The sequence below is a fragment of the Pseudomonas sp. B21-054 genome (genome assembly GCF_026016345.1).
Taxonomy (GTDB): domain Bacteria; phylum Pseudomonadota; class Gammaproteobacteria; order Pseudomonadales; family Pseudomonadaceae; genus Aquipseudomonas.
Genome location: NZ_CP087204.1, coordinates 4,865,001 through 4,919,812, shown reverse-complemented (window position 1 = coordinate 4,919,812; position 54,812 = coordinate 4,865,001). Strand labels below are relative to the sequence as shown.

The 54,812-nt window shown below is 59.8% G+C and carries 60 protein-coding genes, 1 tRNA gene and 1 pseudogene (2 of these 62 cut by a window edge); 36 read left to right on the top strand and 26 right to left on the bottom strand.

Going from position 1 to position 54,812, the window contains the following annotated elements; genetic code table 11:
- Nucleotides 1–449 carry the 5' portion of a crotonase/enoyl-CoA hydratase family protein gene (locus LOY70_RS21180; RefSeq protein WP_025214812.1) on the bottom strand. The gene continues 241 nt to the left of window position 1, outside the view, so the window shows 449 of its 690 coding nt (coding positions 1–449); the start codon lies at nt 447–449; the stop codon falls past the left edge of the window.
- Between the two features lie 308 nt (nt 450–757).
- Between LOY70_RS21180 and LOY70_RS21175 the strand changes: the two genes are divergently transcribed.
- The 4 genes and pseudogenes from LOY70_RS21175 to LOY70_RS21160 all read left to right on the top strand — a co-directional run bounded on the left by LOY70_RS21175 (nt 758) and on the right by LOY70_RS21160 (nt 2,393).
- Nucleotides 758–847 (top strand) — tRNA-Ser (locus tag LOY70_RS21175).
- A 131-nt stretch (nt 848–978) separates the two neighbouring features.
- Nucleotides 979–1,284, top strand: a pseudogene (locus LOY70_RS21170) (MFS transporter); the annotation flags it as partial.
- A gap of 257 nt (nt 1,285–1,541) precedes the next feature.
- On the top strand, nt 1,542–2,024 hold the full coding sequence (locus tag LOY70_RS21165; protein ID WP_265038142.1) for a nuclear transport factor 2 family protein: 483 nt from the start codon (nt 1,542–1,544) through the stop codon (nt 2,022–2,024).
- A 141-nt stretch (nt 2,025–2,165) separates the two neighbouring features.
- On the top strand, nt 2,166–2,393 hold the full coding sequence (locus tag LOY70_RS21160) for an integrase (protein ID WP_003204158.1): 228 nt from the start codon (nt 2,166–2,168) through the stop codon (nt 2,391–2,393).
- Between the two features lie 21 nt (nt 2,394–2,414).
- Here LOY70_RS21160 and LOY70_RS21155 read toward each other — a convergent pair whose 3' ends face one another.
- Complete coding sequence (locus tag LOY70_RS21155; protein ID WP_103307972.1) at nt 2,415–3,347, bottom strand: helix-turn-helix transcriptional regulator; 933 nt, start codon at nt 3,345–3,347, stop codon at nt 2,415–2,417.
- Between the two features lie 564 nt (nt 3,348–3,911).
- Between LOY70_RS21155 and LOY70_RS21150 the strand changes: the two genes are divergently transcribed.
- The 13 genes from LOY70_RS21150 (at nt 3,912) to LOY70_RS21090 (ending at nt 14,616) form a co-directional block, all read left to right on the top strand.
- The gene (locus LOY70_RS21150; RefSeq protein WP_265029218.1) at nt 3,912–5,243 is read left to right on the top strand and encodes an MFS transporter; all 1,332 of its coding nucleotides are present in this window, start codon (nt 3,912–3,914) and stop codon (nt 5,241–5,243) included.
- Nucleotides 5,244–5,345: 102 nt separating this feature from the next.
- A complete protein-coding gene (locus LOY70_RS21145) occupies nt 5,346–6,038 on the top strand; it encodes a fumarylacetoacetate hydrolase family protein (protein WP_265029217.1) in 693 nt (230 codons plus the stop codon).
- A 42-nt stretch (nt 6,039–6,080) separates the two neighbouring features.
- Nucleotides 6,081–6,839 carry an SDR family oxidoreductase gene (locus tag LOY70_RS21140; protein WP_123415982.1) on the top strand — a complete coding sequence of 253 codons (759 nt, stop codon included), beginning with the start codon at nt 6,081–6,083 and terminating at the stop codon, nt 6,837–6,839.
- 32 nt (nt 6,840–6,871) lie between these two features.
- Nucleotides 6,872–7,828, top strand: a complete 957-nt coding sequence (locus LOY70_RS21135) for a 2-hydroxyacid dehydrogenase (RefSeq protein WP_265029216.1) — start codon at nt 6,872–6,874, stop codon at nt 7,826–7,828.
- A gap of 154 nt (nt 7,829–7,982) precedes the next feature.
- The gene (locus LOY70_RS21130) at nt 7,983–8,315 is read left to right on the top strand and encodes a type II toxin-antitoxin system HigB family toxin (protein WP_265029215.1); all 333 of its coding nucleotides are present in this window, start codon (nt 7,983–7,985) and stop codon (nt 8,313–8,315) included.
- Complete coding sequence (locus LOY70_RS21125; RefSeq protein WP_265029214.1) at nt 8,312–8,950, top strand: helix-turn-helix domain-containing protein; 639 nt, start codon at nt 8,312–8,314, stop codon at nt 8,948–8,950. The genes LOY70_RS21130 and LOY70_RS21125 overlap by 4 nt, the downstream gene beginning before the upstream one ends.
- 67 nt (nt 8,951–9,017) lie before the next feature.
- A complete protein-coding gene (locus tag LOY70_RS21120) occupies nt 9,018–9,788 on the top strand; it encodes a class I SAM-dependent methyltransferase (protein ID WP_265029213.1) in 771 nt (256 codons plus the stop codon).
- Between the two features lie 75 nt (nt 9,789–9,863).
- On the top strand, nt 9,864–10,433 hold the full coding sequence (locus tag LOY70_RS21115) for a GNAT family N-acetyltransferase (protein ID WP_413776611.1): 570 nt from the start codon (nt 9,864–9,866) through the stop codon (nt 10,431–10,433).
- A gap of 65 nt (nt 10,434–10,498) precedes the next feature.
- On the top strand, nt 10,499–11,320 hold the full coding sequence (gene dapF, locus LOY70_RS21110) for a diaminopimelate epimerase (RefSeq protein WP_265029212.1): 822 nt from the start codon (nt 10,499–10,501) through the stop codon (nt 11,318–11,320).
- A 128-nt stretch (nt 11,321–11,448) separates the two neighbouring features.
- On the top strand, nt 11,449–12,546 hold the full coding sequence (locus LOY70_RS21105; RefSeq protein ID WP_265029211.1) for a sterol desaturase family protein: 1,098 nt from the start codon (nt 11,449–11,451) through the stop codon (nt 12,544–12,546).
- On the top strand, nt 12,543–13,358 hold the full coding sequence (locus LOY70_RS21100; RefSeq protein WP_265029210.1) for a suppressor of fused domain protein: 816 nt from the start codon (nt 12,543–12,545) through the stop codon (nt 13,356–13,358). Before LOY70_RS21105 ends, LOY70_RS21100 begins: the two co-directional genes overlap by 4 nt.
- Before the next feature lie 114 nt (nt 13,359–13,472).
- Nucleotides 13,473–13,910 carry a DUF1851 domain-containing protein gene (locus tag LOY70_RS21095; protein ID WP_265029209.1) on the top strand — a complete coding sequence of 146 codons (438 nt, stop codon included), beginning with the start codon at nt 13,473–13,475 and terminating at the stop codon, nt 13,908–13,910.
- Between the two features lie 262 nt (nt 13,911–14,172).
- Nucleotides 14,173–14,616 (top strand): DUF4124 domain-containing protein, encoded by a 444-nt coding sequence (locus tag LOY70_RS21090; protein ID WP_265029208.1) that lies wholly within the window; start codon nt 14,173–14,175, stop codon nt 14,614–14,616.
- Nucleotides 14,617–14,908: 292 nt separating this feature from the next.
- Here LOY70_RS21090 and LOY70_RS21085 read toward each other — a convergent pair whose 3' ends face one another.
- The 3 genes from LOY70_RS21085 to LOY70_RS21075 form a co-directional block, all read right to left on the bottom strand.
- On the bottom strand, nt 14,909–15,175 hold the full coding sequence (locus LOY70_RS21085) for a hypothetical protein (RefSeq protein ID WP_265029207.1): 267 nt from the start codon (nt 15,173–15,175) through the stop codon (nt 14,909–14,911).
- A gap of 161 nt (nt 15,176–15,336) precedes the next feature.
- Nucleotides 15,337–15,615 carry a short-chain dehydrogenase gene (locus tag LOY70_RS21080; protein ID WP_265029206.1) on the bottom strand — a complete coding sequence of 93 codons (279 nt, stop codon included), beginning with the start codon at nt 15,613–15,615 and terminating at the stop codon, nt 15,337–15,339.
- Nucleotides 15,616–16,072: 457 nt separating this feature from the next.
- Nucleotides 16,073–16,966, bottom strand: coding sequence for a hypothetical protein (locus LOY70_RS21075; RefSeq protein WP_265029205.1), 894 nt, complete (start codon nt 16,964–16,966; stop codon nt 16,073–16,075).
- A 297-nt stretch (nt 16,967–17,263) separates the two neighbouring features.
- On the opposite strand from LOY70_RS21075, the gene LOY70_RS21070 reads away from it, so the two are divergent.
- From LOY70_RS21070 to LOY70_RS21050, 5 genes are all read left to right on the top strand, one after another.
- The gene (locus tag LOY70_RS21070; RefSeq protein WP_265029204.1) at nt 17,264–19,453 is read left to right on the top strand and encodes a response regulator; all 2,190 of its coding nucleotides are present in this window, start codon (nt 17,264–17,266) and stop codon (nt 19,451–19,453) included.
- Nucleotides 19,454–19,537: 84 nt separating this feature from the next.
- Entirely contained in the window at nt 19,538–19,795 is a 258-nt protein-coding gene (locus LOY70_RS21065; RefSeq protein ID WP_265029203.1) for a hypothetical protein, read from the top strand.
- 319 nt (nt 19,796–20,114) lie between these two features.
- Nucleotides 20,115–20,525: a glycine zipper domain-containing protein gene (locus LOY70_RS21060; protein ID WP_123345788.1), complete on the top strand. Its 411-nt coding sequence runs from the start codon at nt 20,115–20,117 to the stop codon at nt 20,523–20,525.
- A 119-nt stretch (nt 20,526–20,644) separates the two neighbouring features.
- Nucleotides 20,645–20,818 (top strand): hypothetical protein, encoded by a 174-nt coding sequence (locus tag LOY70_RS21055; RefSeq protein WP_265029202.1) that lies wholly within the window; start codon nt 20,645–20,647, stop codon nt 20,816–20,818.
- 67 nt (nt 20,819–20,885) lie between these two features.
- A complete protein-coding gene (locus LOY70_RS21050) occupies nt 20,886–21,089 on the top strand; it encodes a hypothetical protein (protein WP_123345786.1) in 204 nt (67 codons plus the stop codon).
- Between the two features lie 57 nt (nt 21,090–21,146).
- Here the strand turns inward: LOY70_RS21050 and LOY70_RS21045 are convergent, their stop codons facing one another.
- Nucleotides 21,147–21,443, bottom strand: coding sequence for a hypothetical protein (locus LOY70_RS21045; RefSeq protein WP_265029201.1), 297 nt, complete (start codon nt 21,441–21,443; stop codon nt 21,147–21,149).
- Between the two features lie 285 nt (nt 21,444–21,728).
- Here LOY70_RS21045 and LOY70_RS21040 point away from each other — a divergent pair, with 285 nt between their 5' ends.
- On the top strand, nt 21,729–22,424 hold the full coding sequence (locus LOY70_RS21040) for an HAD-IA family hydrolase (protein WP_265029200.1): 696 nt from the start codon (nt 21,729–21,731) through the stop codon (nt 22,422–22,424).
- Nucleotides 22,425–22,510: 86 nt separating this feature from the next.
- Here the strand turns inward: LOY70_RS21040 and LOY70_RS21035 are convergent, their stop codons facing one another.
- A complete protein-coding gene (locus tag LOY70_RS21035) occupies nt 22,511–23,257 on the bottom strand; it encodes a 3-oxoacyl-ACP reductase family protein (RefSeq protein ID WP_025214783.1) in 747 nt (248 codons plus the stop codon).
- Between the two features lie 125 nt (nt 23,258–23,382).
- On the opposite strand from LOY70_RS21035, the gene LOY70_RS21030 reads away from it, so the two are divergent.
- Complete coding sequence (locus LOY70_RS21030) at nt 23,383–24,306, top strand: LysR family transcriptional regulator (protein WP_265029199.1); 924 nt, start codon at nt 23,383–23,385, stop codon at nt 24,304–24,306.
- A gap of 146 nt (nt 24,307–24,452) precedes the next feature.
- Here LOY70_RS21030 and LOY70_RS21025 read toward each other — a convergent pair whose 3' ends face one another.
- The 3 genes from LOY70_RS21025 to LOY70_RS21015 all read right to left on the bottom strand — a co-directional run bounded on the left by LOY70_RS21025 (nt 24,453) and on the right by LOY70_RS21015 (nt 27,966).
- Nucleotides 24,453–25,181: an aspartate/glutamate racemase family protein gene (locus LOY70_RS21025; RefSeq protein ID WP_265029198.1), complete on the bottom strand. Its 729-nt coding sequence runs from the start codon at nt 25,179–25,181 to the stop codon at nt 24,453–24,455.
- Nucleotides 25,182–25,242: 61 nt separating this feature from the next.
- Nucleotides 25,243–26,769, bottom strand: coding sequence for an NCS1 family nucleobase:cation symporter-1 (locus LOY70_RS21020; protein ID WP_265029197.1), 1,527 nt, complete (start codon nt 26,767–26,769; stop codon nt 25,243–25,245).
- Nucleotides 26,770–27,222: 453 nt separating this feature from the next.
- Entirely contained in the window at nt 27,223–27,966 is a 744-nt protein-coding gene (locus LOY70_RS21015; RefSeq protein WP_265029196.1) for a phosphoadenylyl-sulfate reductase, read from the bottom strand.
- Nucleotides 27,967–28,140: 174 nt separating this feature from the next.
- Here LOY70_RS21015 and thrH point away from each other — a divergent pair, with 174 nt between their 5' ends.
- Nucleotides 28,141–28,758 (top strand): bifunctional phosphoserine phosphatase/homoserine phosphotransferase ThrH, encoded by a 618-nt coding sequence (gene thrH / locus LOY70_RS21010; protein WP_265029195.1) that lies wholly within the window; start codon nt 28,141–28,143, stop codon nt 28,756–28,758.
- Nucleotides 28,759–28,885: 127 nt separating this feature from the next.
- Here the strand turns inward: thrH and pabB are convergent, their stop codons facing one another.
- The 4 genes from pabB to LOY70_RS20990 form a co-directional block, all read right to left on the bottom strand.
- Nucleotides 28,886–30,229, bottom strand: a complete 1,344-nt coding sequence (pabB, locus tag LOY70_RS21005) for an aminodeoxychorismate synthase component I (protein WP_265029194.1) — start codon at nt 30,227–30,229, stop codon at nt 28,886–28,888.
- Nucleotides 30,230–30,551: 322 nt separating this feature from the next.
- Nucleotides 30,552–31,538 (bottom strand): alpha-L-glutamate ligase-like protein, encoded by a 987-nt coding sequence (locus LOY70_RS21000; RefSeq protein ID WP_265029193.1) that lies wholly within the window; start codon nt 31,536–31,538, stop codon nt 30,552–30,554.
- Nucleotides 31,538–33,070, bottom strand: a complete 1,533-nt coding sequence (locus LOY70_RS20995) for an inactive transglutaminase family protein (RefSeq protein ID WP_123345766.1) — start codon at nt 33,068–33,070, stop codon at nt 31,538–31,540. The genes LOY70_RS21000 and LOY70_RS20995 overlap by 1 nt, the downstream gene beginning before the upstream one ends.
- Before the next feature lie 5 nt (nt 33,071–33,075).
- Nucleotides 33,076–33,612 (bottom strand): ATP-dependent zinc protease, encoded by a 537-nt coding sequence (locus LOY70_RS20990; RefSeq protein ID WP_025214775.1) that lies wholly within the window; start codon nt 33,610–33,612, stop codon nt 33,076–33,078.
- A 280-nt stretch (nt 33,613–33,892) separates the two neighbouring features.
- Between LOY70_RS20990 and LOY70_RS20985 the strand changes: the two genes are divergently transcribed.
- The 5 genes from LOY70_RS20985 (at nt 33,893) to prpF (ending at nt 40,702) form a co-directional block, all read left to right on the top strand.
- Nucleotides 33,893–34,603, top strand: a complete 711-nt coding sequence (locus LOY70_RS20985; RefSeq protein WP_265029192.1) for a GntR family transcriptional regulator — start codon at nt 33,893–33,895, stop codon at nt 34,601–34,603.
- Complete coding sequence (gene prpB / locus LOY70_RS20980; RefSeq protein WP_256233269.1) at nt 34,600–35,484, top strand: methylisocitrate lyase; 885 nt, start codon at nt 34,600–34,602, stop codon at nt 35,482–35,484. Before LOY70_RS20985 ends, prpB begins: the two co-directional genes overlap by 4 nt.
- Before the next feature lie 56 nt (nt 35,485–35,540).
- Nucleotides 35,541–36,668, top strand: coding sequence for a 2-methylcitrate synthase (gene prpC / locus LOY70_RS20975; protein ID WP_265029191.1), 1,128 nt, complete (start codon nt 35,541–35,543; stop codon nt 36,666–36,668).
- Nucleotides 36,669–36,867: 199 nt separating this feature from the next.
- Nucleotides 36,868–39,459 (top strand): Fe/S-dependent 2-methylisocitrate dehydratase AcnD, encoded by a 2,592-nt coding sequence (gene acnD / locus LOY70_RS20970; protein ID WP_265029190.1) that lies wholly within the window; start codon nt 36,868–36,870, stop codon nt 39,457–39,459.
- Between the two features lie 52 nt (nt 39,460–39,511).
- Nucleotides 39,512–40,702, top strand: a complete 1,191-nt coding sequence (gene prpF / locus LOY70_RS20965; RefSeq protein WP_265029189.1) for a 2-methylaconitate cis-trans isomerase PrpF — start codon at nt 39,512–39,514, stop codon at nt 40,700–40,702.
- A 408-nt stretch (nt 40,703–41,110) separates the two neighbouring features.
- Here the strand turns inward: prpF and LOY70_RS20960 are convergent, their stop codons facing one another.
- The 10 genes from LOY70_RS20960 to soxR all read right to left on the bottom strand — a co-directional run bounded on the left by LOY70_RS20960 (nt 41,111) and on the right by soxR (nt 48,523).
- Entirely contained in the window at nt 41,111–42,013 is a 903-nt protein-coding gene (locus LOY70_RS20960; protein WP_265029188.1) for a metal ABC transporter solute-binding protein, Zn/Mn family, read from the bottom strand.
- Complete coding sequence (locus tag LOY70_RS20955; protein ID WP_265029187.1) at nt 42,014–42,913, bottom strand: metal ABC transporter permease; 900 nt, start codon at nt 42,911–42,913, stop codon at nt 42,014–42,016.
- Complete coding sequence (locus LOY70_RS20950; RefSeq protein WP_265029186.1) at nt 42,913–43,665, bottom strand: metal ABC transporter ATP-binding protein; 753 nt, start codon at nt 43,663–43,665, stop codon at nt 42,913–42,915. Before LOY70_RS20950 ends, LOY70_RS20955 begins: the two co-directional genes overlap by 1 nt.
- The gene (locus LOY70_RS20945) at nt 43,662–44,591 is read right to left on the bottom strand and encodes a metal ABC transporter substrate-binding protein (protein ID WP_025214766.1); all 930 of its coding nucleotides are present in this window, start codon (nt 44,589–44,591) and stop codon (nt 43,662–43,664) included. The genes LOY70_RS20950 and LOY70_RS20945 overlap by 4 nt, the downstream gene beginning before the upstream one ends.
- Before the next feature lie 33 nt (nt 44,592–44,624).
- The gene (locus tag LOY70_RS20940; RefSeq protein ID WP_265029185.1) at nt 44,625–45,200 is read right to left on the bottom strand and encodes a DUF6162 family protein; all 576 of its coding nucleotides are present in this window, start codon (nt 45,198–45,200) and stop codon (nt 44,625–44,627) included.
- Entirely contained in the window at nt 45,197–45,523 is a 327-nt protein-coding gene (locus tag LOY70_RS20935; RefSeq protein WP_265029184.1) for a hypothetical protein, read from the bottom strand. Before LOY70_RS20935 ends, LOY70_RS20940 begins: the two co-directional genes overlap by 4 nt.
- Entirely contained in the window at nt 45,520–46,062 is a 543-nt protein-coding gene (locus LOY70_RS20930) for a thiamine pyrophosphate-binding protein (RefSeq protein ID WP_265029183.1), read from the bottom strand. Before LOY70_RS20930 ends, LOY70_RS20935 begins: the two co-directional genes overlap by 4 nt.
- Nucleotides 46,059–47,273: a PepSY-associated TM helix domain-containing protein gene (locus tag LOY70_RS20925; protein ID WP_265029182.1), complete on the bottom strand. Its 1,215-nt coding sequence runs from the start codon at nt 47,271–47,273 to the stop codon at nt 46,059–46,061. Before LOY70_RS20925 ends, LOY70_RS20930 begins: the two co-directional genes overlap by 4 nt.
- Before the next feature lie 231 nt (nt 47,274–47,504).
- Nucleotides 47,505–47,966: a VOC family protein gene (locus tag LOY70_RS20920; protein ID WP_025214761.1), complete on the bottom strand. Its 462-nt coding sequence runs from the start codon at nt 47,964–47,966 to the stop codon at nt 47,505–47,507.
- Between the two features lie 86 nt (nt 47,967–48,052).
- Nucleotides 48,053–48,523, bottom strand: a complete 471-nt coding sequence (gene soxR, locus LOY70_RS20915; protein WP_265029181.1) for a redox-sensitive transcriptional activator SoxR — start codon at nt 48,521–48,523, stop codon at nt 48,053–48,055.
- Between the two features lie 96 nt (nt 48,524–48,619).
- Between soxR and LOY70_RS20910 the strand changes: the two genes are divergently transcribed.
- From LOY70_RS20910 to LOY70_RS20890, 5 genes are all read left to right on the top strand, one after another.
- Nucleotides 48,620–48,985 carry an antibiotic biosynthesis monooxygenase gene (locus tag LOY70_RS20910; protein WP_265029180.1) on the top strand — a complete coding sequence of 122 codons (366 nt, stop codon included), beginning with the start codon at nt 48,620–48,622 and terminating at the stop codon, nt 48,983–48,985.
- Between the two features lie 116 nt (nt 48,986–49,101).
- Nucleotides 49,102–49,368, top strand: a complete 267-nt coding sequence (locus LOY70_RS20905) for a hypothetical protein (RefSeq protein WP_265029179.1) — start codon at nt 49,102–49,104, stop codon at nt 49,366–49,368.
- 102 nt (nt 49,369–49,470) lie between these two features.
- Nucleotides 49,471–50,085, top strand: coding sequence for a LysE family translocator (locus LOY70_RS20900; protein WP_025214757.1), 615 nt, complete (start codon nt 49,471–49,473; stop codon nt 50,083–50,085).
- Between the two features lie 158 nt (nt 50,086–50,243).
- Entirely contained in the window at nt 50,244–51,410 is a 1,167-nt protein-coding gene (locus tag LOY70_RS20895; RefSeq protein ID WP_265029178.1) for a cysteine desulfurase family protein, read from the top strand.
- 50 nt (nt 51,411–51,460) lie between these two features.
- A complete protein-coding gene (locus tag LOY70_RS20890) occupies nt 51,461–53,269 on the top strand; it encodes an aminopeptidase P family protein (protein ID WP_265029177.1) in 1,809 nt (602 codons plus the stop codon).
- A gap of 9 nt (nt 53,270–53,278) precedes the next feature.
- On the opposite strand, the gene LOY70_RS20885 is transcribed toward LOY70_RS20890, so the two are convergent.
- The gene (locus LOY70_RS20885; protein WP_265029176.1) at nt 53,279–53,869 is read right to left on the bottom strand and encodes a 2-hydroxychromene-2-carboxylate isomerase; all 591 of its coding nucleotides are present in this window, start codon (nt 53,867–53,869) and stop codon (nt 53,279–53,281) included.
- A 34-nt stretch (nt 53,870–53,903) separates the two neighbouring features.
- The gene (locus LOY70_RS20880) at nt 53,904–54,632 is read right to left on the bottom strand and encodes an SDR family oxidoreductase (RefSeq protein WP_265029175.1); all 729 of its coding nucleotides are present in this window, start codon (nt 54,630–54,632) and stop codon (nt 53,904–53,906) included.
- An 89-nt stretch (nt 54,633–54,721) separates the two neighbouring features.
- On the opposite strand from LOY70_RS20880, the gene LOY70_RS20875 reads away from it, so the two are divergent.
- Nucleotides 54,722–54,812 carry the beginning of a TetR/AcrR family transcriptional regulator gene (locus LOY70_RS20875; protein ID WP_265029174.1) on the top strand. It continues 479 nt past the right edge of the window, so 91 of the gene's 570 nt are visible here — the first part of the coding sequence; its start codon is at nt 54,722–54,724; the stop codon falls past the right edge of the window.

Sequence of the window (54,812 nt, the reverse complement as noted above, 5' to 3'; positions counted from 1 at the left end):
TTGCGCAAGCGATCACGGGCCAACTCGATACCCGCGTGGTGCATGGTCATGCCGATCTGCACCTCATTCAGACCGATGCTGAACGGCCCGTCCACGCCGATGCGGTAATCCGCCGACAGCAGCAGGAACGCACCTTTGGCGACCGCATGCCCCGGACAGGCGACAACGACGGGGAAGGGGTGCGACAACAGGCGTCGAGCCAGCGTCGAGCCGGCCGTGACCAGGTTCACCGCTTCCTTGGGGCCGGCGGTCATTACTTTCAGGTCGTAACCACCCGACAAAATCCCCGGTTGCCCGGTAATGATCACCACCGCCCGATCCGCTGTCGCCTGATCCAGCGCAGCGTTGAATGCGGCAATCACATCCGGCGAGATGGCATTCACCTTGCCATTGTTCAAGGTCAGGGTCGCGATACCGTCTTCGAGGTGGTAGGCAATCAGATCGCTCATGACGCAATTCCTTGTAAGAGAAGTGACGCAGACGTTACCCACCGGCGCGGGCCAGGTAAAGCGCCGTGACTGACTCACCGGTCAGTCCGGCACCGCGTAAACAGCCTGGCCCGCCCAATCCAGCCGCGCCTCCGTCTAAAGGGCTGCGCATAGGCAACCCCGGAGATTGGCCGGTTTGCCATGCCTCGGCTCGTTTGAAATGCCCGACCACCTTAACCGCATGAAAATTCTGAAAAAAACCTTTGCCATCGGAAAAGCTTTCGACTACATTAGCGCGCCTCGACAGACTGAACAGTTTGCCGAGATACGGTGAAGTGTCCGAGTGGCTTAAGGAGCACGCCTGGAAAGTGTGTATACAGGAAACTGTATCGAGAGTTCGAATCTCTCCTTCACCGCCACATTCGATACATACAAAGCCCCTGGTTTTCCAAGAAAACCAGGGGCTTTGTGGTTTCTGCTGTCTGAAAAATGCCGATAGGGGCAATGGCACCCAGGTGATACGCCGTCAGCGCTAAAGGTGCGAGTTTCCAGTCTGAGTTATGGGTTGACCGCCGCCTTGCTTGGGGTCGGTTATGGTCTCAACTATCCGGTCATTAATGGCTTGGCTGCCAATGAAGCGCTACCTGGACTGACCGCACAAGCACTGCTGCTTTTCAGCCTGTCTTACTTCATTGGTGTATTCGGGTTTCCCTTTATCGCCGGAAAGCTCATCAGCAGCACGGGCGTGAAGGGGATGCTGCTGAGTGTCGGATTGATCGCTCTGTTTGCCTGGGCCTTGAGTGTCAGTCGCTGGCTGGCCGGGCGATTCTGGAAATCAGCCTCTCTTTCGGAATGAAAAGATCTCCCCAGGTGTGCGATAGCTTCCCGGTGGAGGGAGTTTGAGCACAGGTGCAAGAAGGTCGCGAAGACTGAAGGTAGAAAGGCACGGCAAATTGCTTGATGAACGGCTGCTCGTGGAGCCTCGTCACTGAATAGCATCAGGCAACTTCACAGCAGTATCAGGCAAAGGTTTCTGGGCACATGCCGTTAAGGTCCTCCTGGAAGAGCGTCTTATCAACTGCATTGCTGTGAGAGAACATCATGACCAGATGGATGAATTTCGCTTGGCGCGTCCAGGCTCTTGCACTGTCTTTAATATTTTTTACGAACAACGTCTGGGCTTCGGAAAACCCCCAACACGCGAATGCGACTCTGGTCCGCCAGGCGTTCACTAACTGGCAGCAGGGCAAAGGCACGGTGTTCGATCTGCTGGCGCCCAATGCGAAATGGACCGTGGCCGGGACGAGTCCTGTTTCAGGTGTCTATAACAGCAAGGCTGAGCTGGCCCAAGTCGTGCGGCCCATTACCGCGCGACTGGCAACACCGATCGTCCCCACGGTGCAGAGCATCGTTGCGCAGAATGATGTGGTGGTTGTTCTGTGGGACGGAACAGCCACGGCGCTTGATCACAAACCCTACAACAACACCTATCTGTGGCACATGACCTTCAAGAATGGTCAGGTCATTGAAGTCACAGCCTTTCTGGACACCTATGTGTTGAACGATCTTATCCGGCGCGTAACCCCCCCGCAGTAGTGGCTGGGCTATATTGTTGGCTGTGAAGCCGTTCGCTTTTCCGTAGCGTGCTCTCCAAAAGGTTTACTCGATTCAGAACAAAAACCGGAAATGCGTGGTCTTTGTCAGTACCCCAAATTCGTCTGTCCCTGAGGTCGCACAATGAGTCTGATCGATTGCCCTGAATGCGCTTCCCGAATCTCCGACAAGGCCTACGCCTGCCCACATTGCGGCAATCCTTTCCGGGAACCGAGTTTCCGTCTGACCGAGAAGAACGTGGGGCAGATTGCCGGGGTGACCGGCGTCTGGCTCACCGCGCCGTGGATCGCGCGAATGGTCTTCGGCGTGGTGGCCGTGATTGCGGTGGCGGCGGTGTTGATCCTGCGGTGAGCCGTATTCGCGATTGTCGGCTTATGTGTTCAACGGCAACTGCGGACTGTCCGGATTCAACTGCTGGCGCCTGAACTGCCCTGGCGGTTGGCCATGTATCTGGCGAAAACGCCTGGAAAAATAAGCCTCGTCGGCAAACCCGCACAACCTCGCCACTTCACCCACCGGGCGCGTGCCATTGAGCAAGTAATTGCGCGCCGCATGCATTCGACGTTCGAGCACCAGTTCGGTAAAGGTCTTGCCGATTTCCTTGCGCAGCCAGTGGGTCAGGTAGGTCGGCGACAGGTAGGTCGCCGCCGCTACTTTGATCAGGTTGAGGTCCGGGTCGGCGATGTTCTTGCGCAGGTATTCGGACATTCGGCCCAGCGCATCGCGTCGGCTGACTTCGGCGGCGTTTTCTTCGGCCAAGCGCTTGAGCGGCTCGGCGTACAAGGCGCAGACGCTGCCGATCAGTTGCAGCAGCAAACCCTTGAGCATCTCGCGGGTGCCGAATTGTCGATTCTCGTCCAGTGCGCGCATCTGCGTGATCAACGCGCATACCTTGGCGAAATCGTCGTCGCCAAGAATGAAGTCCAGGTGCTCCTGGAAACGAAACGGCGAGAGTTCCGGCGCCAGCAGAATCGAGACTTCTTCCAGGTCCATCGGGTCGCACTGCAAATGTGGCAACAGGAACGTCTGGGAAAAATTGATCACCATGAAGTTGCTATCCGCCGGGTGCGGAATCACATGCACGCGGTGGGGCAGGATGAAGGCCAGGGTGTTGCGTGGAAATGGACGCTCGACGTTGCCAATGTGTTGCACGGTGTCGCCACCGAGGTTGATCTGGATCTGGAAGTACTCATGGCGATGCGGGCTGGTTTCGGCGCGTCGGCCCTTTTTGTCGCGGATGTAGAAGTCCGTCAATTCGCTGCGTTGCTGCATGACATAGGTGGGGACTCGGCTCGGTGATGACATCTCCTGGGAATCCTCTGCGGGGCTTGGCGGTGACGACGATTGTGACGGTGCATCTGGACGATTTTCAAGGTGTTATACGATGACAGGGTGCCAAGACTGAATTTTCTGTAGCCCGAGGATGGCAGTTGGTTGTCCAAAACGACAAATTCGTATTTATAATATTTATCGTTTAAAAACAGTTAGTTATGTTGTTTTTAAAAACGATTTTAAAAAAATCAGCGATCTTGTTTTTTTGGACAGGTTTCTTGGGTACGGTTGCAACCGGGAAAAATGATCTAACACCTCAGTTGATTTTGAATGGTTGTACGACCACTGTTGGGCCACGCAACCCGACCCTCCATCCAAAAACAATCAAAAGGTGCGCACATCATGAGCCTGTTCCTGTTTCACGCTGACCCTCCCGACCGCTCCTGCGACAGATCCTGTTGCAAGGCCTATCTGAACACCTGACACCGGCTGTTCGCGCCTCTCATTCCTGTAGCGATTGTTCTGCCCCGGCATCGAGGGCATTGATTTCGGCTGCTCGTAAACATTTCGACGCTTCTAACAATAATGAGGTCCACCATGTCGAACTCCCACACCTCCCAAATTGCAAGCGCCCGGGACGCCGTGGTGCCTGAGCGCCTGCCGTCGCGGCGGCGTTGGTTCATGCTGTCGTTGCTGCTGATCGCGACGATCATCAACTACATCGATCGAGTGAATATTTCGATTGCCGCACCCTTTCTCGCCAAGGACCTGGGCCTGGACAAGATCGAGATGGGGCTGATTTTTTCTGCGTTTGCCTGGACCTACGCCATTGCGCTGGTACCCGCCGGGTTCATCGCCGACCGCTTCGGTTCCCGGTTCACCTACGGAGTGTCACTGATCAGTTGGTCGACCGTTACGGTGTGCCAGGGCTTTGCCACGGGCTTCGCTTCGCTGTTCGGTCTGCGCCTGGCGGTCGGTGCGATGGAAGCGCCGGCGTTTCCGGCCAACAGCCGGGCGGTCACGGTGTGGTTCCCGGCGCGTGAACGGGGCCTTGCCAGCAGTATTTACGTCTGCGGCCAGTACCTGGGCACGGCGCTGTTTACCGGTGCGCTGCTATGGCTGGCGACTACCTACGACTGGCGCCATGTGTTCTACAGCACCGGTGCGCTCGGCATCGTTTTCGGTGTGGCTTGGCTGTTCCTGTATCGCGACCCGATGAACTGCAAGAAAGTCAGCAAGGAAGAACTCAAGTACATCGAAGCCGGGGGCGGGCTGGTCAAGAGCAGCCAAGAGCGAACCCGGTTCAACTGGCGGCAGATCGCCGAGCTGTTCAGCTATCGGCAAGTCTGGGCGATTTGCATCGGCAAGTTCGCCAGCACATCAGCGCTGTACTTCTTTCTCACCTGGTTCCCCACGTACCTGATCGAAGAGCGTCAACTGACCATGATCAAGGCGGGCGTCTTCGCCGTACTGCCGTTCGTGGGCGCCACGGTGGGCATCCTGCTGGCCGGGATCGTCTCCGATCTGCTGATACGCCGAGGCTACTCGCTGTCCTTCGCCCGCAAGTTGCCGTTGGTGGTCGGGTCGATGCTGGGCATGTCCATCGTCCTGGTGAATTTCACCGATTCGAACGTGATCTGCATCGCTGTGCTGACGATTGCCTTCTTCGCCCAAGGCATTGCTTCGTCCTCGTGGGCGGCGGTGTCGGAAGTGGCGCCCAAGGAACTGATCGGACTGACCGGCGGCATCACCAGTCTGGCGGCCAACATCGGCGGCATCGTTACTCCGATTGTGATTGGGGCGATCGTCCACAAGACGGGCTCCTTCGCCTTGGCCTTCTGGTTCATCGGCGGTGTGGCGCTGATCGGCACCTTGTCTTATTCGTTGCTGCTTGGCCGTTTGTATCGCATTGAACTCAAGGCGCGCTGAGCCCGGAAAAAAGCTGTTTTTCTCCAACACGAGGCGGCATTCCTCCAACTTAGCCAGGGATTGCCGCCGTACGCTGACGCTTCTATCAGGACTTTTACCAGGATGAACATGCCCGAGTACGTCTTTACCCCGGACCTGCCAGTGACCTTGCCGGTTCTCGGCACCCAGCAGCGCTTTCCCGTCGGCCGGGTTTTTTGTGTCGGCCGCAACTACCCTTGGCCGGATACCCAAGGCGAATCCCGAGTGCCACCGGTGTTCTTCATGAAACCCGCCAGTAGCGTGGTGGAGGCGGTCGGCGAAGTGGCGTTTCCATCGGTGACGGAGGAGTTCGTTCACGAAATCGAATTGGTCGTGGCCATCGGCGAGGGCGGCGCCAACATCCCGGAAAGCCAGGCACTGGCCTATGTGTGGGGCTATGCCGCCGGCCTTGACCTGACCCGGCGTGATGTTCAGCGCCTGGCCAAGCGCAACGGTCTGCCCTGGGAAGGCGCCAAGGTGTTCGACGGCGCCGCGCCGATGACGGCCATCGTGCCGGTGTCGCGGGCGGGGCACCCCGAAGGCGAGTTGTGGCTGAACGTGAACGGTCAAGAGCGCCAGCGCGACAGCCTCGACAGCCAGATCTGGTCGGTCAGTGAAGTGATCGCCCGCATTTCCCAATCGGTAGCGCTGCGGGCTGGCGACCTGATCATGACCGGCAGCCCGGCAGGCGTCGATGTGCTGCAGCCGGGGGATGTCATCACGGCCGGCATCGATGGCATCGGCGAACTGGAAATGCGCGTCGGTCCGCGACCTTGAGTCCGGCGCTCGTCTTATTGATTTGAGAAAGGGAGAAACGACATGTCCACTCCATTGAAAGTGGCTTTGGTGACTGGCGCGGGCAGCGGGATTGGCCGGGCGGTGGCCCTGGGCCTGATGGCTGATGGGTACACGCTGGTGTTGGCCGGCCGCCGGCCAGAGCCGTTGCAGGCATTGGTCGAGTTGGCGGCCTGCGAGGGGCGCGAGGCCTTGGCGGTGCCTACCGATGTGCGCGACCCGGACAGTGTCGATGCGCTGTTTGCAGCCATCGCCGAGGCCTACGGACGCTTGGACGTCGTATTCAACAATGCCGGCGTCAACGCGCCCGCCGTGCCGCTGGATGAACTGACGTTCGAACAATGGCGAAACGTGATCGACACCAACCTTAACGGTGTTTTCCTCTGCGCTCGCGGCGCCTTCGGCCTGATGCGCCGGCAACAGCCCCAGGGTGGACGGATCATCAATAACGGTTCGATCTCGGCGCACACCCCACGGCCGTTCAGCAGCGCCTACACCGCCAGCAAACATGCGGTGTTGGGATTGACCAAATCGTTGGCGCTGGACGGCCGCGAATACAACATCGCCTGCAGCCAGATCGACATCGGCAACGCCCTCACCGAAATGTCCGTGCGCATGACCAAGGGCGTGCGTCAGGCCAACGGCAGCATCGCGGTGGAGCCGATGGTGGACGTCAAGCACGTGGCCGATGCGGTGCGCTACATCGCCGGCCTGCCGTTGTCGGCCAACGTCCTGAACATGACCGTCATGGCCACGGCCATGCCTTTTGCCGGCCGCGGTTAAACCGGTTTTTTTATTCGTTACACGAGGTCTACATGAAGCCAGAAGTCTTGCAGCTCAGCCCGATCCTGATCCCTGAAATCAACACGCGGCTCAACGAGCTGTTCACGATCCGGCGCTATTTTGAACAGGCCGACAAGCCGGCCTATTTGCAGGCGCATGGCGCCAACATTCGCGCTGTGATCACCGGTGGCCATACCGGTATCAGCCAGGCGCTCATGGCACAACTGCCCAAACTGGAAGTGGTGGCGGTCAACGGTGTGGGCACCGATGCGGTGGACCTGGCCTACGCCCGGGATCGTGGAATCCGCGTCACGGCCACCATAGGGGCGCTGACCGAAGATGTCGCCGACCTGGCCATCGGCTTATTGATTGCCGTGTGCCGTGGGTTGTGCACCGGTGATCGTTACGTACGTTCGGGCCAATGGCCCCAGAGCCCGACGCCGCTGGCCCTGCTGCCATTGGCCCGGCAGGTGTCCGGCATGCGCATCGGCATCGTCGGCATGGGCCGGGTCGGCCGCGCAGTCGCCACCCGAGCCGCAGCGTTCGGTTGCTCGATCAGCTACACCGACCTGCAGCCCATGAACGATGTGAACCACACCTTCGTCGCCGATCTCAAGCAACTGGCCCGCGACAGCGACGCCCTGATCCTCGCGGCCGCTGCCGACAAGGGCGAAGCCATCATCAATGCCGAGGTACTGCAAGCCCTGGGCAAGGGCGGGTATTTGATCAACGTGGCCCGCGGCAAACTGGTCAACGAGAGCGACCTGGTAACAGCACTCACCGTCGGTAATATCGCCGGTGCGGCGCTGGATGTGTTCGTCGATGAACCGCACGTTCCCGAGGCGTTGTTTGGCAATGAGCAGGTGGTGCTGCAACCGCACCGCGCGAGTGCGACGTTGCAGACCCGTACGCGGATGGGGGAAATGGTGGTAGCGAGCCTGGTGGATAGTTTTGCTGGGAAAGTGCCGCAGGGGTGCGTGACGGGTTGAATGCCCAGGCTGCTTCGGGGATGTGACGATTCCTCGAAGTGGCCGTGCGTTACGTCAGGTCTATCCGGCGGGAGCCGTGTTGCGACATGGTTACAAAACCGAAGTTGTGAAAAAACACAACCAGAGTACCATCGGCTCAAAGACAAGGAAGCCCATGGATATACTCACGCCATCACGTTTTGACGACGCTGCGATTTTGTACCCGAACGACAAGGCTGGGCTTGATCGTTGCCTGCGTATTTTGAGGATGGCCCGCCCCAAGGCGTTCGCGGACCTGCAAAAGCTTTTTGGTACGCACGGTGTCGACTTGTTCAAGCCCAGGGGCGCGATGAATTGGGTTGTGATCGACGTAGGCGGCAACAATCTCAGGGTGATAGGCGGAGTCAACTACACCCGGCAGAAGTTCTACGTCAAACACATCTACACGCATGCCGATTACGACGTTGCCAACAGCTGGTATGCAAGAAACAAAGGGGTAAAACGATGAGCGCAGCTCGGAACGACTTTCAAACCGTGATTGCAACGCTTGGTGAGTTGCACGCGGTGTTGGAGCGCCTGCGGGGGGAATTTGTGCACGGCATCAAGACTCCCGCCGACTATGAGCGTGCGACCGGCCTGCTCGATGAACTCACCGACGGGCGTGAACTGAGCAAGACCGAGGAGAAAATTCTCGCTGAGCTCGAGGATGAAATTCTGGCCTACCAGCGCGACTCCGACCAATTCCGCGACTCGAATGCCGCTTTTGAGGCAACCTGCACCCCTGTGCAACTGATCAAGGATTTGATGGAGACGCTCGGGCTCACTGGTTCAGACCTCCCTGAAATTGGTGATAAAACGGCAGTGTCCAAGGTCCTCAGTGGAGATCGGCCCATCAGTCACAAGATGGCGTACGCGCTGGCAGAGCGGTTTGCGATGGAACCGAGTGCTTTCCTATCGGCAGCCCCGGCAAAGGCGACGCCTATCCAAACTGTTCGCCCCGCCGCCAAGAAAACCTCAGCTCATTACCGCTTTCGTAGCGACTCCTTGACCGCCCATCCAGTTGCAGAGGCCGGTACCGGTGAATACAAAGTGGTGACTCCGAAAGGGCGCAGAAAGACAGTTGAAGATCCGGAAAAGGGCTAGGCAATTATTCTCCTCTTCAATTCAGGGGCAGCCCGGCCAATGAACATCACAATGAGGGTCGTTGCTCATGGCAAACATTCAAAAGGCCGCCCAGATCGGATACTCATCCCAAGCCCACACTTATGCCAAGGGGCGTCCGGACTACCCAAGCGAACTACGTACCTGGCTTGAACAAGAACTGGGCCTTGTTCCAGGATCGACGATTATCGATTTAGGCGCCGGTACGGGAAAATTCACTCGATTGTTGAAGTCCATGGAACTCGATGTTGTTGCAGTCGAACCGGTTGAGGCCATGCGCGCCGAATTTGCCAAAAGTCTACCGGACGTCAGGATTGTGGAGGGGACGGCTGAAAGCATCCCGTCCGGGTCTGGAACAGCACAAGCACTGGTGTGCGCCCAGGCCTTCCACTGGTTTGCAAACGAAAGCGCGCTGGCCGAGATCCACCGAGTGCTCAGGCCGAATGGCCGACTGGGGCTGATCTGGAACGTACGTGATGAGTCGGTGGACTGGGTGGCTGCCATCACTGACATCATCACGCCGTACGAAGGCGATACGCCGCGTTTTCATACCGGATCGTGGCGGTCACCCTTCACGGGAAACGACTTCTCGACGCCCGAACTGACCTGTTTTCAATACACGCATTCAGGAACCGCCAAGGAAGTCATCATGGACCGCTTCCTGTCGGTGAGCTTCATCGCAGCCTTGCCGGCAGCTGAAAAGGCCAAGGTGAGCGACCAGTTGCAGCACTTGATCGACACGCATCCATCCTTGAGGGGGCGTGAGACTATTGATTTCCCTTATCAAACCCAAGCCTATCTGTGTCGCCGTTTGGATTGAGGGCAGGGCGGGTCAATGCCACTCTTTTAGAACGGGTGTTTTTCAAGGACGCCATGACGTTGAAAAGGAATTTTCATGATAGAAACCATCCCCACGTTCCAGACCCGCCGCCTCATCCTCACGCCGCTTGAACTGACGGATGTTGCGGCTATTCAACAGCTGTTTCCGTGTTGGGAAGTGGTGCGTTATCTCGACAAACGCGTGCCCTGGCCTTACCCGGATGACGGCGCGCTGACGTACGTGCGCGACCACGCACTCCCTGCCATTGCCGCGGGGCGCGAATGGCATTGGATGCTCCGCACGCTCGAAGATCCGGCACACAGCATCGGCAGCATCAGCCTGTACGACCAACCGGGGAACAACCGGGGCTTCTGGCTGGCGCCTCAGTGGCAGGGAAAAGGCTACATGCGCGAAGCCTGTGAGGTTATCAACACCTATTGGTTCGAAACACTGGAGCGCCCTGTCATGCAAGTGCCCAAGGCGGTGGGCAACCAGGCTTCACGCAAGGTTTCGGAACACGAAGGCATGCGCCTGATTGCAACGCAGCAGGGTGAGTTTGTGTGTGGGCCATTGCTTAAGGAGATCTGGGAAACAACGCGTGAGGAGTGGCTCAGGAAAAGGCTGCGTTCGGAGCGCATTGAGTAGCATTCGAATGAAGGCATGGGGGCCTTCAAGTGACATTTCATCAGCCTCGTTTCCAGGATCCGTTGATGCCGCTGAGCTTTTATAAAATGCACGCTAATGGCGATGATTTTGTTGTCGTTGACTCGCGAAACTCGGTCAATCCGGTGACAAGCGCCATGGCCCGGCGAATGGGTGATCGGAATCGAGGCATCGGCTTCAATCAACTGGCGGTACTGCTCGATTGCGACGATGCCGACGCTCGTGTGATGTTTTGGAACGCAGATGGCTCCGCGCTGGATGTTTGTGGCAGCGCGACGCGAGGTGCTGCAGACATGCTCATGCGCGAAGAAAATGTTACTTCGATAGTGCTGCGCACCAACCGTGGCCTGCTCACCTGCGAGCGAACCTCGACCGGAGAAATTTCTGTCGACATGGGGCTGCCGCTTTTCGACTGGCAAGCTATTCCCTTGGCTCGGGAATTGGACACCGCTGCTTTGCCGCTTGCAGGTAGCCCGGCAACATGCAGCATGGGAAATCCGCATTGCACTTATTTTGTGGATGACTTGGCAGGCGTTGATATTGCGACGATCGGACCGGCTATCGAAACTGATCCGCTATTTCCCATTGGAACGAATGTGCATTTCGTCCAGGTCATTAACCGCAAGCACATCCGGTTGCGCATTTGGGAGCGTGGGGCAGGTATTGCGCTCGGTTCGGGTTCCTGCTCGTGTGGCGCCGCTGTTAACGGGATTCGGCGTGGCTTGTTGGATAGTTGCGTTGAGGTTGAGTGTGACGGCGGCAGTGTGACGGTTCGATGGGACGGCGTGGGTACGGTCTTCCTCATTGGGCCGGTGGAGGCCAGTTTTTCGGGGATGACTGCAGATAGCTTATTAACAGCAACCGCGTGACAAACAGAGGCTGAGGCCATCAAACGGGCTTGGGAACGACAGAAAGCGGCCCCAGTGTCGTTGACGTGACAGCAGGCCTGAACGCGATTGATTTACAATGGCTGTCCTTCAACCGAGGCTGGCATTTCGTGGATGCTTTTTCCCTTGTCTATCAACACCTGATCCAGTGGGTCATCGCCCCCATCACCGATCAGTTTTTCAGCATCTTCAACTTGAACGGCCGCCTTGGGATCCTGTTTCTCTGCGCTTCCTACGGCGTCGCCTATGGCTTGTTCCGCCACAGAAACCATCGTGGCCTGACCGACGCCTGTTCGTTCTGGCAGTTCATTGGCGGCAGCCAGGTGCATCTGCATCGTTCGGCACTGCTGGATTATCGCTACTACTTCGTCCGGGCCATTCTCAAGATTGCCTTGGTATTGCCCATTGTCCATCTGGTCGATCCGTACATCCTGCGTTCCGGGGATTATCTGGCTTTTTTCAGCAACCTCTGGGACGCGCGTCCGCGTCTGGGGGAGAATTTTTCGCTCGCCCTGCTCTATGGGCTGGGGGTGTTCCTGGTGAAGGACTTCGTCCACTACTGGGCGCACCGTGCGTTTCATTCGCGCTGGCTCTGGGCGTTTCACAAGGTTCATCACTCGGCGCCAGTGCTGGTGCCGGCCACCGCGAGTCGGGTGCATTTTGTGGAAAAGATCGTCGAGAAGCTCGGCGTCACCGCCTGCCTGGGTCTCTTCGCGGGTGGCTTCTGGTATGTCTGTGGTGGTGAGATCAGCCGTTACACGTTGTTCGGCGTGACGTACCTGGTGTTCATTTTCAATAGCCTGGCGGCCAACTTGCGTCACACCCATGTCTGGCTGTCTTTTGGTCCGGTGCTGGAACATGTGCTGAACAGTCCGGCCCAGCACCAGATCCACCACAGCGATGCACCGCGTCATTTCAACCGCAATTTCGGCGTCAACCTGTCGCTGTGGGATTGGATGTTTGGCACGCTCTATGTCACCAGCACGCAGCCCGAGCACTTGCGTTTCGGCACCGGAGAACAGGACCACCAGCGTTACCTGACGGTGTATAGCCTGATTGTCACGCCTTTCGTCGAAACTGCTCGAAAGTGTCTACCCGCGTTTTCATATCAACGCCATCACGCCACAATGCGCCCAACGCCTGCCATCGGATCAGCGAGTGCTGAAACGGGTGAGGCCGAGCGAAAATCCAGCAAGGAACGCCCATGAATTTCTTCAAGAAGCTTCTCGGTTCACTGAAAGGCCCTGAACCCCAAGACGCACAGCCCACACCGCAATCCAACGAGATTGGCGACCTGACCGAGGCTGAAGCAGCCAATCTGGCCATCCGAGAGGCCGGCGAAGCATGCCTGGATCGTCATTGGCGTTCTGTCGGCACCGTCGAGCGGGATGTCCTTGCCTACTTGATCAGCCCGACTTTTTCGGGCGGCCCGTACTGGCCTTCGACCCGTCAGGCCTACCGCGTGGTTCGCCGTGGCAACACAATCATTCTCGCCACTGAAGGCCTGTCCGATCCATTCGACGATACTGAAGGCATGGGCAACGGTTTCGAGATGGAGTTATTCATCGAAACCGCGGATATACCCGAGCACGCCTTTGGCTCCCAAGGTGAGGTCGATCCCTTCAAGCGCAGTTGGGCATTCGAGGTGATAGAAAACGTCGCCAAAACAGTGGCCGACGCGGGCGGCATCACGCACCAACTCGAACAACACGGGACGCTATCCCTTGAACTTCCCGGGGTCAGCCAGTCGCATCACATGAGCGATCAACTGCCCAAGCACTTCGTGACAGATGACGACTCCGCCGGCGTCCTGCTCGGGGCCCCGGAGCCGGATTTTCCTACCCAACTGGATGACATGCCCTTGTCCTCGGTCAGATTGGTGCCGGTGGTATTGATCACCGCGGCGGAGCTGGAGTATGTCCGTTCCGGTGGACGAGCGGCGCGGGAGGATCTGGTGAACCGTTTGAAGGCGGCAGGTGTTGGGCATCTGAGCAGCCTGAGTCGGGCGAGTGTTGTGTGATGCCAAGCGACAATTGATCAAAAGCGGGCGGCCTAGAATGTTGTTACTCGCTATGAATGAAATGCAACTAGCTGAGTGAGTCGCATTGGATTTTTTAAGGAGAGTGAGGCGCCCATGGAATTGATTGAAGAGATTGAAAAAGCGTGGGGCTGGGCCGGGCTCAACCCTGCAGTAGTTATTGGGGATAATGATTTTGGCAACCTCATCATCGAAGATGCCGCGGGTAGTTACTGGCGCCTGTGTCCCGAAGACCTGTACTGCAATCGTGTCGCCATTGATCGCGCGGAGTTTGACGCACTTTCTCAAAGCCAGGATTTTTTGCGTGATTGGTACATGGAGGTATTAGTTAACCAGGCCAGGGAAAGACTCGGCCCGCTTCGTCCTGGGTACAAGTACTGTCTGAAAATCCCTGCCGTTTTGGGTGGGAAGTACGAGGGGAGCAATCTGGCGATCATCTCACTTCACGAGCTTGTGGCAATTTCAGGCCACCTTGCTGAGGAAATCGACGGTTTACCAGATGGCGCACAAATCCGCCTTAGTGTTACGGAATAGCGTCTTTCAAAAGCACTTCATACCCTGAGACATACCGTTGCACAGGAATCTGACAGTCTGCTTCGGCTCGATGGTGGCCCTCCCTGACGGGCGGCCACCTGCCAGAGGGAACCTCCGAAGCCCGTTCCGATAAAAGTGCGCACCCGGCAGCAGTCTTGGTCATTGCGGCTATCATCAATGTACTGTGCTTTTTACTATTGGGTTCAGAAACTGGAGCGTCACAGCAGTTTACTGTGTCCTCCAGCCTCTTTGGGAGTACATCATGAAATGGACTTCGCACTTGGCACTCGCGGCCCTTTGTAGCTCCATTGTCCAAGCTGCGGATGTGTACAAATGCACGACCTCGGATGGTCACGTGATGTTCTCGAATTTCGGGTGCGGAACCGCAAGCGGGAGCGCAGAACTACAGGAGCTGAAAATCAACAAGATGGGGGAGCCTATAAAACCATCCTCTGAGCAACGAGAAATTCAAAGCGCGGATTTGGTTTCGTCTCCTAACTCGCCGACTATAGTTCGGGATTCCGCTGATGAAGATACAAGGGATGGTCGTATCAAGCGACGCTTAAGGGCTCAGGAGGAGTACCTCGACAGCCTAAAACCGAAAGTTCCGGGCGTGACGGTGATCAAGAATAAGGGTAGCGAAACCAATCACGAAAAAGCTATGCGTCTGAGAGAGGAGGCTCGAGAGCTTTACTACCAACAGTAATTTCTTGAGTGACGAATTTGAATTGATAGTTTCGCGCGATCGAGCTTTTCGTGCTGTTCAAGCGACTCTAGCGACTCTAGCGACTCTAGCGCGTAAGGGATACCTCTATTCCGGTCCGTGGGGCGAAGCAGCTCTGTCCCAGGCAGTATTCGGCCCCAAGCGCCCTGATACGAAGCTTTCAAAGCTGAAGTTATTAGTCTCGCTATCAATTAACCATAAACCGATTTTTCTTGGGCAGTTGTAGATCAGCACTCATGCATATGACCTGCACCAGCCTGGCCTGACCATATACTCACTTGTTCTCAAAGCCTTTCTTGGAACGTCTTTTCTCCTGAAGGTACTCGCTCTGGAGTGTCAGGATTTCAGACTTGCTCAGAACGCCTTTTCTCTTGAGATTGACGAACAACCGTTCGATGTCATCCAGCTCGATAACATCGCCAGCCAGACGGGTGATGGTTACGGCCCTACGACTCATATCGTCAGCTTCAGCAGTGACATTGTGGGCTTTAGCAGGCCTACGGACCCGAGTCGCGACGCTATCAGCAGCTGTTTGGGTCATTGAAAATTCCTCCACCTACAGTCCAGTAACGCGGACTAAGAAAACGATGAACCCGTGGCGAGGGAGCTTGCTCCTGCTGGGCTGCGTAGCAGCTCTTTTTTGTGAACGCTTCGCACTCAAGCGGGAGCAAGCTCCTCACCACGGATTGTCGGCTGGCAGATTTATAAAGTGGAACCTGCTGGTGCCGCATCCAATCGTCGCGCAATCACATCCATCACATCGCAACCATCACGCAGCGGAATGCAACACAGCTGCGCTAGATCCTGAAGGGTTACGGGATCGATGGTCTGTTCATCGCGCATCGCCAAATTTTCCAGAAACTGGGTAGCGGCACGGATTCGGTAGGCTGCTGCATCGAGCAGGATGTGTAGTGGGGCGGTGGTATCGACGTAGAGGGGTTGGTCGTCGGCGTTGCTGGTAAGACCCATATATTGGTTCATATCAATTCCTTGTGTCATGAGTGAACCGTCACGCTTCGTCGCCAAACGAAGGGTGACAGCTGTACGCAGGTTGGCGAACCGGAGACACAAGGAGCCGGCAGACCCGAAGGTCTCCCGCGCACAGCTGCCATAAAAGCAGTTTCTGTGAGCACAAGGGTGCTTCTGCCACAGCAGAAAGCACCGTTGCACTTGTGTCAATCGAGTCGCCAAACCCGGTCGCCATCTGGGCGACGCCAGGACTATAGCCGCCACCGCAAAAAATACGCAAGGGATTGATAGGGAAGGGGATTCCCAATCATATGTAGGACGTTGCCATAGCTGTAGGCATTCGAGCTATGGGACCTACAACTCATCGGGCCCACCGCCTACATCTTTCGTGGGCAGATGTCGTGGGGAAGAAGGGGTGGAGCTAATTGAGTAAGAACGGATCGAGACGGCTGAGGGAAGTTTCAAATTGCTAATAGAAAATCCCGGCAAGATTGCCGTTCTCTACGAATTCACGCGGCTCGCGTAAAATTTGCTCCAGAACTGCGGGTCTCGAGCCGCTTTCCTGGCGTAGAAGGGTACCGACGAGTAAGCCTCTTTTAAACGTTGCGAGCCCAGCGCCCGCCTTTCGGCTTCCTGGATGCTCAAAGCTCCACTCTGCCAAATCTGCATCCAGAAGCTGTCTGCCCGCAACGTCGCGGAAGGTTTTACTTTCGAAGTCGTAGCAAGCATTTCGTACCTCCGGCACGTAGAAGGCTAAGGATTCATATGCTGTTTCAAGCATACGTTGGATGTTGCCGATAGTATCATCGTCTATCCATTTGATCGACGGGATGCCTAGCCGTTCATCACCATCAATCTGGCGCTGATGTGGCCTAATATGATTAGTCGTCCTTCGTTTTAGGGCGGACGAAAGCATTGCGTCAGTCCGTCGGCGTATAGCAATGTCTGAAAGTCCTTCAGGATCGCCAATAAATTCCCGTTTCGTATTCGCAGCAAAAGCACCTACTGCAGCGTAGATACCGTTACCTCCTCGGCCGGGATCAACCAAACTGACGTCAATCCAAACCTTGCCAGGTGTCACCATTACCGAAAAGTAGTGACCATTTATTCCTCCCGTACGGAACGTATAAACCTCTGTGTCGACATAATGTTTTTCGGCGACGACACTTATGAGTTTAGTGCCAAGGCTCACGTCTGGCATTAACAGGCGCAGATCCGTGGCATAGCTGTTTTGGTAGAGAAACAGGTCTTCGGTTCCTGCCAAGCTTTGTAAGCATCTGGCTGCAAAATCTCCGTCGTGTGATTTGTCTGTCGCGGCATTCCCATCTTCAAGGCCGCTTTGAGCTCCGGCACCATTCTCCATCAACGTTAGATTGCTCCCTTCTATCGGGTCACCAGATCCAGGCATCTGGGGCGACCGGGATACTATGAACGCCACCAGACGGACTACACAACGGCTTGATGGGAAAGAAGATTCCTAATCATTTGTAGGACATTGCTGTAGCCCTACTATCCACTCCTACCTTTCACCCCGCATTTACAGCCTTACACATCCCACAATCCAATCGCGCATTCCCACTCAGCGCGGGATAATACGGCCCGGCTTGAGGTCACAAGCGCTTCCCCTGATTGTATTGGCGGCTGAGAAGGATCGATCGCAATGACAGACTGGCTGCAAAGCTACGGCGAAATGGCCGAACGGATACGCCGCCATGATTGGGACGACACCCCGCTCGGGCCGCCGAAGCAGTGGCCTGACGTGTTGAAAACTACCGTGGCGCTGAGCCTTGCCTCGCATTTTCCCCAAGCCATTGTCTGGGGACCGGATCTGATCACGGTGTACAACGATGCTTTCCTGCCCATCCTCGGCGATAAGCCCGAGGCGCTGGGTCGACCTTTCAATGAGGTCTGGCAGGAGGTCTGGAGCGACATCGGTCCGATCGTGCGGGCAGCTTTCGATGGGCAGGCGACTTTTATCGAAAACTTTCCCTTGGTCATCGAACGTGGCGGTGGCCCCGAGCAAGCTTATTTCACCTTCTGCTACAGCCCCATTCGCGACCCATTCGGCAAGGTCCTGGGCATGCTGGACACGGTCACCGAGACCACCTCGACGGTGTTCATGACCCAGCGTCTGGCTGTCCTGGATGCCATCGGTAATGCCGTGGCGAACGCCACCGACCCGCAGGCCATCATGGCGACCACCACACGGATTCTGGCGGCGCACCTGAACCTGTCCAATTGTGCGTATGCGGACATGGACGAGGATGAGGACGGTTTCACGATTCGCGGCGATTGGGCCCGGGCGGGTTCGCCTCATATTATCGGGCACTATCGATTGGCGGATTTCGGTCGGCTGGCGGTCACCAACCTGCGTGCCGGCAAGCCGCTGGTGATCAACGATAACCTGGCGGAGCTGGCGCCAGACGAGGCGGCAACGTTCCAGGCGATTGGTATCGCGGCGACCATTTGCGTCCCGCTGATCAAGAATGGCCGTTTGACTGCGTTGATGGCCATCCACGATAAAACACCTCGGGTCTGGTCATCCAACGACCTGGCGCTGCTGATGGAGGTCACCGAGCGCTCCTGGGCCCACATCGAACGCACCCGCGCGGACGCTGCCGTGCGTGAAGGCCTGGCGGCCCTGGCTGAGCTGAATGCAACGCTGGAGGAGCGGGTCGAGGAACGCACCACCCGTCTCAAGCAGACCGAAGCGGCACTGCGCCAGTCGCAAAAACTCGAAGCCATCGGCCAGCTCACCGGCGGCGTGGCCCATGACTTCAATAACCTGCTGACGATCATTCGCTCCTCCGTCGATTTCCTGCGCATGCCCAACCTGTCCCCAGAGCGTCGCAACCGCTACATGACAGCGGTGTCCGAAACAGTCGAGCGCGCCGCCAAGTTGACCAGCCAGTTGCTGGCGTTTGCCCGGCGCCAGCCGTTGAAGCCCGAGGTCATCGATGTCGGCAAGCAGGTGCAGAGCCTGGGGGACATGCTGGAAACCGTCACGGGGGCGCGCATTCAGGTCAAGGTCGAGTTGTGCGACCGGCCTTGTTACGTCCGTGCGGATCTGAGCCAGTTTGAAACGGCCCTGATCAACATGGCGCTCAATGCCCGAGATGCCATGAATGGCCAGGGCACGTTGTCGCTTAGGCTTCATTGCGGTGACGGCATGCCGCCGATCCGCGGTCATGCTGGCGCCGGGCAACCTTTTGCCGCCATCGCCCTGGCAGACACTGGGACCGGTATTACCCTGGAGGTGCTGGAACACATCTTCGAGCCGTTCTTCACCACAAAGGAAGTGGGCAAGGGCACCGGGCTGGGGTTGTCCCAGGTGTTCGGATTCGCCAAACAGTCTGGCGGCAACGTCGACGTTTCGACTGTGGTTGGAGAGGGGACGGTGTTTACGTTGTACCTTCCGGAAGTGGAACCCGAAAAAAGCCACGAGCCTGCCAAGGAAGAAACCGCGCCCCTGGTACTGGAAAAGGGGCGGCGCCGGGTGTTGATCGTGGAAGACAATCTGGAGGTAGGACGTTTTGCGAACCAGATCCTCCAGGACCTGGGCTACGAAACGGCCTGGGCGACCAACGCCGAAGAGGCGCTGGAAATGGTCGGCCCCGATGCGAGGGCATTCGATGCGATATTTTCTGACATCGTCATGCCGGGCATCAGCGGCATAGCCCTGGCCAAGGAGTTGCGCCGGCGCCGTCCGGATTTGCCGGTGGTCCTGACGTCTGGTTATAGCGAAGAGTTGGCCCACAGTGGTCATGAAGGCTTTGAATTTTTGTCCAAACCTTATTCGGCCGATCAGGTCTCGCGGGTTTTAAACCGGACGATGCTGGGGACTGAGTGAGTGTTTTCTTTTTGAAACAGTGAGTTCCATTCGTCGGCCAAGGGCTTTCTGCAAGCGCCGGTCTTTTAATGACCGACTAGTCTCATGATCGGGAAGGTCGATATTTTCAGGCAATTGGTTGTTGCCGGTATGGACCTCGATGAAAGGGGAAAGGCAATGGGAGCAACGTACAGCGAGGAGAACGGAGCCACGTATCCGATCAATGAAGGGTTGCAGTGTGGCCAATCGGCCTATCATGCAGACTTTGGCGACGAGCCGATCAAGTCCATCAGGACGAAGGTGCCCAAAGTGCAACATGGGGAAAAGGCCAAGTTTTTGCCCAAGGTCCCGATCCGGAAATAACAGCAAGCGCAGCCCCGTCATTGAACGGGGCTTTTTTTTCGGCGGATTTCGCCAGAGAACAGGCCGCCTCGTAAATTTTTTTCATCTTTTTTCAACTGAGGGTTTCTTTCACGTTTCTTTCACAAGCAGGCACGTAGTCTCAGCTCATCCGTTAGAAAGCAGTACCTGGCCCGTTTCCCCAGCGGGCTTTTTTTTGCCTGTCATAAAACTCTCTCTCCGTTTGCTGTCCAACCGGTATGGCTGATCGCTATCTAGCGTAAACTGACGCTGGCGCGCACCGGCCATCTCTCCCCGATGCGGCATTCTTGAGGTTTCTATCATGCGTTTGACTTTGTCCACCTTGGTGCTTGGGCTTTTGGTAGCCCAGGGCGCGATGGCTGCCGGTGACGGTACCGCTGCAGTCGGCGGGGGTTTGGGCGGTGTATTGGGTAACGTGGTCGGCCAGCAGATGGGCGGCAGTACGGGCGCGGCGATTGGCGCCGGTGTTGGTGGCGCCGCCGGTAGTGCCGTGGGCGCGCGCAAGGGCAGTCGTACGGAAGCGGCCATTGGCGGTGGCTTGGGATCGGCCGGTGGTTCGATTGTCGGCAATCGCCTGGGCGGCTCTACCGGTTCCACCATCGGTGCGGGCGTCGGTGGTGCGGCAGGTGGCGCATTGGGCAGCAACTTGTCCAATGACAACGACGGCCACTCCGGCGGCAAGAAGCACAAGCATAAGAGAAAGCATCGCTAAGCGAATGCTTGGATGAAAAGACCCGGCCATGTGCCGGGTTTTTCTTGAGCATCTATCTGGAACGATTGGCCGCGCCCCGCCTCGAATTCATACATCCATCAGCAATCGCGAGGTGTGCCATGACGCCGGAAACCGAAGGTAAGGAAGAAAAAGGTCCGACGGGTGTTCCCTTTATCAATGATCCGGGCGTCAACGACCCGGGCAATGAGGACCCCGGTTCCCTGATGGATGACGCCCAAGTGCCCCTGATCGAGGATGAAGAAGCTGAACTTGAAGATGAATCCTACGATTGAAGCCGCTCAAGATGAGTGCCCCGCGTCCTCGAACTGCATGACAGGATCCCGCCTGTCAGGAGGTTATATGACTGCCGATTTGCCTGTCCCCGATGACGATGAAACCCCGGAATACCCGCTGCCATCGCCGACCGACTCCCTGAGCCGCGACCAGCGTCCGCCTGACGACGAGGCCGGCGTAGAGCAAGTGCCAAGCGACGATGAAGAGGTCGAGGCGACCCCCGATGACCCGGACATCGCCGGTGACGATGCTTCTGGCAAGCCGAGCTGATAGCCGCGTCCGCCCGTCGATTTCGTGGCACCATCGGCCAACCATGGTTGCCACACATCAGGTAAGTATCTTGAAAAGGAGACTCACCATGATGAAGTTCAACGTGACGGCGTTGACACTCGCTAGCGTTCTTTCCCTCAGTTCGCTGGCTGTGTACGCACAGTCCTCGAGCGGTAATTCGCCTGTGGATAAAGGCGGGATGCCGCCTTCCACCGAGATGGAGGCTGGTTCCAGTTCACCCTCCAGTAATGCCTTGCCGCCCGGTTCCGTGGAGGGCGGCAACGGCAGTGACGCCAGCGGCAGCAGCACCAGCCCGGGTACGGGAAGTGGTTCCACGAGCGGCGGCAGCTCCATGGGCGGCGATTCTTCCAGCAGCGGAACCGGAGCCGGAACCAGCGACAGCGGCGGTAGCTCGGGCAGTGGTTCCAGTGGCTCGAGCCAATAACGCCAGCCTGATGCGGATCTTTTTCTGTGGCGAGGGAGCAAGTGCCCTCGCCACAATGTTGGACGACATACAGATTTCCCGTTGCCTGTCCCAAGCCCCCCTCGTTATCCTGCTGAATCCTTTAAGGCGAACACGCTGACCTGGCCGCACCTGAGCCATCCCTGGAATGTTGTGTTGATAACGGATCAGATGCGATGAATGCACCGCTGAAAGAATTTGGCCCGATCAAGGCTGTGATTTTCGACATGGATGGGCTGCTGCTGGACACCGAGGGGATTTACACCGAGGTCACCTCCATCATCGCCGAGCGCTACGGGCGTACGTTCGATTGGAGCGTCAAGCAGAACATCATCGGGCGCGGCGCCACGGATCTGGCCAATTACGTCGTCCAGGCGCTGGAGCTGCCGATCACCCCCGAGGAGTTCCTGGTGATTCGTGAGCCGCTGATGCGCGAACGTTTTCCCCATGCCCTGGCGATGCCGGGCGCCGAGGAGCTGGTGCGCCATCTGAAGGCCAGTGGCGTTCCAATAGCGGTGGGCACCAGTTCGTCGAGCCAGTCGTTTGCGCTTAAAACCACCCTGCACCGCGACTGGTTCGCGCTGTTCGATTTCATCGTGACGGCGGACGACCCTGAAGTCACTGCGGCGAAACCGGCGCCGGATATCTTCCTCACTGCCGCACGCCGCTTGGGTGTTGCGCCCCGCGACTGCCTGGTGTTCGAGGATTCACCGTTCGGCGTGACGGCCGCGAAAGCCGCCGGCATGACCGCCATCGCCATTCCGGATTCGGCCATGGCGGACGAGAAATACGCCCATGCCGACGGGATCATTCGTTCATTGAAGATGTTCCAGCCGGGCCTGTGCGGTTTGCCGGAACTGGAGTGGGCCTAAAAAAAGGGCTGCTGCGCAGCCCTGCGAGAGCAAGCTCCTTCGCCACATGGGTTTGAAGCCATGCCCGGCGTTTTTTCATGCTTGTGTCAGGCGCCGAAACCACCGTCGATGGTCAGGCTGGCACCGGTGATGTAGCCGGCTTCCGGCCCTGCCAGATAGGCGACGAAACTGGCGATTTCATCGACGTTGCCGTAGCGCCCGATCGCCATCAGCGACATCAGGCTGGAGGCGAAGTCGCTGTCGGCCGGGTTCATGTCGGTGTCCACCGGGCCGGGCTGCACATTGTTGACGGTAATGCCCCGTGGGCCGAGGTCACGGGCCAGGCCTTTGGTCAGGCCCACCAGCGCGGATTTGCTCATGGCGTAAGGCGCGCCACCGGCGAAGGGCATGCGGTCGGCGTTGGTGCTGCCGATGTTGATGACCCGACCGCCTTCGGTCATGTGTCGTGCGGCGGCCTGGGTGGCGATGAATACACTGCGCACGTTGATTGCCAGGGTCTGGTCGAAATCTTCGAGTTTGAATTCGTCCAGCGGTGCCATGGCCAGGACGCCGGCATTGTTGACCAGGATGTCCAACCGGCCAAAGGTCTCGACGGTGGCAGCGACGGCGTTGCGGATGGCGTCGGCGTCGGCGCTGTCGGCCTTGATCGCCAGGGCCTTGCCGCCCGCTGCGATAATGCTGTTTTGCAGTTCTTCAGACTTTGCCCCAGAGCTGACGTAGGTGAAGGCCACTGCGGCGCCTTCTGCGGCCAGGCGTTTGACGATGGCGGCGCCGATGCCGCGAGAACCGCCTTGGATCAAGGCGACTTTACCGCTCAGTGTTTGCGTGCTCATGGTGATCTCCAAATGTGCCGGGGCGAGATGCCGCGGTTGATGGACGGAGTATCGGGAAATGGTTCTCGGCTGTGTAGACGCTTATTGATACAGTCTGTGTAAACCAAAAGTTTAGAGTGGCGCCTATGGAAACCTTCAGCAGTATCGAATGCTTTGTGCGCAGCGCCGAAGTCGGCAGCTTTGCCGAGGCCGCGCGACGCTTGAGCGTGACCCCGGCGGCGGTGGGTAAAAGCGTGGCCAAGCTCGAAGTGCGGATGGGCGTCCGGCTGTTCCAGCGTAGCACCCGTAGCCTGACCCTGACGGAGGCCGGTCAGTTATTCCTGGAGGAGGTTGGCGCCAGCTTGAGTACCATCCAGAACGCTGTCGCCAACCTGGCCAGCGCCGGTGGGCAGCCGGCGGGGACGCTTAAGGTGAGCATGGGCACAGCATTCGGTCGCCTGTATGTGGTGCCCTTGCTCGGGGAGTTTTTGCAACGATACCCGGCGATCAATCCGGACTGGCATTTCGATAACCGGCAGGTTGACCTGATCGGCCAAGGCTTCGATGCGGCCATCGGCGGCGGTTTCGAACTGCCTCTGGGCGTGGTGGCGCGCAAGCTGACGGTGGCCCATCGGATACTGGTCGCATCAACGGACTATCTGCAAAGCCATGCCACAGTGAACGAGCCGGAAGATCTGGCGCAGCATCAGGGCATCCTGATCCGTTCGCCCCAGACCGGGCGGATCCGCTCATGGCAACTGACCAGCCGCACCCGGCAACACAGCCCGCTGACGCTTAAAATGCGCATGACCATGAGTGACTCGGAAGCGGCCTGCGCCACCGCAGCCCAAGGGTTGGGCATCGCCCTGGTGAGCATGCCGTTCGCCGTTCCCTATCTGGAATCCGGCGCACTGCAACGGGTGCTGCCAGACTGGTACGTCGACGATGGCAACATTTCCATCTATTACGCCGAACACAAACTGCTGCCGGGCAAGACCCGGGCGTTTGTGGATTTCATCATCGAGCAGTTTGCCGAACAGGGCTGGGGAGAACGGTTCAGTGCAGTTTGAGGCTGGCCGAACGATCTCATTGTCCCTATCGCGAGCAAGCTCGCTCCCACATGGATTTTGGTGTTCACGAAATGTGTGCTCACTGCAAAATCGATGTGGGAGCGAGCTTGCTCGCGATGGGACCGCCGCCGTTTAGAAAATAAAACTCACCGCCCAAACCGCCCCGGCCAGCCAATGATGGTCTTGGGCCGAGGCGTCCCGTAGGTGCGCACTTTCGAGGTCGACAACCCCAGCCGCACCAGGGATTCGGCAATGGTCACCGCCGCGGTCACGCCATCGACCACCGGTACCCCGGTGCGCTGGCGGATCTGCTCATCGAGCCCGGCCATGCCGCCGCAGCCCAGGCAGATCACCTCGGCCTTGTCCTGGCTGACCGCCAGTTCGGCCTGGCGCACGATGGCCTCGACCGCCCGTTGCGGGTCCTGCTCAAGCTCCAGCACCGCCAGGCCGCTGGCCCGGACCGAGGCGCAGCGGTCGAACAAGCCGGACAGCTTGAGACGGTCTTCGATCAGCGGCACGGTGCGGTCCAGGGTGGTGACCACCGAATAGGCGTGACCCAGAAACATGGCGGTGCTGGCGCCGGCGTCGGTGATGTCCACCACCGGCACGTTCAGCAGTTCTTGCAAGCCTTCGCGGCCATGTTCGCCATAGCCGGCCTGGATCACCGCGTCGAACGGCTGGTCGTAGGACATCACCCGGTCCATCACCGCGATGGCCGCCAGGTAGCTTTCAAAATTGCCTTCGATGGAGTCGGCGCCGAAATGCGGCGTGAGCCCGATGATTTCGGTGCCCGGCGCGGCCACGGCCTGGGCCTGGCGGGCGATGGCCTGGGTGATGGATTCGGTGGTGTTGACGTTGACCACGAGAATTCGCATGAGCTGTCCTCCTTAACGCATGAAAGTCAGCGGCCCGAACCTGTTGGGCCGCTTTGAATGATCAATGGCTGACGTTATCCACAGCGATGGATTCACCGCTGACGTCTCCGTAATACGGTTGGCGCTTGGCAATGATCAGGTACAGCAGCCCTGCAATCGAAGCGCCAATCAACCAGGAAAACGGTGAAACGCTGTCGAAACCGGGCACCAGCGCCAGGATAATCGCGATCAGCGCCGCCGGAATGAACGCGACTACGGCACGCAGGTTGACCCCATTGCTGTAGAAATACGCACCGTTTGGGTCCTCGCTGTACAGTTGCGGCACGTTGATGCGACCTTTTCGCAGCAGCCAGTAGTCGACCATGATCACCCCGTACAGCGGCCCGAGCAGGGCGCCGAGGCCGGACAGGAAATACACGATCACCAGCGGGCTGTTGTACAGGTTCCACGGCAGGATCAGCACGGCAATGGCAGCGCTGATCAGCCCGGCGCGGCGGAAGGTCAGGTACTTGGGCGCCAGGTTGCTGAGTACGAACGCCGGGGCGACGAAGTTGGCCATGATGTTCACCGCCACGGTGACGATCAGGAAGGCCAGGCAGCCCAGCACCAGAAGGAACGTGTTGGGAATCGAGGCGACGACCTGGGTCGGGCTTTCGATGATTTGCCCGTTGATCTGGAACTGTGCACCACACAGCAGGATGGTGATCCCGGCAAATACCAGAATATTCACCGGCAGGCCCCAGAAATTTCCGACGACGATGGTTCGCCGGCACGGCGAGGAGCGGGCGAAGTCGCAGAAATTGAGAATCAACGTACCGTAGATCGACAGCCAAAGTGCTCCGCCGGCAAAGATATTGCGCCACATCTCGCCACCGGTCAGGGGGTCGCGGATCGACCAGGCAATGGTGGCGCCGGCCTGGGTGTACATCCAACCGGCCAGTGCCGCGACGGTCACCAGGATCACCGGGCCGGCGAAGCCTTCGTAACGGCGCACCGTCTCCATGCCGTAGGCCAGGATCACCAGTTGCACGAACCAGATCGCCACGAAACACAGCCAACCCAGGCTCGACAGGCCCAGGATCAAGTCGTGGTCATAGTCGGCGACTCCTGGGTGGATTGCCGTCAGCAAAACCCGTAGGACCACGGATGCCAGGTATGTCTGAATACCGAACCAGGCAATGGCGATAACCGCCCTGATCAAGGCAGGAATCTGCGCCCCGTGGATACCAAAGCTGATCCGGCTGATTACCGGAAACGGCACCCCGGTTTTCTGCCCCATGTAGCCGGACAGGTTCATGAAGCCATACACCAACGCCGCCCCGATGCCCAGGGACAGCAAAATCTGCCAGCCGCCCAGGCCCAGGGCATACAGGCCGATGGCGAAGGAGTAGTTGGCAATGTTGTGCACGTCGTTGGTCCACAGGGCAAAGATGCTGTAGCGGCCCCAACGCCGACCTTCGGCCTTGGTCGGTGCCAGGTCTTTGTTGTGCAGTCGCGGGCTCAAGGCCAGGGACGCGGCGGTTTTGTCATCAAGGGGTGTGGAGGAGGGCAGATCCAGCGCGATGTTGTTGGAGAGACTCGTACGCATTCCGGCAGGCTCCTGATTCTCGGCGCAGCGATGACTGTGCGTGAGCGCGGGGCTCGACAAATCTTCGTCGCGGCGGGCGAGCATCATTGGTTACGGGGCATCTGCAGCCTGTACGGGATAGGGCGCTTCAGGCTTGCGGATCTAAAGTGTGTGTATGTTTTATAAATGTTGTATACAAAACACTTGTCGACTCAAGCCAGATTTATGCCAGCTCCTCGATCTGTCGGGAGGGCCTCTCATTTCATTTGGTTATTGATATTCAATAAGTCACTGAAAGTACGCGCTTATAAATTGACCCATTGAACAGGTATTTATTTTCAAGGACGTACTTGGGAGAACTTGAGAGGTGTAAGGCAGGAGGGGGAGGTGTAACTTTTCAGCGCGCTCATCAACGGAATGCACACAAAAATGGCACCTGTGGTGACATTTTTGTGTACAGGAACGTCTGCCTGGCTACAGGGCTTTGCTTTTGGCGATGATATTCCCGGCGTGCAGCCCGCATTCTTTCTGCGTGGCTTCTTCCCACCACCAACGACCCTCGCGTTCGTGCTGGTTCGGCAGCACCGGGCGGGTGCAGGGCTCGCAACCAATGCTGATGAAACCGCGTTCATGCAGGCTGTTGTAAGGCAGCTCCAGCATGCGGATGTAACCCCAGACTTCTTCGCTGGTCATCTGCGACAGCGGGTTGAACTTGTACAGGGTGCGCTCGGGGGTGGAAAACGCCGTGTCGATTTCCAGCACGGCCACCTGGCTGCGGGTGCCAGGGCTCTGGTCGCGGCGCTGGCCGGTGGCCCAGGCGCGGACATCGGTCAGTTTGCGCCGCAGCGGCTCGATCTTGCGGATGCCGCAGCACTCGCCGTGGCCGTCCTTGTAGAAACTGAACAGGCCTTTTTCCTTCACGAAGGGCTCGAGTTTCGTGTGGTCCGGCGAAACCAGTTCGATGTCGATCTTGTAATGCTCGCGCACCTGATCGATGAAGCGATAGGTCTCCGGGTGCAGGCGGCCGGTGTCGAGGCTGAACACCTTGACGTTCTTGTTCAGCTTCCAGGCCATGTCCACCAGCACCACGTCTTCGGCGCCACTGAACGATAGCCACAGGTCATCGCCGAACTCGGCGAAGGCCAATTTGAGGATGTCCTGCGGGGACTTGTTGGCATAGGTCGTGGCGAGTTCCACGACGTCAAACGATGGGCTCATCAGGGCGGCTTCCTACAGGTCGGTGGCGCTGGGCGCTCTATATGGGGCTGATGGTAACAAAAGCTGTCGAGGCTGGCGCGCTCCTGTGCGTTGCGCCGGCACTGGCGAATGGCTAGAGTCGGCAAGCCTTTTGTTCGCTCAACCGATAAACATCAGAAAAAATGGGAGTGTCTTGTGGAAATTGCCTGTCTCGACCTGGAAGGTGTGCTGGTCCCGGAGATCTGGATCGCCTTCGCTGAAAAAACCGGGATTGAATCCCTCAGGGCAACCACGCGGGACATTCCCGACTACGACGTGCTGATGAAGCAACGGTTGCGCATCCTCGACGAACACGGCCTCAAGCTTTCCGACATCCAGGAAGTCATCGCCACCCTCAAGCCGCTGGACGGCGCCAGCGAATTCGTCGACTGGCTGCGCGAGCGCTTCCAGGTGGTGATTCTTTCCGACACCTTCTACGAATTTTCCCAACCCCTGATGCGTCAACTCGGCTTTCCGACTTTGCTGTGCCATCGCTTGATTACCGATGACAGCGGGCGGGTGACTGGGTACCAACTGCGTCAGAAAGATCCCAAGCGCCAGTCGGTCCTGGCTTTCAAGAGCTTGTACTACCGCGTGATTGCCGCAGGGGATTCCTACAATGACACCACGATGCTGGGTGAAGCCGACGCCGGGATTCTGTTCCATGCGCCGGAGAACGTGATCCGTGAATTCCCGCAATTCCCGGCGGTGCACAGCTTTGCCGAGTTGAAGCAGGAATTTATCAAGGCGTCGAACCGCAATCTCAGCTTGTAAGTAAAAACCTGTGGGAGCGAGCTTGCTCGCGATAGCGGTGTGTCAGTCGATTCCAAAGGGCTGCTGACCTGACGCAATCGCAAGCAAGCTCGCTCCCACAAGGGTTCGTGTGCAGTTCGCGATAGGGTTAGAGGTTCTGCAAGGTTTCCAGCAACACCCGAACCTTGGTAATCGACTCCTGATACTCCGCCTGCCAATCCGAATCCGCGACAATCCCGCCGCCGCCCCAGCAACACACCTGCCCATCCTTGACCAGCAGGCTGCGGATGGCGATGGAGCTGTCCATTTCCCCGCGCACGTCCAGGTACAGCAACGAGCCGCAATACAGCCCGCGCCGGGTCGGTTCGAGTTCGTCGATGATTTGCATGGCGCGGATTTTCGGCGCTCCGGTGATCGAGCCGCCGGGAAAGCTGCCGGCGATCAGGTCCAGGGCGTCCTTGTCGTCGGCCAGCTCACCGGTCACGCTGCTGACCAGATGATGCACGTTCGGGTAGCTTTCCAGGCTGAACAACTCCGGCACCCGCACCGAACCAATACGGCAGGTACGCCCCAGGTCGTTGCGCAGCAGGTCGACGATCATCAGGTTTTCCGCCCGGTCCTTGGGGCTGGCCAGTAGTTCGGCGGCATGGGCCGCGTCTTCGCCAGGTGTAGTTCCCCGGGGCCGGGTGCCTTTGATCGGCCGGGTTTCCACGTGGCCCTCGCTGACCTTGACGAAACGTTCGGGCGACAGGCTCAACACCGCACCGCCATCCGGTAGGCTCTGGAAGCCGGAGAATGGCGTCGGGCAAGCCGCCCGCAGCGCCTGGTAAGCCGCCCAGGCGTCGCCTTTGCAGGGGGCGCGAAAGCGCTGGGAAAAGTTGACCTGGTAGCAGTCGCCCGCCTGGATATACGCCTGGATGCGCTCGAGCGCCTGTCGATAATCTTCGGCGCTGAGGTCTGGCGTCATGGGGCCTTCAAGGCTGAAGGCAGCACCGGGTAGCTCAGCCGGCTGGCTGAACAGCGCGATCAGGCGTTGGCGTTCATCTTCGCCACAATGGGGGTGGAACACCAATTGGCTGGTGCCGGACTGGTGGTCGGTGACCAGCGCCCAGTCGTACACGCCGAACCGCGCATCGGGCAGTTGCAGGTCGTCCTGGGCGTGGGACGGCAAGGCTTCAAGGTGTCGGCCGAAGTCGTAGCTCAAGTAGCCGATCAGGCCACCGGCGAAGGGCAACTGCACCGTGGTCGGCAGGTTGGCGTGCCCCAGTTGCGCCAGTTGAGTGCGCAAGCGGTGCAGGAAATCGCTACCGCTCTCATCCGGCAACACCGCCAGTTGCTCCAGCGGCCAGGCGCTGAGCAGGTCATAACGTCCGCGTTCGGCGCTCGGCCGGCCACTGTCGAGCATGACACTGCCCGGCGCGTGACGGATCGCCGCGAAGTATTCGGCGGGGTTGGCGCGATAGGGCAGCGGGTGTACGGAGCAGGTTGGCATGGGCGGGGCGGGTCAGCCGTTCAGGCGGGGTGGCGATTGTAATCCTCTGTAGGATTTGCTCCTAGAGGGATGTCGGAGATGAGCACGTCTGTGGCTGTCGAAGATGACGGTGGAGGAATATTTGTGATGAGAGCATCCTGTGGCGAGGGGATTTATCCCCGCTGGGTTGCGTAGCAACCCTAAAATCTGCCACCCCAGTACATCAGGTTGGTTGCATCTGCCTGTTTGGGGGCGCGTCGCAACCCAGCGGGGATAAATCCCCTCGCCACAAGTCCACACTGTCCCCGGTCCAAACAATTTGTAATGTGCAGGTTTAGAGGGATCAGCCTTCAACCAGCGGAATATGCCCAAACAACTCCTGGGCGAACGCCACACGCTCTTCCACGGTTTCAACGACGCCCCGTTCCTTGAGTTCTTCCAGGCGTGCTTCCACCGCATGGGTGCGCAGGGTCAGGCCGCAATCGTTGGCGATCTGGATGTTCAGCCCCGGGCGGGCGTTGAGCTCCAGGATCAACGGGCCTTTCTCCTGGTCCAGCACCATGTCGACGCCGATGTAGCCCAGCCCGCACAGCTCATAGCAACCGGCGGCCAGTTTCATGAAACCATCCCAGTAGGGCAGTTGTACGCCATCCACCGCGTTGGTGGTGTCGGGGTGTTTGGTGATGATGTTGTTCAGCCAGGTGCCACGCAGGGTCAGGCCGGTGGCGAGGTCGACACCCACGCCGATGGCGCCCTGGTGCAAGTTGGCCTTGCCGCCGGATTGGCGCGTTGGCAAGCGCAACATGGCCATCACCGGATAACCCATCAATACGATGATGCGGATGTCCGGCACGCCTTCATAGCTGATGCTCTTGAAGATCTGGTCCGGCGTCACGCGGTACTCGATCAACGCCCGGTCACGGTGACCGCCCAAGGAATACAGGCCCGTGAGGATGCTGGAGATATGGTGCTCGATTTCCTCGTGGCTGATGATCTTGCCGGACACCGTGCGATAACGACCCTCGAAACGGTCGGCAATCACTATGATGCCGTCACCGCCCGCGCCCTGGGCCGGCTTGATCACGAAGTCGGTACGCCCGCCGATGATCCCGTCGAGCTTGTCGATTTCCTTCTCGGTGGAGATCACCCCATACAGTTCCGGCACATGGATACCGGCGGCGATGGCCCGTTCCTTGGTGATGATCTTGTCATCGACGATGGGGTACAGGCTGCGCTTGTTGTACTTGAGCACGTAATCGGCGTTACGCCGGTTGATGCCCATGATGCCCCGGGCTTCCAGGGCCTTCCAGGTCTTCCAGAAGCCGAACATCAGGAGTCTGCCTTGAGGAAGGCCTTGAACCGCACCAGCTCGGTCAGGCGGTAGCCGCGATAACGCCCCATGGCCAGCATGAAGCCCACCAGGATCAGCAGGATCGCCGGGAAGGTGAACACGAAATACACCAGTTCCGGCACGCTCATGATCAGGTGCGCCAGGGAGGCGGCGAACAAAGTACCGATGGCGACTTTCATCGCGTGGCCGGCGCCGCGTTCTTCCCAGGTGATGGACAGGCGTTCGATGGTCATGGTCAGGATCACCATTGGGAACAGCGCCACCGACAAGCCGCGCTCCAAGCCCAGCTTATGGCTGAACAGGCTGATGGCGGCGATCAGCACCACCACGAACGTCAGCACCACCGAGAGCCTTGGCAGCATCTGCAGCTTGAGGTGCTCCAGGTACGAGCGCAGCGACAGGCCCAGCGTGGTGATCACCGTGAACAGGATGATGCCGAAGCCCAACTGGGTTTCCCGGAAGGCCAGGGCGATCAGCACCGGGGTAAAGGTCCCGAGGGTTTGCAGGCCGATCAGGTTGCGCAGGATCAGGATCACCAGCACGCCGATCGGGATCATCACCATGATCATGAAGGTTTGCTGGGTTTGCAGCGGCAGGCCGTAGAGCGAGTATTCGAGGAAGTTGGCGTCGGTGTTCTCGTCCGTCAGCTTGGCCAGGCGAATGGCGTTCATTTCGCTGTTGTTCATGCTGAAGGTCACGGTGGCTTTCTTGCCGCCGTCGACGGTGATCAGGTTTTCATCGCCGGTCCACCACAGCAGGCGGTCGGTGGGCAGCCCCTGTTCGCCGCTGTCCGGGTTGAAGTACAGCCAGTCGGCGCCGTTGAAACTGCGCAACCACAGTTCAGGTGTCTGCGGTTGATCGGCGACCAGGCGGATGGTGTGGACCTTTTCCACCGGCACGTGGGCGATGGACAGCACCAGTTCGACGATCCTGGCCTTGTTGGCCGATGAGGGATCGCCGGCCAGCAACAGCTTGACGTTGTCGTCGTTGAGGTTGTTGACGCGCTTGATGGCCTCGCTGATGAAGGTTTCGACGTCGGCCGAATGCTGGCGGATCGGCGCGAGCAGGGCTTCGGCGGCCAGCTTTTCCGGGCCTTCGACGGCGATGCTGTCGCGGAAGGTCGGGCCCTTGACCTTGGTTTTTTCGGCGCTGTAGCGCTTGGTCAACACCAACCGGTAATACAGCGTCTGGTTGCCCTTGGCCCGCCGCGCCGACCACGTCACCTTGCGGTTACCGTCGACCCGGTTCACCGCCACCCCATAATTGTTGGAGATAAAGCTCTCGTTGAGGCTCACGTAGTCGCGGCTCAGGGGCGGCACGAACATCTGGATCTTGACCGGATCCTTGGCATTGGGCACGAACTCGACCTTGGCGTCGATGTTCCACAGGTCGTCGGTGGCGTCTTCGGTGACCGGAATGCCGAGCACGAAAATCTGATAGGCCGTCACCGACAGGCCCAGCACCACCAGGATGGCGATCAGCATTTTCAGATGGAGGGTAAGGGAGCGCATTGGAATTACTCTGCGGTTTGAGCGGCATTGGCGCAGGCGGGTTTGCCGGCAGCGTATTTAAGACTGGGGTCGACCAGTGCGTCGAAGCGCTTGAGCGCCTCGGAACCGATCAGCAACGGGTATTGGAAGGCACTACGGTCGGTGAGGTTCACTTCGATGCTGCGCAGGGCCGAGCCCATGCAAATGTCCAGCTCGATGACCGGTCGCGCCGTGTATTTCTTGCCTTCTTCCGGGTCGTAGTCACCGGCGCGGCGCTTGATCTTGCTGACCCGGGCCAGCGGACGTTCGATGGGGTGCGAATGGGCCGCGTCGATGGCCAGGTAAAAACGCACCCAGGATTCGCCATTGCGTTTGAAGCGCTTGATGTCCCGGGCGCTGAGCGAAGCGGTCTTGGCGCCGGTGTCGAGCTTGGCGGCGACCTCCAGGTCAATGCCCTGCAGGGCTGCGTATTCGTTGAGACCGTACACGGTTTTTTCGCCCGCCACGGCAAGCCCCGGCAGGCACATGAAATAAAGGACAGCGGATAAGGGCTTGAGTGTCATAGATCCTGGTGCGCAGCGTTCCGTTTATCGGTTCAGGCCCTGGCATTACTGCACAAGCTCCCTGGGCAGCCTTCCCTATAAAAGGAGAGCAGCAAATCGCGCGGCATTCTAGCACGGTGGTTTTCTGACGCCACCGCTGGCCCGAGGCTACGAGTCATCCAAACGGCCGGTTATGTCCGACGCTGTTGTTAGACGATTGTCGACAATGTTGATTTTTTCTTTGACGTTTATGGGCTTGTTGGGTAGTTTTTGTCGTAATGATTTTCAAGGTGTCGACAATATGCTCGAGCAGCTCGAATCCCCGGTGATGGCCCAGGACGACTCGGAAACCCTTTCCGAGAACGTTTTCCGACGTATCCAGGCCGCCATCGTCAAAGGTGAAATCGCCCCCGGCAGCAAGATCTCCGAGCCCGAGTTGGCCCGCACCTACGGCATCAGCCGCGGGCCGCTGCGCGAGGCGATCCATCGCCTGGAAGGCCAGCGCCTGCTGGTGCGCATTCCCCACGTCGGTGCCCGGGTGGTGTCCCTGAGCCACGCTGAGCTGCTGGAACTCTACGAAATCCGTGAATCCCTCGAAGGCATGGCCTGCCGCCTGGCGGCCGAACGCATGACCCTGGAAGAAATCGACGAGCTGCGGCGGGTCCTGGAAACCCACGAGCGCGATGCGGCGTTCCAGGCCGGTGTCGGCTATTACCAGCAGGAAGGCGATTTCGACTTTCATTACCGGATCATCCAGGGCAGCGGCAACCGCACCCTGACGCAAATGCTCTGCGGCGAGCTGTATCAACTGGTGCGCATGTACCGCATCCAGTTCTCCACCACGCCCAACCGGCCGCGCCAGGCGTTTGCCGAGCACCATCGGATTCTCGACGCCATCGCCGATCGCGATGGCGAACTGGCTGAATTATTGATGCGTCGGCACATCGGCGCTTCCAAACGCAACATCGCGCGTCATTTCCAGGACAGCGCCACTGAACGAGGTGAGTCATGAGCAACAGCACTCCAGGCCAGCGTTTCCGCGATGCGGTCGCCAATGAGCATCCGCTGCAAGTGGTGGGCACGATCAACGCCAACCATGCGCTGCTGGCCAAGCGCGCCGGTTTCAAGGCGATCTACCTGTCCGGCGGCGGCGTGGCGGCCGGTTCCCTCGGCGTGCCGGACTTAGGGATCACCGGCCTGGATGACGTGTTGACCGATGTGCGGCGTATCACCGATGTGTGCGACCTGCCGTTGCTGGTGGACGTGGACACCGGTTTCGGTTCCTCGGCGTTCAACGTGGCTCGTACGGTCAAGTCGATGATCAAGTTCGGCGCGGCGGCGATTCATATCGAGGATCAGGTCGGCGCCAAGCGCTGCGGTCATCGTCCGAACAAGGAGATCGTTTCGCAGCAGGAAATGGTCGACCGCATCAAGGCCGCCGTCGATGCCCGTACCGACGACAGTTTTGTGATCATGGCCCGTACCGATGCCCTGGCCGTGGAAGGGCTGGAGTCTGCCCTGGATCGCGCCGCTGCCTGCATCGAGGCCGGTGCCGACATGATTTTCCCTGAGGCCATTACCGAACTGGAGATGTACAAGCTGTTCGCCAGCCGCGTGAGGGCGCCGATCCTGGCCAACATCACCGAATTCGGCGCGACACCGCTGTACACCACCGAACAGTTGGCCGGTGCCGACGTGTCCTTGGTGCTGTACCCATTGTCGGCTTTCCGCGCCATGAACAAGGCTGCCGAAAATGTCTACACCGCGATCCGCCGCGACGGCACGCAACAGAACGTCATCGACACCATGCAGACCCGCATGGAGCTTTACGACCGCATCGACTACCACACCTTCGAGCAGAAGCTCGATGCGTTGTTCGCGGCGAAGAAGTAAGACGCGATTCCCCACAACTTGCCGATTCCCAACAAATTCAAGAATGGAGACAGCAAATGGCCGAAGCAAAAGTACTCAGTGGCGCCGGGCTCCGTGGCCAGGTGGCCGGGCAAACCGCATTGTCCACCGTAGGCCAGTCGGGCGCAGGCCTGACCTATCGCGGCTACGACGTTCGCGACCTGGCGGCAGATGCGCAATTTGAAGAAGTGGCCTACCTGCTGCTGTACGGCGAGCTGCCGACCCAGGCACAGCTGGACGCCTACACCGGTAAACTGCGCCAGTTGCGGGACTTGCCCCAAGCCCTGAAAGAGGTTTTGGAGCGCATTCCCGCCGACGCCCACCCGATGGACGTGATGCGCAGCGGCTGCTCGTTCCTGGGCAACCTGGAACCCGAGGAAGATTTTTCCCAGCAGCATGACAAGACCGACCGTCTGCTGGCCGCGTTCCCGGCGATTATGTGCTACTGGTATCGCTTCAGCCACGAAGGCCAGCGCATCGAATGCGTGACCGACGAAGCGTCCATCGGCGGCCATTTTCTGCACCTGCTGCATGGCAAGAAGCCGAGCGAGTTGCACGTCAAGGTGATGAACGTGTCGCTGATCCTCTACGCCGAGCACGAATTCAACGCCTCGACCTTCACCGCCCGGGTTTGCGCCTCCACCTTGTCGGACCTGTTCTCCTGCATCACGGCTGCCATCGGCTCGTTGCGCGGCCCGTTGCATGGCGGTGCCAACGAAGCGGCGATGGCGATGATCGAACGCTTCCAATCGCCGGAGGAGGCGGTCAAGGGCACCCTGGCGATGCTCGAGCGCAAGGACAAGATCATGGGCTTCGGCCACGCGATCTATAAGGACAACGACCCGCGTAACGAGGTGATCAAGGGCTGGTCGAAAAAACTTGCCGATGAAGTGGGCGACACGGTGCTGTTTCCGGTTTCCGAAGCCATCGACAAGACCATGTGGGAGCAAAAGAAACTGTTCCCCAACGCCGATTTCTACCATGCCTCGACATACCACTTCATGGGCATCCCGACCAAGCTGTTCACGCCGATCTTCGTCTGCTCGCGCCTGACCGGCTGGGCCGCCCATGTGTTCGAACAACGCGCCAACAATCGCATCATCCGCCCGAGCGCCGAATACACCGGCGTCGAACAGCGCAAGTTCGTGCCAATCGAACAACGCTGAGCTGGAGGGTTTTAGCTGCCGGAACTGAATGAACCCGAAACCCTGTGGGAGCGAGCTTGCTCGCGATTGCGTACTGACATTCAACATTGATGTCGATGGATACACCGCTATCGCGAGCAAGCTCGCTCCCACAGTGGCCGGGGGTGACTTCAAGTCCTGCGCCAGCCCCTTCTGAAACCACCGTGACCGAGTCCTGACGATGAACACAGAATTTCGCAAACCGCTGCCCGGCACTTCGCTGGATTATTTCGACGTTCGCGAGGCCGTGGATGCCATCCGCCCCGGCGCCTACGACGGCCTGCCGTACACCTCCCGCGTGCTGGCGGAGAATCTGGTACGTCGCTGCGACCCGGCCACGCTGCGCGAGTCGCTGCTGCAACTGATCGAGCGCAAGCGCGACCTGGATTTCCCCTGGTTCCCGGCCCGCGTGGTGTGCCATGACATCCTCGGCCAGACCGCGCTGGTGGACCTGGCCGGCCTGCGCGACGCCATCGCCCTGCAAGGCGGTGACCCGGCGCAGGTCAATCCGGTGGTGCCGACCCAACTGATCGTCGACCACTCCCTGGCGGTGGAAAGCGGTGGTGCCGATCCCCAGGCCTTCGCCAAGAACCGCGCCATCGAAGACCGGCGCAACGAAGACCGTTTCCATTTCATCAACTGGACCAAGAAAGCCTTCAAGAATGTCGACGTGATTCCGCCAGGCAACGGGATCATGCACCAGATCAACCTGGAAAAAATGTCGCCGGTGATCCAGCAGCGTGACGGCGTGGCCTTCCCCGACACCTGCGTCGGCACCGACAGTCACACGCCCCACGTCGATGCCCTGGGCGTGATCGCCATCGGCGTCGGCGGCCTGGAAGCCGAAAGTGTCATGCTGGGTCGCGCCTCGTGGATGCGCTTGCCGGAAATCATCGGCGTCGAGCTGACCGGCCAGTTGCAACCGGGCATCACCGCCACCGACATGGTGCTGGCGCTGACTGAGTTCCTGCGCAAGCAAAAAGTCGTCGGTGCCTGGCTGGAGTTCTTCGGTGAAGGCGCCAGAGCCCTGACCTTGGGCGACCGTGCGACCATCTCCAACATGGCCCCGGAATATGGCGCCACGGCGGCGATGTTCCATATTGACCAACAGACCATCGATTACCTGAAACTGACCGGCCGCGAAGACGAGCAGGTGCTACTGGTCGAGACCTACGCCAAGCAGGCAGGCCTGTGGGCCGACAGTCTCAAGGGCGCGCAGTACGAGCGTGGCCTGACCTTCGACCTGTCCTCGGTGGTGCGCAACATGGCCGGCCCGAGCAACCCCCACGCCCGCGTCGCGGTCTCGGATCTGGCCGCCAAAGGCATTTCCGGACAGTGGGACGATGTGCCAGGACAGATGCCTGACGGCGCGGTGATCATCGCCGCCATCACCAGTTGCACCAACACCAGTAACCCGCGCAACGTGATCGCCGCCGGCCTGCTGGCGCGTAACGCCAATCGCCTGGGCCTGACCCGCAAGCCGTGGGTCAAGTCGTCCCTGGCACCGGGCTCGAAAACCGTGGCGTTGTACCTGGATGAAGCCGGTCTGACCAAGGAGTTGGAACAACTGGGCTTTGGTGTCGTGGCCTTTGCCTGCACCACGTGCAACGGCATGTCTGGCGCCCTGGATCCAGTGATCCAGCAGGAAATCATCGACCGTGACCTGTACGCCACCGCCGTGCTGTCGGGCAACCGCAACTTCGACGGACGCATCCACCCATACGCCAAGCAGGCGTTCCTGGCGTCGCCGCCGCTGGTGGTGGCCTACGCCATCGCCGGGACGATCCGCTTCGATATCGAGAAGGATGTGCTGGGCGTGGTGGACGGTCGGGAAATCCGCCTCAAGGACATCTGGCCGAGCGACGAAGAGATCAATGCGGTGGTCAAGGCCTCGGTGAAGCCGGAGCAGTTCCGTCAGGTGTACATCCCGATGTTCGCCATCCAGGAAGACACCGGGCCGAAAGTCACGCCGCTGTACGATTGGCGCCCACAAAGCACCTACATCCGTCGCCCGCCTTATTGGGAAGGGGCACTGGCCGGTGCGCGACCGCTCAAGGGCATGCGCCCGCTGGCGGTGTTGCCGGACAACATCACTACGGACCACTTGTCGCCCTCCAACGCCATCATGCTGGACAGCGCCGCCGGCGAATACCTGGCGAAAATGGGCCTGCCGGAGGAAGACTTCAACTCCTACGCGACCCACCGCGGCGATCACCTGACGGCGCAACGCGCCACCTTCGCCAACCCGAAGCTGTTCAACGAAATGGTCCAGGAAAACGGCAAGGTCAAGCAGGGTTCCCTGGCCCGGGTCGAGCCGGAAGGCAAGGTCATGCGCATGTGGGAAGCCATCGAGACCTACATGGAGCGCAAGCAGCCGCTGATCATCATTGCTGGCGCCGACTACGGCCAGGGTTCGTCCCGGGACTGGGCGGCCAAGGGCGTACGCCTGGCCGGTGTCGAGGCGATCGCCGCCGAAGGTTTCGAACGCATCCACCGCACCAACCTGGTGGGCATGGGCGTGTTGCCGCTGGAGTTCAAGCCCGGGACTGATCGCAAGACCCTGGGCATCGACGGCAGCGAGATTTACGACGTGATCGGCGAACGCACTCCGCGGGCAACGCTGACCTTGGTCATCACCCGCAAGAACGGCGAGCGCGTCGAGGTGCCGGTGACCTGTCGCCTCGACACTGCTGAAGAAGTGTCGATCTACGAAGCCGGTGGCGTGCTGCAACGCTTTGCCCAGGACTTCCTTGAATCGGCGGTGGCCGTTTAAATCGCTTGGGTGGCCCGTTCTCTGGCCACCCTTTTTTCAGGAGTTAGAGCACATGGCTCACTCGCCTCAAATCAAGATCCCCGCGACCTACATGCGTGGCGGCACCAGCAAAGGCGTGTTCTTCAGCCTGCAAGACCTGCCTGAAGCGGCCCGCGTCCCTGGCGCCGCCCGGGATGCCTTGCTGTTGCGGGTGATCGGCAGTCCCGACCCGTATGAGAAGCAGATCGACGGCATGGGCGGTGCGACGTCCAGCACCAGCAAGACTGTAATTCTGTCCAAGAGCACCCGGGCCGATCACGATGTCGATTACCTGTTCGGCCAGGTGTCCATCGACAAGCCGTTCGTGGACTGGAGCGGCAACTGCGGCAACCTGTCGGCGGCGGTCGGTTCATTCGCCATCAGCAGTGGCTTGGTGGCGTCCGCTCGTATTCCGCAAAACGGCGTGGCGGTGGTGCGGATCTGGCAAGCCAACATCGGCAAGACCATCATCGCCCATGTGCCGATCACTGACGGTGCGGTGCAGGAAACCGGTGATTTCGAACTCGACGGCGTGACCTTTCCGGCGGCCGAAGTGCAGCTGGAGTTCATGGACCCGGCGGCAGAAGAAGAGGGCGGTAGCGGCTCGATGTTTCCCACTGGCAACCTGGTGGACGACCTCGAGGTGCCAGGTGTGGGCACTTTCAAGGCAACCCTGATCAACGCCGGGATCCCGACGATTTTCATCAATGCCCGGGACGTCGGCTACACCGGCACTGAATTGCAGGGCGCGATCAACGGCGATCCCAAGGCATTGGCGATGTTTGAAACCATTCGCGCCCACGGCGCCCTGCGCATGGGCTTGATCAAACATCTGGACGAAGCCGCCCAGCGCCAGCACACGCCGAAAGTGGCGTTTGTCGCACCACCGGCCGACTACCTTTCATCGAGTGGAAAAGCCGTGGCGGCCGGGGATGTCGACCTGCTGGTGCGGGCGCTGTCCATGGGCAAACTGCACCACGCCATGATGGGCACGGCGGCGGTTGCCATCGGCACGGCCGCGGCGATTTCCGGCACCCTGGTGAACCTGGCGGCGGGCGGCATCGAACGCAACGCCGTACGTTTCGGCCACCCCTCCGGCACCTTGCGCGTCGGCGCCGAGGCCAGCCAGATCAATGGTGAATGGACCGTGAACAAAGCCATCATGAGCCGCAGCGCGCGGGTGCTGATGGAAGGGTTTGTGCGGGTGCCGGGGGATGTGTTTTAACGCAAATATTTCAGGACCAACACAAAACCTGTGGGAGCGAGCTTGCTCGCGAAGGCGCTGTGTCTGTCAACATCGATGTTGAATGTGCCGGCTTCTTCGCGAGCAAGCTCGCTCCCACATGGGCTTTGTGTGTACGCGAAATCTGTGAACATCGGTGATCAACTGTGGGAGCGGGCTTGCTCGCGAAGGCGGTGTGTCAGTCGACATCAATGTTGACGGTGCCGGCCTCTTCGCGAGCAAGCTCGCTCCCACATGGGCTTTGTGGTGTGCGCGAAATCTGTGAACATCGGTGATCAACTGTGGGAGCGGGCTTGCTCGCGAAGGCGGTGTGTCAGTCGACATCAATGTTGACGGTGCCGGCCTCTTCGCGAGCAAGCTCGCTCCCACAGGGGGATTGCGTTTCTGTAATCAACCCTTCTTCGTCAGCGCCGCGACCACCAGTCCCACATTGCTCTCCAGCTCCGCCACCGGGTCGGCGGCGTCGGTGCTGAGCACCAGCAATTGGCTGCCACCCTCGGTAATGGCGGCTTTCAGCGCCTCCGAAGGCTGGCGATGGTGTAGCACCAGTGCCACGTCGTTGTCTTTCAAGGTCGCGGTCAATTGCTTGAGGGCTTCGGGTGTCCAGTCGGCGTCGGGCCGGGCATCGCTGCTGATCCCGTCCAGATTGAGTCCGCTGATCAAGTAACCGAAATGTTCGCTCAGGCTGACCACGCTCAGGTTGTCGGCGCTGGCGAGCTGCTTTTCGCTGTCGGCACTGAGTTTGAGCAGGCGTTGCTTGAGGGCAGCCAGGTTGGTGTCGATTTTCGGTTTGGCCGTTGGGGCCAGGCGCACCAGGTCGGCGGCGATCACATCGGCCATGCGCCCCAGGTTATGGCTGGCCATCCACGGCTGGCTCGCCAGCCCGTCGGCCATGCCCGGTTGCACGGCGATACCGGGAAGGGCGCCATCCACCGGGCGCGCGGCATCGACTTCGACGATGCGGATATTGCTGCGTCGGGCCATGGGGTACAGCGGATCGTCCGGCCATAGCGAGCGCAGGCCGATCACCCCATCGGCCTCGCTGGCCAGTTTGCCCAGGGCCGGCGCACCACGGCCGCTGAAGTAGGCGCTTTGCCGAGTGCCGGGCAGATTGGCAGGCGCGGCTCTCTCCAGCTTGACGTCGGTGCCCTTGAGCAAGGCCTCGCCCAAGCCATAGGTGACTGGCAACGAGGCCAGTAAGTGCACGGGGTTGCCTTCGGTGGCGAATGACGAGGGGGGGACCACGCCGCACAGGGCCACGGCCAAGGCCAATTGTCGTAATGAAAAAACCATTTATCCAAGATTCCCTTTGAGACTGGGGACAATGCCGCGGGCTATGGCGCTCAAGGCGAAGGCGATGCCGGCCACCAGGATGATCGCGGCACCGGACGGGATCGGCAGGTCGAACACAATCGGCGCGAGGATCCCGCACAAGGTGCTGACGGTGGCGATCAGCACTGAACACCAGAAAAAGCCTTTCAGTGATTGACTGAGCAAGCGCGCCGCCGCGGCGGGAATCACCAGCAACGCGCCCACCAGAATGGCGCCGATGACTTTCACCGCCGCCACGGTGATCAACGTCACCAACACCACGAACAGATAATCCAGGGTCTTGACCGCTACTCCCCGCACCGCCGCCAGTTGCGGGTTGAAGCTGGCGAGCATGATGCGGTTGTACAGCGGCAGCGCCAGGGCCATCACCAGCGAGCCGACCACGGCCAGCACCAGCAGGTCATTGCCGTTGACTGTCAGCACCGAGCCGAACAGTACGTTTTCCAGGATGTGCACATTGATCTTGCCCGCCAGGATCAATAGCAGGCTGGCGCCCAGGGCCAGGGACACCGACAGGAAGACGCCGATCAGCGTGTCCGGCGCCAGGCCGGTGCGGTTGCGCAGGTAGTTGAGCAGGATGCCGAACAGCAGGCAGTAGCCGAACAGGCTGCCATACGGCCCGGTGTAGGGTTCACCGAGCAGAATGCCGATGGCCACGCCGGTGAGCGCCGCATGGCCCACCGCCTCGGAGAAAAACGCGAAGCGCTTGACCACCACCAGCGTGCCAAGGCCGCCCAACACCGGACCGATCAACAACCCGGCCAGCAGCGCATTGACTACAAACCCATAGGCCAGCGCCTCGGGCAGGTAACCGGCCGAGGCCCAGCCCTGGACCATCAAACGAAAGGCTTCATAACTCATCAGGCAGCGCTCCCGTTCGTGCGTGGATGGGTGGAAAACAGCGTCAGCAAGCGCTCCGGCGTCAGGGTCTGGCGGGGCGGGCCGTCGAACAGCACGCGACGATTCAGGCCGGTGACACGGTCGGCCAGGCGCCCGACGGCTTCCAGGTCATGTTCGATCCACAACACGGTGATGCCGGCTTGGCGCCAGTCCTGTAGCAAGCGTTCGAACACCTGGATACCGGCCTCATCCAGGGCCGACATCGGTTCATCCAGCACCAGCAATTGCGGCGGCGGAATCAGCCCCTGGGCCAGCAACACCCGCTGGCGCTCGCCGCCGGACAGTGCGCCCATGCGCCGCTTGCGCTTGTCCTGCATGCCGACCCGCTCCAGGGCCTGGCCGATGGCGCCGGCGTAATGCTTGCTCAGGCCCAGGAACGCCGGCCGCCGCTGACACATCGCCGCCATGAAATCATCCACCGTCATGGGCAAGCCCCGGTCGAACTCCAGCGCCTGGGGCACATAGCCGATGACGCCGGGTTCGCCCGGCCACTGCAGGCTCAAGCGTCCCTGGTGCGGCATCTGCCCCAGCAAGGTCTTGATCAGCGAACTCTTGCCGCCGCCGTTGGGGCCTACCAATGCATGGATGCAGCCGGGTTGTACCTGGAAGGTGATGGCGTCGAGAATCGTGGTGCGACCCAGGCTCAGGCTGACCTCGGAGCACTCGATCAAAGGACCGACGCGGTGCGGGGTGACGGTTTCCTGGACGGTCATGCGCCGGACTCCTGGATCGCTCGGACCACGGTGTCGAGGTTGCCGGTCATTTCCTTCTCGTACTTCTCGGCGCTGTAGTCGCCGTAGGAAATATGCGAGAGCGGGTACAGCTTCACCCCCGACTCACGCTGGATGGTGTCGACATAGGTGGATGGGAAATCCATTTCCGAGAAAATCACCTTCACGTCCAGCTCGCGCAGTTGGTCGATGGTTTTCTTCAACTGGCTGGGGCTCGGTTCGATGCCATGGGCCGGCTCGACCACGGCGGTCACTTCCAGGCCGAATTCACGCAATAGGTAGTCGTAGGCGGCATGCACCGTGGCGACCCGCAACTCGGCGTTGGGGGCCTGGGTCAGCTTCGCCAGGGCGTCGGCGCGCATCTGCCGCAGGCGCTTGCCGTAGGCGCGGGCGTTCTGGGTGTAGGCCTTGGCGTTGTCCGGGTCGAGCTTGCCCAACTCCCGGGCGATGTTATTGACCTGGGCGATGGAAGCGCTGATGGACAGGAAGGTGTGCGGATTCACGACCTTGCCCGCGCCTCGGGCGGCGGTGCCAGTGGCAGCCAACAGGGGCACGTTTTCGTTGGCTTCGATCACCTTCACGTTCGGGGTTTCGCTGGCGGCGATCATGCGGTCGGCAAAATCGTCGTGACCCACGCCGTTGAGCACGATCACGTCGAGGCCGCTGATGCGCTTGATGTCCTCGGCCCTTGGTTCATAGGCATGGGGGTTGAAACCGGCCGGGATCAGCGGCACTACCTCGGCCTTGTCGCCGACGATGTTGGCCACGTAGCTGTAGTACGGGTGCAAGGTGATGCCGATGCGCAGGCGCTTGGCTGTTTCGGCGCTGGCCTGCGAGGTGAACAGGCAGGCCAGCAGGCCGATCAACAGCAGGCGCAGCAAGGGGCGGCGTTGAGATGCAATAGGCATGGGCGAAGGGTCTTCTCTCGAATGAGGCGTGGGTCAGTGTCGGTGCTGGCGGGTTACGCCGGCATCGAATTGCGCGACGATCTGTTGCCAGCCGGCGGCGGACAACACGGCATCGTCCAGCGCGGTGGGAGCTGTTGGCGCATGGTCACGGTTGAGCCAGATGTCCGGGGCGGCGTCGGACGCTTCGCTGATGCGCATCAGAAACGAGCCGGCGACGGACGGACGAGTGCTTGCGCCGAAGTAGGCCCGGTCCTCCAACTGTTGCCAGACATGGCCGCCGCGACTGACCGAACTGGCGTCCTGGGCGAACGGGGCAAAGCCTTCATCGGCCAGCGCCTGTGGGCCGGGCAGGGACTGTTGTTCCTCACGCAGCAGGCGGATCTCATCCAGGGTCACCCGCAGGTCGGCATAGATACCTTGCTCGGCGGCGCTGAGGTCACGGCGGGCATCGAGCTGGTTCGAAGCGAGGTGAGTGGTGTCCTCGGCTTCGCCGTGCCAGGCCACGACCGACCCGGCTCCCAGCACGATGATCAGGCACAGCAGCAACACATACAGGGTTTCATGGCCCGCGCCAGCGGGGCGGATGACTTGGGTGGTGGGGCTGGTCATGGGGCCTCGATATCGGCTTGGTCGATTTCCACCACGTGGCCGGGACCGGCGTCGAAGAGCACGTAGAATTCGGCGTTTGGTTTCTTGAAGGTCAGCGTCGAATCGGCGCCGAGCTTGCCCGGCACCAGGATGGTTTCGTCGTAGCCGATCACGTCCAGGGTCACCCCGGGCGCGCCGCTGCCGTCGGAAAAGCCACCGGTGCATTGGATCTGCTCGGCGTCAATGGCCTTGCATTCGCACATTGGATTGTGGGCCAGGGCGATACTGCTGAAACCGGTGCAGAGCAGCAGCGCCAGGCTGTTGAGAGAGACGCGGGGAGTCATGGTTGGGTTCCTTGAGTCTTCAGCCAGGCGACAGTGGCGGGGGAGGCCTGGCTCAGGGGAATGGAGGCCTGATGCATCGAACCGTCCCAGCCTTCGAGGGTTATCCACAGCTCCGCGTCGGGCTGGGTCTTTTTCGGCACCGGCAGCAAGGCGCCCATGCGATAGGGCGAGCCGAAGAAAATCACCCCGGCGGCCCGCAGGCTGCGGGGCTTGCCAATGCGCAGATAGGTGGCCTTGACCTGGCCGATGCAGCTTTGGCACAGGGCCGCGTTGAAATGTTTCATATGCCCGGCCGGACCATCGGGGCGCGGGGCTTCGTTGCGAAATTCGGCCAGGCGCAAGCTCCAGGGCCCAATCTGGATCTCACCGACCTCCCGCTCACCGAGCCCGGCATCGCCGCGAAACAACGACGCTTCCGAGAAATACTTGGGCATGAAGCCCAAGGGAATCAGCAGCAACAGCACGTTGAGGTGAAAGCGCCATTTGTGCCAGAACCGGCTCAGGCGTGACGGTGGCGAGGCTGTGTTGGATGGGGTCACAGGTTGCCCTCCGGCGATTCACGCTGCATGGACGGCTGCAATGTCCGCGCAGTTCGGGCTTCACGAGTAGGTTTCTGGCTGCGCTTGAACGCATTGGCGGTGGCCAGGGCCGTGCGTTTGGTCCAGATCAGCAACCCGCTGAGGACCATCATGCTCAGGATCAAACCGAAGAAGAACCAGATGAGTTTGATCCACAGGCCGCCGAAATCCCCGGTGTGCAGCGGGCGCATGGACTCGGTGACGAACTCCAGCGTCGTGCGGTCCGACAGCAACCGCGAGGCCGCCACGTCACCGTTGTAGGGATTGATGGTGGCGGTCTGGTACATCAGCGGGTACCAACCACGGCCGCCGACTTCCAGATGGCTGTAGGCGTTGCCGGGCAGGCTGACAAAACTCGCTTCCAAGCCTGGGATGCGCTGTTGGGCGATCTCGATGGCCCGGTCCAGGTTCAGTTGCGGCGGCGCACCGCCATCGGCGGATAAGGGCACGCTTTCCCGGGCGACGACTGGAATGACCGGGGCGCTGGAAATGGAAATCTGGTTGTCGGACAGCATGGCTTCGATCAGGAACCAGGTGCCGGTGACGGAGATGACCGCGATGAACCAGATCGACCAGATCCCGCTGAGCCGGTGGAAATCGCCCCAGAAAATGCGTGCGCCGTGGCGGATCCGCAGGGTTGGACGGAAGAAGCCTTTCCAGAAACGCTTGTAGACCACCAGGCCGGTCACCAGGGATGCCAGCAACGGTAGGCCCAGGAGCGACACCAGGTACCAGCCCCAGCTGTAGCCGTTGGTGAACGGCACCAACCACCAGCCATGCAGCGCGCGGGTGAAGCCCCTGAAGTTGAACGCCGGCGCCGAGCCCTGGATAACGCCGCTGTATGGGTTGACGTAGACCGTGTCGGGGCGCCCGTCGGGATAGGTCACCTTGGCCTCCAGCGCAAAATGCGACTCGTCCGGACGGGTGATGCTTTGCACCTGGGTTTGCGGTTGGGCTTGTTTGATCGCGGCAATCACTTGGTCATAGCTGAGTAGCGGGGCCTCGTCCGAGGGCTTGCTGGCGCGCATGTCGGGGTTGACCAGCCAGACGATCTCCTGGCTGACCACCGCGAGGGTGCCGGTCACGCAAACGATGAGCACGAAAAACCAGATGGGCAGGGCCAGCCAGCTGTGAACCAGGAACCAGAGTTTGGAGCGGGACTTCTTCGACATGATTGAACGTCTTGATTCGATGAAAGGCTCGGTACTACGGGCTTCGCAATACCCTGAACCCTGAAAGGCCGGCCGTGGCTTTTGCCGACGCGGCCTGCTGCATCTAATTAAGACGAACGAGTCAGTGAAATCCTGAAGGGAAAGATGAAAGAAAATGTTTCGCGTTTAATATCCATGGCGTGTGGCGGGGGAGCCAGCCCCCTCACCACAGTCGGTTAGCGCTAGAACACGTCAGCCTTGCTGTTGAAACATTTCCCTGGCCCGCTGTTCGATCTGCTCCTGGGTCAGGTCCTCCTTGTGTGTCGCCAGGAACCACACGTGCCCATAGGGATCTTTCAAAGTGCCGGTGCGATCACCATAAAACTGATCCTTGACCTCGGAAATCACCTTGCCGCCGGCGGCAATGGCCTGGGCAAAGGCACTGTCCACGTCCTCGACATATAAATGCAGGCCGACCGACGGCGATTGGTCGGGGTTGCTCAGCGGGCCTTGATCGCAAGGCGTGCCGAGCATGATCGGATAGCCGTTGATCCGCAGTTCGGCATGTCCGATGCCCCCGTCGGGCATGGCCAGGCGCATGACCTCGGTGGCATTGAAGGCCTTTTTGTAGAAGTCGATGGCTTCGGCAGCTTTTTGAATGCCCAAGTAGGGCGTGATGTTATTGAAACCTTCGGGAGTAGATTTGACGCCCATGACGGTTCTCCTTGTTGTTATGGGAGGCGAAGAGGGTCTTCGTCAATTTGCGCCCATCCACTATAGGCCAGCTCTCCGGGGCCGGCTCATGGCCTGACGAACGTCTGCGGCTTGTCCAACAGATGCGCGCCCGGACCTTGCTCACCCAACACGTCACCGTAATTGCGCAGCGGGCAAGCTTCCATCGACAGGCAGCCGCAACCGATGCAACCGTTGAGCCGGTCGCGCAGTGCCATCAATTGCTGGATGCGCGCATCCAGCTCCCGGCTCCAGCGCGCCGACAGGATCTGCCAGTCGGCGGCCGTTGGGGCGCGGTTGTCCGGCAGGGTTTTCAACGCTTCGCCGATTTCCGCCAAAGGAATGCCCAGGCGCTGGGCGACCTTGATCAGCGCGACACGGCGCAACACCTCCCGCGGGTAGCGGCGCTGGTTGCCTTGGTTGCGCGTGCTTTTGATCAGTCCCTTGGATTCATAGAAGTGCAGGGCCGTGACCGCCACGCCGCTGCGGGCGGCCACTTGGCCGACGGTCAGTTCCTTGTGGATATTGAGCTGTGCCATTGTTTGAATTCATTGCTTGACCTTGAGTTAACTAGAGGTTTTACCCTGCATGCCTTCGGATCGCAAGATTCGCCTTACGAGCATCGGGGAGCTTTCATGCCATCGCCAAGGAACAATCACAGCTTCACCCAACTCATGGAATTCGACATCGAGCCGCAATGGCAGCAGGCGCTGGTCACGGCCCTGTCAGAACAGACCGAGCGTCTGGCCCGGGATCACCAGGGTTTCTTGAGTGCCAGTATCCAGGCCAGCGAGGATGGTCGACGCGTGCTCAATTACTTGCAGTGGCAAACCCGTGAGGCGGGTGAAGCAGCGTTTCGACGCTTTGAAAGCGGCGAGCAGGATTTTTGGCGGCTAATCCACGCACACCGCGCCAAAGCCGTGACATTTGGCTCATTCCAGGTGCTGCGCAACATTGAGCGCAGCCTGGATAACGCGTTGCATTGCCCGCTGGTCGATTGAGCGCAGCGGGAGATCCGAGTGGGCGATACCCACTATCGAGAGGGTTGATTTCTGCCGGACGGGGCCGGCGGGTAGCCTTTGTTCATCGCCCAACGACAGAACACCGGACACCCGCCATGAACCGTACCCTCGCTGTTTTGCTGCTGTTGACTGCCACCGTATTGAGCGGCTGCGCCAGCTCGTCTCCAGAGCTGCGCCCCTACACCGCCGAAGAAACCCGGGAGCTGGCGCTCGAAGCGTTGAATCGCCGGGGGCTGTCGTTCGACGAATACCATGCGAAAAAAGCCGAATTGCTCGGCACTTCGCCAAAGAACGTGGGTTTCGACGATCAGGGGCAGATGAGTGCCGAGCGGGTCGTGCAACAGCCTGGCCGGTCTAGCTGAAGGACTGTACCGCTCGAAGTTTTGCCCAACTGTCCATGGGTTTGCGCCGGGACGTGGGGTAGGGTCATGACTTGACCGACTGCCCCGATGGATTGACCTGCCATGACCCTTTCGCTTGATCTGCTGCTGGGCTTCGCCCTGTTTGCCCTCGTGACCTCGATCACGCCTGGCCCCAACAACACCATGTTGCTGGCTTCAGGTGTCAACTTCGGTTTCAACCGCACCATTCCTCACATGCTGGGTATCACCTGCGGGTTCTTTTCCCTGGTGTTGGCGGTAGGCCTTGGCCTGGGGGCGGTGTTCCAGACTTATCCGCTGCTCTATACCGCGCTGCGCTACATCGGTGCGGCGTACTTGTTGTATTTGGCGTGGAAAATCGCTCACTCCGGTCCGGTGTCGGAAAGTCAGGCAGGGGACAATACGCCGATCAGTTATTGGGGCGCGGCGGCGTTCCAGTGGGTCAACCCCAAGGCGTGGATCATGGCCATCGGTGCGATCAGCACCTATACACCGCTTCAGGGCTATTTCTTCAATGTGGTGGTGATCGCGGCGGTGTTTGCCCTGATCAACCTGCCGAGCGTGAGCCTGTGGGTGGTCTGTGGCAGCCTGTTGCGCAATTTGTTGCGTGATCGCCGCTGGCTGCGCCTGTTCAACTGGGGGATGGCGCTGTTGTTGGTTGCTTCGCTGTATCCATTGTTGCTCGAAAGCCTCCGTTGAGGGCTGAGCTTCGAAGCGATGCCTGTTAAGCTGGCTGCTCAGGAGCGTTCCTACGCACTTTTAAACGAAGTCCGACTTCTTTAAGGTCTTGATCAGGTACAGCTTGTCTCGAACCCAACGAGGGCACCCGATCCCGGAACAGGCTCTGCGAGATTCCTATGAATAAACGTCCGCTATATTTCGACTATGCCGCCACCACCCCGGTGGATGAGCGGGTCATCCAGGTCATGGTCCAGTGCCTGGGTTTTGATGGTAACTTCGGCAACCCGGCCTCCAGTTCCCATGCCTTCGGCCAGGAGGCTCGGCGCTCGGTGGAGCGGGCGCGCCAGCAGGTGGCCCAATTGGTGGGAGCGCAGTCCGAACAGATCGTCTGGACGTCCGGCGCCACCGAATCCAACAACCTGGCCCTCAAGGGAGTGGCCCAGGCGCGCGGTGGTTCCGGCGGCCATGTCATCACCAGCCTGATTGAACACAAGGCCATTCTCGATACGGCGCGGCAGCTCGAAGAAAGTGGCGTCGCGGTGACCTGGCTGGCGCCGGACGCCGAAGGCCTGATCAACCCGCAAGCTGTTCGCGAGGCCCTGCGTGACGATACGTTCCTGGTGTCGCTGATGCTGGTGAACAACGAGCTGGGAACCGTCAATGATGTTGTCGCCATTGGCGAGATCGTTCGCGAGCACGGTGCGTTGTTGCATGTCGACGCGGCGCAAGGCGCCGGCAAGGTGAAAATCGACCTGGCCCGTTGGCCGGTGGACCTGATGTCTTTTTCCGCGCATAAAATCTACGGCCCCAAGGGCATCGGGGCCCTTTACGTCGGCGACCGCGCCCGGCCACGGCTATCGGCGCAGATTCATGGCGGCGGGCATGAAGGTGGTTTGCGCTCTGGCACCCTGGCGACCCATCAGATCGCCGCCATGGGCGCTGCATTCGAACTGGCCGCCCAGGCCTTCGACGAAGAACTCACTAAAATCGCCCGGTTGCGCAATCGTTTGCTTGAGCCGCTGCTGGCTTTGCCTGGTGTGTGTATAAACGGCAGTGCGACCCAGCGAATTCCTCACATGCTGAGCCTGACGTTCAACGAGGGTGAATTCAACCCGGCAACCTTGGGCGCGTCGATTGCATTTTCCGCGACTTCGGCGTGCAATTCAGCGAGTAATGCGCCGTCTCACGTACTCCTGGCCCTCGGGCACGATGTGCGCACGGCTGGGCGGACCATTCGTTTGAGCCTGGGGCGTTTTACCAGCGAGCAGGATATCGACGAGGCGGTGCGGCTGATCAAGGCAGCCTGCGCGACTGCGCCGGCGTTCTGGGCCGCGACTCCGTAAGCCGAGCGTCTTCGGTACCGAACAACAATTATTGATGAACAGGAGAAACGATGAGCACCGAGCCTTTGACCCATGGACTGGTTCCCCAGCGCCTGGCCCGAATCCGTCAACTGATGAGCCGGGAGGGCATTCACGCGCTGCTGGTGCCGTCGGCCGACCCGCATTTGTCGGAATACCTGCCGGGCTATTGGCAGGGGCGGCAATGGCTGTCGGGGTTTCATGGCTCCGTGGGCACGTTGATTGTCACCGCAAGTTTCGCCGGCGTCTGGGCTGACAGCCGTTATTGGGAGCAAGCCACCAAGGAGCTGGAGGGCAGCGGTATCGAGCTGGTAAAGCTCATTCCTGGCCAGCCCGGTCCGTTGGACTGGCTCGCCGAACAGACGCCTGAAGGTGGCGTGGTTGCGGTCGACGGTACGGTCATGGCCGTGGCGTCGGCGCGGACCCTGAGCGGCAAGCTCGAAGAGCGCGGCGCGCGATTGCGCACCGACATCGATCTGCTCAAGGAGGTCTGGGCTGATCGCCCAAGCCTGCCCGATCAGCCGGTCTACGCGCACTTGCCCCCGCAGGCAACCGTCAGCCGGGTCGAGAAACTCGCCAAGCTGCGCGAGTCCCTCAAGGAGCGCGGCGCCGATTGGCATTTCATCGCCACGCTGGACGACATCGCCTGGCTGTTCAACCTGCGCGGCGCGGATGTGTCCTTCAATCCGGTGTTCGTTTCTTTTGCCTTGATCAGCCAGCAGCAGGCAATGCTGTTCGTGGCCCTGGACAAGGTTGACGCACCGCTGCGTGCCGTTCTCGAACAGGACGGCGTGACCCTTCGCGATTACAGCGAAGCAGCGGCTGCGTTGCGTGAAATACCGGGCGGGGCGAGCCTGCAGATCGATCCGGCGCGGGTTACGGTCGGCTTGCTGGATAACCTGGGCAGTGGCGTGAAGTTGGTCGAAGGCCTTAATCCGACGACGCTGGCCAAGTCCCGCAAAAGCTTGGCCGATGCCGAGCACATCCGCCGGGCCATGGAGCAGGATGGTGCGGCGCTTTGCGAATTCTTCGCCTGGCTGGACAGCGCCTGGGGCCGCGAACGCATTACCGAACTGACCATCGATGAGCACCTGACCGCCGCCCGCACCCGCCGGCCGGATTTTGTTTCCCTGAGCTTCAATACCATCGCTGCGTTCAACGCCAACGGCGCTATGCCCCACTACCACGCCACCGAAGAAGCCCATGCGGTCATCGAAGGCGATGGCTTGCTGCTGATCGATTCCGGCGGACAATACCTCGGCGGCACTACCGACATCACCCGCATGGTGCCAGTCGGAACACCCACCGCCGAGCAGAAGCGTGATTGCACCCGCGTGCTCAAGGGCGTGATTGCCTTGTCCCGGGCCAAATTCCCGCGGGGTATTCTGTCGCCCTTGCTGGATGCCATCGCCCGCGCGCCGATCTGGGCCGAGCAGGTGGATTACGGGCACGGTACCGGCCATGGCGTGGGTTATTTCCTCAACGTTCACGAAGGTCCGCAGGTGATTGCCTATCAGGCCGCTGCCGCGCCGCAGACAGCGATGCAGGCGGGCATGATCACCTCCATCGAGCCGGGCACTTATCGTCCGGGCCGTTGGGGTGTACGCATCGAGAACCTGGTGTTGAACCGCGAGGCAGGTAAAAGCGAGTTCGGTGAGTTCCTTGAATTCGAGACCCTGACGCTCTGCCCGATCGATACCCGGTGTCTGGAGGCGTCGCTGCTGACCCAGGATGAAAAAAACTGGTTCAACGCTTATCACGCCGAGGTTCAGCGTCGATTGAGCCCGCTGCTGGAAGGCGACGCTTTGCAATGGCTGAACACGCGGACACTGGCGATCTGACGCAGGCGATCAGGCAAGGGCTTCACGGACGAAGTCCAGCCGATCCTGACCGAAGAACAGCTCGTCGCCGACAAACATGCTCGGGGCGCCGAACACGCCCCGTTCAATGGCTCCCTCGGTGGCGGTCTTGAGCGCTTGCTTGACCTGTTCGTCGGTCGTCATGGCCAGTACATATTCGGGATCGAACCCCCCTTCATCCAGTACCGCTGCCACCGTTGCCGGGTCGTTGAGGTTTCGACCGTCCACCCACAGGGCGCGGAACAGGCCGTCGATAAAAGCTTCGAAACGTTCGGGGTGGCGCAGTTGCATGCCGGTCACGGCACGCATCAGCAATAGCGTGTTGATGGGAAAGTAAGGGTTAAGCTTGAAGGCAACGCCGTAGCGTTTGGCGAAGCGATTCAAATCCTTGAACAGATAAGGGCCCTTGGCCGGTATGGTGACCGGTGACGCATTGCCGGTGGCCTTGAAGACACCGCCCAGCAGCATTGGGCGATAGACCAGCTGGCTGTTTGTCTGCGCACAAAGCGTCGGCAACTGGGTATAGGCCAGGTACGTGGTAGGGCTGCCGAGATCGAAGTAAAACTCCACCGATTTGCTCATGGGATCTGCTCTCTTATTGTTGTGGGGGGAGGGTTTACCAGCGTTCATTCCAGGGGCGCAGGTCCAGCTCAAAGGTCCAGGCATCACGGGGTTGGCTGTGCAGATACCAATAATTGTCGGCAATGTGCTCGGGATTCAGGATGCCGTCCTCATCCTTGGTGGCATATTTTTCTGGAAAATTAGCGCGGATGAAATCGGTGTCGATAGCGCCGTCCACCACCACATGAGCCACGTGAATATTCATCGGGCCCAGTTCACGCGCCATACTCTGGGCCAGTGCCCGGATGCCATGCTTGGCGCCGGCGAACGCGGCGAACCCTGAGGCTCCGCGCAATCCCGCCGTGGCTCCGGTGAACAGAATGGTCCCACGCTGGCGTTTGACCATCCGCTTGGCCACTTCCCGTGCGTTGAGGAAACCCGAGAAACAGGCCATCTCCCAAATCTTGAAATATTTGCGCGCGGTTTCTTCGAGGATGCTGCAGGGCACGTTGGCGCCGATGTTAAACACAAAGGCTTCAATCGGGCCGATCTGGTTCTCGATTTGCTCGACCAACGCAATCACGTCGTCCTCGTTACGGGCATCACAGGCAAAACCGTGAGCTTCCCCACCCTGGGTGCGGATCTCGTCAACCAATGGCTCGAGTTTGTCGGCGCTGCGGCGGGTGACACAGGCGATAAACCCTTCCTGCGCGAAACGCTTGGCAATCGCCCCACCCGTGGCATCGCCCGCGCCAACAACCAGTACGACCTTCTTGTTATTCATGAGTAGCCTCATTGGTAAACGATCGTTAACTAAACGGACGTTATGCTAAGATCCGCCGAGCGTCAAGGTGAGTAATCAGAGGCAGGACAATGCGTTATTCAGCCAATCACAAGATGGAAACCCGAGAGAAACTCCTCGCCAGTAGTGCCGTATCCGCCAAGAAATCGGGTTTCTCCACGG

Excerpts from the sequence above, each read along its gene's own strand:
- LOY70_RS21130 (WP_265029215.1), top strand. The coding sequence starts at position 7,983 with ATGGATATACTCACGCCATCACGTTTTGACGACGCTGCGATTTTGTAC.
- LOY70_RS21075 (WP_265029205.1), bottom strand. The coding sequence starts at position 16,966 with ATGGAGAATGGTGCCGGAGCTCAAAGCGGCCTTGAAGATGGGAATGCC.
- LOY70_RS21060 (WP_123345788.1), top strand. The coding sequence starts at position 20,115 with ATGCGTTTGACTTTGTCCACCTTGGTGCTTGGGCTTTTGGTAGCCCAG.
- LOY70_RS21025 (WP_265029198.1), bottom strand. The coding sequence starts at position 25,181 with ATGCGAATTCTCGTGGTCAACGTCAACACCACCGAATCCATCACCCAG.
- LOY70_RS21150 (WP_265029218.1), top strand. The coding sequence starts at position 3,912 with ATGTCGAACTCCCACACCTCCCAAATTGCAAGCGCCCGGGACGCCGTG.
- LOY70_RS21055 (WP_265029202.1), top strand. The coding sequence starts at position 20,645 with ATGACGCCGGAAACCGAAGGTAAGGAAGAAAAAGGTCCGACGGGTGTT.
- LOY70_RS21125 (WP_265029214.1), top strand. The coding sequence starts at position 8,312 with ATGAGCGCAGCTCGGAACGACTTTCAAACCGTGATTGCAACGCTTGGT.
- LOY70_RS21095 (WP_265029209.1), top strand. The coding sequence starts at position 13,473 with ATGGAATTGATTGAAGAGATTGAAAAAGCGTGGGGCTGGGCCGGGCTC.
- dapF (WP_265029212.1), top strand. The coding sequence starts at position 10,499 with ATGCCGCTGAGCTTTTATAAAATGCACGCTAATGGCGATGATTTTGTT.
- soxR (WP_265029181.1), bottom strand. The coding sequence starts at position 48,523 with ATGGCACAGCTCAATATCCACAAGGAACTGACCGTCGGCCAAGTGGCC.
- prpF (WP_265029189.1), top strand. The coding sequence starts at position 39,512 with ATGGCTCACTCGCCTCAAATCAAGATCCCCGCGACCTACATGCGTGGC.
- LOY70_RS20960 (WP_265029188.1), bottom strand. The coding sequence starts at position 42,013 with ATGGTTTTTTCATTACGACAATTGGCCTTGGCCGTGGCCCTGTGCGGC.
- LOY70_RS20945 (WP_025214766.1), bottom strand. The coding sequence starts at position 44,591 with ATGCCTATTGCATCTCAACGCCGCCCCTTGCTGCGCCTGCTGTTGATC.
- LOY70_RS21155 (WP_103307972.1), bottom strand. The coding sequence starts at position 3,347 with ATGTCATCACCGAGCCGAGTCCCCACCTATGTCATGCAGCAACGCAGC.
- LOY70_RS21070 (WP_265029204.1), top strand. The coding sequence starts at position 17,264 with ATGACAGACTGGCTGCAAAGCTACGGCGAAATGGCCGAACGGATACGC.
- LOY70_RS21120 (WP_265029213.1), top strand. The coding sequence starts at position 9,018 with ATGGCAAACATTCAAAAGGCCGCCCAGATCGGATACTCATCCCAAGCC.
- LOY70_RS21045 (WP_265029201.1), bottom strand. The coding sequence starts at position 21,443 with ATGGAGCTGCCGCCGCTCGTGGAACCACTTCCCGTACCCGGGCTGGTG.
- LOY70_RS20910 (WP_265029180.1), top strand. The coding sequence starts at position 48,620 with ATGCCATCGCCAAGGAACAATCACAGCTTCACCCAACTCATGGAATTC.
- LOY70_RS20890 (WP_265029177.1), top strand. The coding sequence starts at position 51,461 with ATGAGCACCGAGCCTTTGACCCATGGACTGGTTCCCCAGCGCCTGGCC.
- LOY70_RS21145 (WP_265029217.1), top strand. The coding sequence starts at position 5,346 with ATGAACATGCCCGAGTACGTCTTTACCCCGGACCTGCCAGTGACCTTG.
- LOY70_RS20990 (WP_025214775.1), bottom strand. The coding sequence starts at position 33,612 with ATGACACTCAAGCCCTTATCCGCTGTCCTTTATTTCATGTGCCTGCCG.
- LOY70_RS21020 (WP_265029197.1), bottom strand. The coding sequence starts at position 26,769 with ATGCGTACGAGTCTCTCCAACAACATCGCGCTGGATCTGCCCTCCTCC.
- LOY70_RS21065 (WP_265029203.1), top strand. The coding sequence starts at position 19,538 with ATGATCGGGAAGGTCGATATTTTCAGGCAATTGGTTGTTGCCGGTATG.
- LOY70_RS21160 (WP_003204158.1), top strand. The coding sequence starts at position 2,166 with ATGAGTCTGATCGATTGCCCTGAATGCGCTTCCCGAATCTCCGACAAG.
- LOY70_RS21050 (WP_123345786.1), top strand. The coding sequence starts at position 20,886 with ATGACTGCCGATTTGCCTGTCCCCGATGACGATGAAACCCCGGAATAC.
- LOY70_RS21015 (WP_265029196.1), bottom strand. The coding sequence starts at position 27,966 with ATGAGCCCATCGTTTGACGTCGTGGAACTCGCCACGACCTATGCCAAC.
- LOY70_RS21100 (WP_265029210.1), top strand. The coding sequence starts at position 12,543 with ATGAATTTCTTCAAGAAGCTTCTCGGTTCACTGAAAGGCCCTGAACCC.
- LOY70_RS21080 (WP_265029206.1), bottom strand. The coding sequence starts at position 15,615 with ATGAACCAATATATGGGTCTTACCAGCAACGCCGACGACCAACCCCTC.
- pabB (WP_265029194.1), bottom strand. The coding sequence starts at position 30,229 with ATGCCAACCTGCTCCGTACACCCGCTGCCCTATCGCGCCAACCCCGCC.
- prpC (WP_265029191.1), top strand. The coding sequence starts at position 35,541 with ATGGCCGAAGCAAAAGTACTCAGTGGCGCCGGGCTCCGTGGCCAGGTG.
- LOY70_RS20885 (WP_265029176.1), bottom strand. The coding sequence starts at position 53,869 with ATGAGCAAATCGGTGGAGTTTTACTTCGATCTCGGCAGCCCTACCACG.
- LOY70_RS21035 (WP_025214783.1), bottom strand. The coding sequence starts at position 23,257 with ATGAGCACGCAAACACTGAGCGGTAAAGTCGCCTTGATCCAAGGCGGT.
- LOY70_RS20925 (WP_265029182.1), bottom strand. The coding sequence starts at position 47,273 with ATGTCGAAGAAGTCCCGCTCCAAACTCTGGTTCCTGGTTCACAGCTGG.
- LOY70_RS21085 (WP_265029207.1), bottom strand. The coding sequence starts at position 15,175 with ATGACCCAAACAGCTGCTGATAGCGTCGCGACTCGGGTCCGTAGGCCT.
- LOY70_RS21000 (WP_265029193.1), bottom strand. The coding sequence starts at position 31,538 with ATGTTCGGCTTCTGGAAGACCTGGAAGGCCCTGGAAGCCCGGGGCATC.
- LOY70_RS20895 (WP_265029178.1), top strand. The coding sequence starts at position 50,244 with ATGAATAAACGTCCGCTATATTTCGACTATGCCGCCACCACCCCGGTG.
- LOY70_RS21030 (WP_265029199.1), top strand. The coding sequence starts at position 23,383 with ATGGAAACCTTCAGCAGTATCGAATGCTTTGTGCGCAGCGCCGAAGTC.
- LOY70_RS20985 (WP_265029192.1), top strand. The coding sequence starts at position 33,893 with ATGCTCGAGCAGCTCGAATCCCCGGTGATGGCCCAGGACGACTCGGAA.
- LOY70_RS20905 (WP_265029179.1), top strand. The coding sequence starts at position 49,102 with ATGAACCGTACCCTCGCTGTTTTGCTGCTGTTGACTGCCACCGTATTG.
- LOY70_RS21040 (WP_265029200.1), top strand. The coding sequence starts at position 21,729 with ATGAATGCACCGCTGAAAGAATTTGGCCCGATCAAGGCTGTGATTTTC.
- LOY70_RS21135 (WP_265029216.1), top strand. The coding sequence starts at position 6,872 with ATGAAGCCAGAAGTCTTGCAGCTCAGCCCGATCCTGATCCCTGAAATC.
- LOY70_RS20920 (WP_025214761.1), bottom strand. The coding sequence starts at position 47,966 with ATGGGCGTCAAATCTACTCCCGAAGGTTTCAATAACATCACGCCCTAC.
- prpB (WP_256233269.1), top strand. The coding sequence starts at position 34,600 with ATGAGCAACAGCACTCCAGGCCAGCGTTTCCGCGATGCGGTCGCCAAT.
- LOY70_RS20995 (WP_123345766.1), bottom strand. The coding sequence starts at position 33,070 with ATGCGCTCCCTTACCCTCCATCTGAAAATGCTGATCGCCATCCTGGTG.
- LOY70_RS21165 (WP_265038142.1), top strand. The coding sequence starts at position 1,542 with ATGAATTTCGCTTGGCGCGTCCAGGCTCTTGCACTGTCTTTAATATTT.
- LOY70_RS21090 (WP_265029208.1), top strand. The coding sequence starts at position 14,173 with ATGAAATGGACTTCGCACTTGGCACTCGCGGCCCTTTGTAGCTCCATT.
- LOY70_RS20950 (WP_265029186.1), bottom strand. The coding sequence starts at position 43,665 with ATGACCGTCCAGGAAACCGTCACCCCGCACCGCGTCGGTCCTTTGATC.
- acnD (WP_265029190.1), top strand. The coding sequence starts at position 36,868 with ATGAACACAGAATTTCGCAAACCGCTGCCCGGCACTTCGCTGGATTAT.
- LOY70_RS20935 (WP_265029184.1), bottom strand. The coding sequence starts at position 45,523 with ATGACTCCCCGCGTCTCTCTCAACAGCCTGGCGCTGCTGCTCTGCACC.
- LOY70_RS21115 (WP_413776611.1), top strand. The coding sequence starts at position 9,864 with ATGATAGAAACCATCCCCACGTTCCAGACCCGCCGCCTCATCCTCACG.
- LOY70_RS20940 (WP_265029185.1), bottom strand. The coding sequence starts at position 45,200 with ATGACCAGCCCCACCACCCAAGTCATCCGCCCCGCTGGCGCGGGCCAT.
- LOY70_RS21140 (WP_123415982.1), top strand. The coding sequence starts at position 6,081 with ATGTCCACTCCATTGAAAGTGGCTTTGGTGACTGGCGCGGGCAGCGGG.
- LOY70_RS20955 (WP_265029187.1), bottom strand. The coding sequence starts at position 42,913 with ATGAGTTATGAAGCCTTTCGTTTGATGGTCCAGGGCTGGGCCTCGGCC.
- LOY70_RS20900 (WP_025214757.1), top strand. The coding sequence starts at position 49,471 with ATGACCCTTTCGCTTGATCTGCTGCTGGGCTTCGCCCTGTTTGCCCTC.
- LOY70_RS20880 (WP_265029175.1), bottom strand. The coding sequence starts at position 54,632 with ATGAATAACAAGAAGGTCGTACTGGTTGTTGGCGCGGGCGATGCCACG.